Consider the following 57,671-nt stretch of genomic DNA (forward strand, 5'->3'; position numbering starts at 1 on the left):
TGAAGGTTTTAAAACAGAAGCTATTGGCTACAATACTACACTAGTACGTTATGGCTTATTAGACAATTTAGAGCTACGTTTAGGTTTAGATTTTGTTGAAACAAGATTTAGTAATGATGGCAATGAATTTGACAATAAACTAAGTGGCTTTACTCCTATGCTCTTAGGTGTAAAAGTTGGTATTGCTGAAGAAAATGGTGTATTACCTAAAATTGGTCTTTTAGGACATTTAAGATTACCATTTACAGCAGGCAGTGACTATAAGCCAGAAACTACAGGTGCAGATTTTAGATTTTCTTTTGCACATACGCTCTCAGAAAAATCGAGCCTTTCATATAATCTGGGTGCTCAATGGGGAGATGACTCACCAGAAATAGCATATATATACACATTGGTATATGGGTATAGCATAACAAATAAATTGGGAGCTTACGTAGAACTATATGGAGATTTACCAGAAAACAATAGCGCAAACCACCTTTGGGATGCTGGCTTTACATATTTATTAAAACCAAACTTTCAACTAGATGCAACTATTGGTAGTGGTTTAAATACAAATCAAGATTTACTGGTTAGTGCTGGAGTAAGTTTTAGACTACCTAAATAATAAATTACAAGATGAAACATATTATAATTATATCACTGTCCTTACTTTTATTTGCAAGCTGCAAACACACTAAGGAACAAAACACCGGAAAGCTAAAAGTGGTTACTACCACAACAATGCTTACAGATTTAGCTGAAAATATTGGAGGAGACCAAATTGAGTTACAAGGGTTAATGGGAAGTGGTGTAGATCCTCACCTTTATAAAGCTAGTGAAGGTGATGTTAGCAAACTAGCAAATGCAGACCTTGTTATTTATAACGGATTACATTTAGAAGGTAAATTAGTCGAAGTTTTTGAGAAAATGGGTAACAGAGTTACCACAAAAGCTTTAGCAGACAATTTAGATAAATCAGGACTTATAAGCTCTGAATATTTTGCATCTAGCTATGATCCTCATATCTGGTTCAATATTAAGTATTGGAAACAGATAACTAATTCACTTACAGAAGAATTAAAAGCAGCTGTACCAGAACAAGCTGATTATTTTGAAGCTAACAGGAATGACTACATAAAAAAATTAGACACATTAGAAGCAGCGGTTATTAAAACTATAAGTACTCTTCCTGAAGAACAAAGAATTTTAGTCACTGCTCATGATGCCTTTAATTACTTTGGCAAAGAATATGGTTTTGAAGTTATTGGGCTACAAGGTTTATCAACCGCTACTGAAGCTGGCGTTCAAGACGTTCAAAATTTATCTAAATTTATAATTGACAATAAGGTGAAAGCTATTTTTGTAGAAAGTAGTGTTCCTAAACGTACTATTGAAGCCTTACAACAATCTGTAAAGTCTAAAGGATTTAATGTAGAAATTGGCGGAACATTATACTCAGATGCATTGGGAAATAAGGGAACTGTTGAAGGCACATATATCGGTATGTTCTCCTACAATGTAAACACTATAGTAAATGCACTTAAGTAAGCGCAACTAAGTTTTAGTGATAAATATGATAAAAGATTCAAACAAAATAGAGGTTAAGAAAAAGTATGCCATACAGGTAGATGATCTTACGGTTGCCTACAACTATAAGCCTGTGTTATGGGATATAGATCTTGCTATTCCAGAAGGTGTTCTCATGGCTATTGTAGGCCCAAATGGTGCAGGAAAATCTACCTTAATAAAGTCTATACTCGGTATTATTAAACCTATTGCCGGCACAGTAAGAGTGTTTGGAAAAGATTATAAAAAACAGGTAAATGAAGTAGCTTATGTGCCTCAGAAAGGTAGTGTAGATTGGGATTTTCCTACAACAGCACTAGATGTTGTAATGATGGGAACCTACGGTAGTTTGGGTTGGCTTAGAAGACCTGGCAAAAAAGAAAAGAAAGCGTCTTTAGAGGCTTTAGAAAAGGTTGGAATGCTTGCCTTTAAGAATAGGCAAATATCTCAACTTAGCGGTGGCCAGCAACAACGTATTTTTCTAGCTAGAGCTTTGGTCCAAAATGCAAGTATTTATCTTATGGACGAGCCTTTTCAAGGTGTAGATGCTACTACAGAAAAGGCAATAATCAATATTTTAAAAGAACTTAGAAAAGCTGGAAAAACCTTAATTGTAGTACATCATGATCTACAAACTGTACCAGAATATTTTGATTGGGTAACATTTTTAAATGTAAAGGGCATAGCTTCTGGACCTGTTAGAGACATTTTTAATGATGACAACCTAACTAAAACCTACGGAATTAACTATAAGGTTTCTGTAAACGCATAGGTATGGATATTACAGATTTCTTTACAGATTACACGCTAAGAACCATAACCTTAGGTACGGCTATACTAGGTGCAATATGTGGTATGCTTGGTAGCTTTGCCGTTTTAAGAAAAGAAAGTTTACTTGGAGATGCTATTTCTCATGCAGCATTACCAGGTATAGCATTGGCATTTCTTATTACAGGTGCAAAAGACACCTACACCTTACTTTTAGGTGCATTAGTTAGCGGTTTACTTGGCACGTGGTGGATAAGAGGTATAACTAGTAAAACACACTTAAAAAGTGATACAGCCTTAGGGCTCATTTTATCATTATTCTTTGGTTTCGGGATGTTACTCTTAACCTTTATTCAGAAAATGCCTAATGCAAATCAAGCAGGATTAGACAAGTATTTGTTTGGCCAAGCAGCCACTCTACTAGAAAGTGATGTTTGGTTAATGGCAGGAATTACTGGTGTGAGTTTAATAATTCTATTACTATTCTGGAAAGAAATTAAACTATTACTGTTTGATGCAGATTACACTAAAACTCTAGGATTTAACACCAAATTTTTAGACGTCTTAATTACATCTTTTATTGTGTTGGCCATTGTTGTTGGCTTACAAACAGTTGGCGTGGTTCTTATGAGTGCGATGCTTTTGGCTCCAGCAGCAGCAGCAAGACAATGGACAAATAAGCTTAGCGTTATGGTACTACTTTCTGCAATATTTGGTCTTTGTTCTGGTGTTTTTGGTACAGCAATAAGTGCAAGCCAAAATAACCTATCTACAGGACCAGTTATAGTACTCGTTGCTGGTGTTTTTGTATTAATATCATTTATTTTTTCACCCAATAGAGGTATTTTATTTAGACAACTTCGTCTTATTAATAACCGTAGAGATTTAGAGCAACACAAAACCTTAGCATTTATGTACGGTATTGCAAAAAATCACAGTGATAAATCTCACCCTCATACTATTCGTATTTTAAATAATTTTCAAGGTTTTACCAGAAAAACTTTAGGAAGGCTAGAAGAGAAAGAGTACATCGCGATACAAGGTAAATTGTGGTCTATGACAGAAAAAGGCTATCAAAAAGCAGAGAATTTATACAAGAAAGACAATACAGATGAGTAGCGCACAAATAGACATACAGCTTATAGCAATGTTAGTAGCCCTAGCTTGTGCCATTCCAGGAACATTTTTAGTACTCCGTAAAATGGCTATGATTAGTGATGCTATAAGTCACTCAATTTTGCCGGGTATTGTTTTAGGTTTTTTTATTACACACGATTTAAATTCGCCTATTCTAATTCTATTAGCTGCATTTTCGGGTGTTATTACGGTGTTTTTAGTAGAATTTATTCAAAAAACTGGCTTAGTAAAAAAAGATACTGCTATAGGATTAGTGTTTCCTGCATTGTTTAGTATAGGTGTTATTTTAATTGCTAAGAATGCAAATGACGTACACTTAGATATTGATGCGGTATTGTTGGGAGAACTTGCCTTTGCTCCTTTTGACAGACTCCTCTTTAATGATATAGATTTAGGACCAAAATCGTTGTGGGTAATTGGCACAATTTTGTTGATTACAATTACTTTGCTAATCATGTTTTTCAAGGAATTAAAATTAAGCACATTTGATAAAGGACTTGCTGCAACATTAGGTTTTTCTCCCATACTTATTCATTATGGTTTAATGACAGTGTCTTCTATTACAGTTGTAGGAGCTTTTGATGCCGTAGGTGCTATTTTGGTAGTTGCATTAATGATTGCTCCAGCAGCATCTGCCTATCTCTTAACAAACGATTTAAAGAAAATGCTGCTGCTATCTTGTACATTTGGGGTATTTGCCGCTATCTCTGGATATTGGCTAGCCAATCTTTTGGATGGTTCCATTGCAGGATCAATGACAACTATGCTTGGCGTAATCTTTTTAATGGTTTATTTCTTTGCTCCTAATAAAGGATTAATTTCTGTCATGTTTAGACAAAAAAGACAACGAAAAGAAGTTTCTCTACTTACTTTTTTACTGCATCTTCAAAATCATTCAGAAGAACGTGAGCGACACGTTAATCATTTACAGGAACATATAAATTGGCAAAAAATTCGTTCAAAAACTGTGTTGGATCTGGCTTTAAGAAACAATATGATTTCAATAGAAAAGAATATTGTAACCCTAACAGACAAAGGGCAAAAATTTACAGAACGTGCATTGGAGTTTATTATAACCAACAAGACTTCAGAAATAGAACTTATGAAAGAAGACTTCTTTCTATTTAGAGGTTAACATCCTGTATTTAAAAGTTTTTAAGTAATTTGGCATAGTATTTTCTTAACTACAATTTAAATACCATCCTTATGAAATATGTACTCGTTTTAGTTTTAGCCTTTTCATTTACATCTTGTTGCTCACAAAAAGAAACAACAGAAGCTGCTACCTCAGATAATCAAAAAGTAATAGCTACAGAATCTTTTACTAAAATTAAAATGGGACAACTTACACCATTTGGTGATACTATGTTAAAGTTAAAACAAGTTACAAATGATAGCAGATGTCCAGAAGGCACACAATGCATTTGGGCAGGCGAAGTTTCTGTAATTGTAGGTATGTACGATAAAGGTAAATTTGTAAAGGACATAAATATCACCTTTAGTTCTAAAGATGTAACAAAAAACAAACCTTACCTATTATTTGAAACTGAAGACAGTAAGTATTTTGCTACAGGCATGACACCATACCCTAAAGAAGGTTCTAAAATAGAGCCTAAAGAATATGCTATGGAAATAAGCATTAAGCCTAACGCTTAATAGACTTAGATTTCTGCTCTATTTTCTTAGAGACTAATAGTATTAGCATTAATACAATTACACATAAACAGGCACAAATACCAATAAGTGCGGTCTTACTGTTGCCTTCTAAAAGACTCTCAAAATCTAATAGCGTAATATTATAACCAGCCAATCCTAGTGCTATTACAATTAGTATATAGATAAATACTTTCATGATTGTTAATTAAAAAGTTCCTGAATATTTTCTGCAAATAACTTTACTGCAATTGCTAATAGAATAACCCCAAATACCTTACGTATTACGATAATTCCGTTTTTACCTAAAAATCGTTGTAGCCTAGAGGAAGTTTTTAGTACAATATAAACAATTATAATATTTACAATAATTGCTGCAATTACATTTGCCAATGAGTATTCTGCTCTTAGTGATAACAAAGTAGTTAGACTACCTGGACCTGCCAACATAGGAAATGCTAAAGGGAAAATTGCCGCAAGGTCTGAGCTACTTTCATCTTCTTTAAACAATGTAACTCCTAATACCATTTCTAAAGCAATAAAAAATAGTATAAAAGCACCAGCAACAGCAAATTCATTTACATTAATCCCAATAAGCGATAGTATACTTTCTCCTAAAAATAAAAATACAATCATTACTACAGCTGCAACTATAGCTGCTTTTTCAGAATGTATATGACCATTTTTATCCCTTAGGGATAGTATAATGGGAATATTACCTATAATATCTATAACAGCAAACAATACCATAGTTGCTGTAAATATTTCCTTGAAATTTAACTCCATCTCAAAATAGTTTAAGATGCAAAATTAGGTATTAAAATATTCTAAGCATCTATTTTAGGGTTTAGTATTGCAGATATTTTATATGGTAAATACACTTAGACAAAGTATCTTCGCAAAATGTTTCAATTAGGAAAAACCATAGTCTCAGAAGAGATCATAGAGAAAGATTTTGTGTGCAACCTTAATTCTTGTAAAGGCGCTTGCTGTATAGAAGGTGAAGCTGGTGCACCGCTTGAAGAAGATGAAGTAAATATCTTAAAAAAAATATACCCAAAAGTTAAACCTTTTTTGAGAGAAGAAGGAATAGCTTCTATCAAAGAACAAGGCACATATATTGAAACCCCTTTGGGTGATTTAGAAACACCATTAGTAAATGGTAAAGAGTGCGCCTACGTAACTTTTAAAGACAATGGCATGGCAGGCTGTGGTATAGAAGATGCATACAACGCAGGCGAAATAGATTACAGAAAACCAATTTCATGTCACCTTTACCCAATTAGGATAAAAAAATACTCAAGTTTTTCTGCAATAAACTATCATAGATGGCCAATTTGTGATGATGCCTGCACACTTGGTAAAGAACTTAAGGTACCGGTTTATAAATTTACCAAAGATGCTTTAATAAGAAAATATGGTGAAGATTGGTACAAAGATTTAGAGAAAGTTGCAGAGGAGCACCTCAAACTTTAATTCCAAACTTCTCATTTTGTTTTTAAGCATTAAATGTTAAAATTTAGGTCTTAAAGACACAAAAATCACTTCAGTTTTAATCAATTTTCAGACTGTTAAAAAACGTGTGAAACACTATGTTCACACTTGCTAACAACGATTTAAAGTCGAAAATATGAATTCAATAATTTTTAGCGTAATTATTTGTTTTCCAGTAATTTAAAACGCTTTTATTGAGATTACCGCATACACTTTCAAATACGATATGTTGAAAACTTTGTGGATAACGTTGGGGTCATTTCTTCGATATTAACCGTACTATTTTACATATTTGTTAGTCCCTAATCGTCACAACCAAATCTGTGACTTTTTAATCGCAAAAACGCACTAGAGACATGAGCCAAGTAGAACCAATTTTACAGAAAAACGAAAACAGATTCGTCATCTTTCCAATCCAACATAATGACATTTGGGAATGGTATAAAAAGATGGAAGCTTGTTTTTGGACTGCAGAAGAAATTGATCTTCACCAAGATCTTACAGATTGGAATTCTAAGCTTAATGACGACGAGCGTTATTTCATTAAACACATACTTGCATTTTTTGCTGCAAGTGATGGTATAGTAAATGAAAATTTAGCAGAAAACTTTGTAAATGAAGTTCAATATAGTGAAGCTAAGTTTTTCTATGGTTTTCAAATCATGATGGAAAACATTCACTCAGAAACTTACTCGCTTTTAATTGATACGTATGTAAAAGACGAAGCAGAGAAAGATCAGCTATTTAGAGCTATCGAGGTTTTTCCAGCAATTAAGAAAAAAGCAGATTGGGCTTTAAAATGGATAGAATCAGATTCTTTTGCAGAACGTCTTATTGCATTTGCAGCCGTTGAGGGTATTTTCTTCTCAGGTGCATTCTGTTCTATTTTCTGGTTAAAGAAACGTGGCCTTATGCCAGGACTTACATTTAGTAACGAGTTAATTTCTCGTGATGAAGGTATGCACTGTGATTTTGCAGTACACCTTCACAACAAACACTTAGTAAACAAAGTTTCAAAAGAGCGTATTCGCGAAATTATTGTTGACGCCTTAAATATTGAAAGAGAGTTTATTACAGAATCACTACCAGCAAGTCTTATAGGTATGAATTCTAACTTAATGACTCAATATTTAGAGTTTGTTACAGATAGACTTTTACTTGAATTAGAGTGCGAGAAAGAATACAACACAGCAAATCCATTCGACTTTATGGATATGATATCGCTACAAGGAAAAACTAACTTTTTCGAAAAACGTGTAGGAGATTATCAAAAAGCTGGTGTTATGGATCAAGATAAAGACAACAGCAAGATTAGTTTCGACGCAGACTTCTAGAAGCCTAAAACTTCTAAACACAACACGGTAACGTGTCTTAAATATATATAGAATATCACTAGCCTTTTAAAGCTGAAGGCATTTCCCTTTAGCTATAAACTTTTGGGCTAAAACAATTAATCACTTAGCCTTAAACCGCTAAACCAAAACCAATAACACCATGGACGTATTAAAAAGAGACGGCAGACGCGAGCCAGTCATGTTTGACAAAATTACAGCGAGAGTAAAAAAATTATGTTACGGCTTAAACGAGTTGGTAGATCCTGTTAAAGTTGCCATGCGTGTTATTGAAGGTCTTTATGACGGTGTTACAACAAGCGATTTAGATAACCTTGCAGCAGAGACAGCGGCATCTATGACGGTATCACACCCAGACTACGCTAAGTTAGCTGCTCGTATTTCTGTATCTAACCTTCACAAAGACACTAAAAAGACGTTTAGTGAGGTTATGACAGACCTTTACGAATATGTAAATCCTCGTACAGGTAAAAAAGCACCATTATTGTCTGATGAAGTGTATAAGGTTATACAAGACAATAAAGACAGGCTAGACAGCACCATTATTTATAACCGTGACTATGGTTATGACTATTTTGGTTTTAAAACATTAGAGCGTTCTTACTTACTTAAACTTAACGGAAAAATTGCTGAACGTCCACAGCATATGTTAATGCGTGTTTCTGTAGGTATTCATTTAGATGATTTAGATGCAGCCATAGAAACATATGAGCTTATGTCTAAAAAATATTTTACACACGCCACTCCTACTCTATTTAATTCTGGAACACCAAAACCACAAATGTCTTCTTGCTTCCTGTTAACTATGCAGGATGATAGTATAGATGGTATTTACGATACACTAAAGCAAACAGCAAAGATTTCACAATCTGCAGGAGGCATTGGATTATCAATTCATAATGTAAGAGCAACAGGTTCTTATATCTCTGGAACAAACGGAACATCTAACGGTATAGTGCCTATGCTGCAAGTTTATAACGACACAGCAAGATACGTAGACCAAGGTGGTGGAAAACGTAAAGGTTCATTTGCAATTTATATAGAGCCTTGGCACGCAGATATTTTCGATTTTCTAGATCTTAAAAAGAATCATGGTAAAGAAGAAATGCGTGCAAGAGATTTATTTTACGCAATGTGGATTCCAGATTTATTCATGAAGCGTGTAGAAGAAGATGGCAACTGGACATTAATGTGTCCTAATGAGTGCCCAAATCTATTTAACGTTCACAGTGAAGAGTTTGATGAACTTTATTTGAAGTACGAATCTGAGAACAAAGGACGTAAGACTATTAAAGCACGTGTACTTTGGGAGAAAATTCTTGAATCTCAAATTGAGACCGGAACACCTTACATGCTTTATAAAGATGCAGCTAACCGTAAATCTAACCAGAAAAATTTAGGTACAATTCGTTCTTCTAACTTATGTACCGAAATTATGGAGTACACAAGTCCAGATGAAGTAGCGGTATGTAACCTAGCCTCTATAGCATTACCAATGTTTGTAAAGAATGGTGCTTTTGATCATAAAGAATTATTCAGAATAACAAAACGTGTAACTAAAAACCTTAACAAGGTAATAGATAGAAATTACTATCCTGTTAAAGAAGCAGAAAACTCTAACTTCCGCCATCGTCCTGTAGGATTAGGTATTCAAGGTTTAGCAGATGCATTTATTATGCTGCGTATGCCATTTACAAGTGATGAAGCCAAGACGTTAAATCAAGAGATCTTTGAGACACTTTATTTTGCTGCTGTTACAGCATCTATGGAGTTAGCAAAAGAAGAAGGACCATATTCTTCTTACGAAGGTTCTCCAATAAGCAAAGGAGAATTTCAATACAACTTATGGGGAATTAAAGACGAAGAACTTAGTGGCCGATGGGATTGGGCAGGTTTAAGACAAAAAGTGTTAGAAAATGGTGTTCGTAACTCATTATTAGTTGCACCTATGCCAACTGCATCTACATCTCAAATATTAGGGAACAATGAAGCTTTTGAGCCATATACATCTAACATCTATACAAGACGTGTATTATCTGGAGAGTTTATTGTTGTTAACAAGCACCTACTAGAAGATTTAGTGAATCTAGGTCTTTGGAATAACGACCTTAAGAATGCTATTATGCGTGCAAATGGTTCTATTCAAAATATAGATGGTATTCCTCAGGATTTAAAAGAGCTTTACAAAACTGTATATGAGCTATCTATGAAAGACATTATAGATATGTCTCGCCACAGAGGTTACTTTATAGACCAAAGCCAGTCGCTTAACCTCTTTATGGAAAATGCGAACTACGCTAAGCTTACATCTATGCACTTTTACGCTTGGAAAAACGGCTTAAAAACAGGTATGTATTACTTGAGAACTAAAGCTGCTGTTGATGCAATTAAGTTTACAGTTGAAAAAGCTAAAAAAGCAGAACCACAACCACAACAACAAGAGGTTGCTGCTAAAGCTGCTGAAACATTACAACAAGCAAAAACACAGTTAGAACCACAAGCACAAACTGTACAAGCACCAGAAGTTGCAAAGACACAACCAGTTTTATTTGACAATGTGAGTAATACTGAAAATACCGAAGAGTTATCTCCAGAGGAATTAAAAGCAATAATCCAACAATCTAAAGATGCTCAAGGTGATGACTGCTTAATGTGCGGTTCATAACCTAAAGACCTAGTAATGTTCTAGAACTTACTATTTAATTTGTGTTAATTAAAATGCGGATAATCTTAATTGATTATTCGCATTTGTCATTTATAACAACATACAATCTATTTTGCTATCTTTAGTTATGGCACAACATAATGAGTTAGGTAAAGAAGGTGAAAAACTTGCAGTACGCTTTTTAAGCGACAAAGGCTATACTATACTCGAAACCAATTATCGGTATTTAAAAGCTGAAATTGATATTATAGCTAGAATAGGAAATGTAATTTGTGTTGTTGAGGTAAAAACAAGAAGTACTTCAGAATTTGGAAACCCACAGGAATTTGTAAAACCAAAACAAATAGGCTTATTAGTTAGCGCAATAAATAACTATATAGAGGATATAGAAGATGATGTTGAAATTAGATTTGATATTGTCGCTATTGTTAAAAATAAACTAGGCACTACTGTAGAGCATTTAGAAGATGCTTTTATGCATTTTTGAAACAGTATTACAAATGTGCACCTCTATTTAAGTAACGGCAAATAAGACGATTTAAAATTGTGCTACTAACCTTTCAAAATCTTCAGTAGTATTATAAACATGTGGTGATACTCTTATTGCATTACCACGATAAGACACAACAACTTTAGCGTCTTCCAACCTTTTCTTCAACACATTTAAATCCATATGTTTTGGTAAATAAATACCAAATAAATGTTGAGATCTATATGCATCATCTTCAATAAAACAACCTTTACTTCTTAATGTATTTACAGCTTCAGAAGAAATAGAGTTACAGTAATCCTGAATATGTTGTGGTTTCCATGATAATAACTGTTCTAAAGCAGTAGTAAGCATTGGCGTTAATATAAAATTACTACTTTCTCCAACTGAATAACGACCAGCCTTTGGTTGAAAGTGTTCTTGATAGTTTACCAAGTTTGTGAAATCTTCGCTACCTAGTCTGTTCATCCAATTATGTTCAATAGGATTGCCATTACAAAGTGAATCTGCATAATACGCCATACCAAGTCCATATGGTCCTAGTAGCCACTTGTATCCTCCACAAATAAGTGCATCTACATTAAACTCTTTTATAGAAAAAGGTAAAGCTCCAACACTCTGTGTACCATCTACAACTAATTTGGCACCTACACTGTGAGTAGCTTCTCTAATAGCCTTTAAATTAAATAACGTGCCATCTGCCCAATGAGAATGCGCAAGTGAAACTACTTTGGTTTTTTTGGTAATACTTTTGAGAATTGAATCGTTCCACAATTTACCACGATTTATAAAGGTATCGGGCGCCTCTACAGAAACAATCTTAGCACCTACTTTTTTTGCCTCGTGCTGCCAAACATATACGTTACTAGGAAACTGCTCATTAATTAAAATAACTTCATCATCGCGCTTTAAATTGCAATTTTGAGCAACATTAGCCATACCATAAGAAACTGATGGAATAATGGCTGTATGTTCATAATTATCTGCAGAAATAAGTTCTGCAAAGCGTTTTCTTAACGTTGTACGTGCATCAAAAAAATGTTCTGAGGTAACATTAAAAGGTTGTTCTTTTAAGTGCACCATATCTACACCAACTTCACTTACAGATTTTAACTGTGGAGACATATATGCACCATTTAAATAGGTAATGTCTTTAGGTAAATTAAATAAATGACTTTGGTTTTGTAGCATAATATTATAGTACGAGGTTATATTATGAAATATACGCTTTCTCTAAAAAATATGTAACTATAGCTTCTTTCATTAAAACACTCTGCTCACCAGCTTTTAAATTTGGTAGCTGGTCTAGTACTTTGTAATGAGGCCAGCCATCATCATCAAAAAATTCAAATTCATAATAACCATAAGGTTCAAGTAGCCTGCATATTGCAATGTGCATTAAATCTATCTTATGGTCTTTTTTATATTTATCGTGAGGTTTACCTAATTCTTGTACACCAATTAGATAGATAATTGCATCTAAATCTAATACCTCGCCATCTGCAAATTGTGCAGAAAGCTTATCTACAACTTGTTGCCAACGTTGCTTTAATTCTTCATCTCTTGCCATAGTGCAAAGATACTTAAGTTGAAGCGCATAATTACCTATATTTGAGATATGAATTTTATAGATATTATTTTAGGGATATTCCTATTACTAGGGCTTGTAAGAGGTTTTATGAAAGGCTTTTTTATTGAATTAGCTTCTTTGGTTGCATTAATTGCAGGTATTTTTGGCGCTATTCACTTTTCATATTATGCTAGCTCTTTTATTGCTGAACATGTTGATTGGGAAGAAAATTATATAAACCTTGCTGCATTTGCTGTAACCTTTATCATAATTATTGTAATTATTTCTCTTGCCGGGAAATTACTTACAAAATTGGCAAATATCATTGCTCTTGGTATTTTAAATAAATTGCTTGGTGGTGCATTTGGGGTAATAAAAATGGCATTTTTGGCTAGTGTAATTATACTATTTTTTGAAGCAGTTAATAGCAACAATTCTTTAATAGAACAAGAAAAGCTAGACAGTTCTGTTCTCTACGCTCCAGTGTCTAAAATAGCTCCTTTAGTATTACCCTCAATTTTGAAGGAGGCAAAGAATAGGGATATCCTGGATAAGGATAAAAGATACATTGGTGAAGAAAAATAATTCAAAATATAAAAGCACCTCAGTTTATAAAGACTGAGGTGCTTTTTAAATTTTACTTTCACAAACTATGAAAGTATACAATAAATTTTAAAAGTTAATCTGATAATTGAAGTTTTAAGTACTCCAAGCAATCATATATAGTATCAAAAATATCCTGTTCTTGGATAAGCTTTGGTATAATACCTACAGCTTCCAACATTTTTCGAGGCTGAGTATCAAGACCTACTAATAGGACTTCGATTCCCTTTCCTTCAAGATCTGTTATAATATCTTCTAAAGCATATACACCAGATTGATCAATATAAGGGACACGATCCATTCTAAAGATCACAACACTCTTGTCTTTTGAGTTTCGTTTTACTTCATCTTTAAAATAGGAAGTAAATCCAAAAAACAATGGCCCATATAATCTTTTGATGAGAATTTTTTCTTTGTTGGTCTCGTAAAAATTACCTTCAGTTTTCCACTTGGAGTCATTGTCATCAATATCAGATAGTGTTCCTGTAGTAAGTCCTCTTTCTGCCATATCACCAGACTTCTTCATAAACAGTAAGCAGGCTAATGCCACACCAATTCCTACAGCTTGAATTAGGCTTCCAAAAGTGGTCATTAATAACACAAGAATCATTACAAATGCGTCGCCCTTAGGTACTTTTAAAAGATGCTTTAATCCTTTAATATCTATAATCTTAAATCCTATTGGAATAAGAATACCAGCTAGTACACAAAGTGGTATTTCAGAAGCTAAAAACCCAAGTCCTAATAATACAGCTAATAAGAACAAGCCGTGAATCATACCTGAAAGACGTGTTGTGCCACCAGCGTTTATATTTACAACAGTACCTTTTGTAGCACCAGCACCAGGAATACCACCTATAAGACCACCTATTGCATTACCAATACCTTGCCCTATAAGCTCTCTGTTTGAGTTGTGCTTGGTTTTAGTCATACTATCTGCTATTACTGAGGTTAACAATGAATCAATACTACCTAGTAAAGCAAGGATAAATGCATACTCTAAAATAATGGAAAAAGCGTTTAAATCTATTCCAAGAATTGTATCAATTTTTAATTCTAGGAATGAAGGTATCTCACCTATGTCCTTAATTAAAGGAACATCAAAATTGAAAAAATAGCCTATTAAAGTCGCTACAATTAGTGCTACAAGTGCTGTAGGAATAGCTTTATTAATTTTAGGCCAAATTATATACACAGCTATAGTAATACTTCCTAACAGAAGTGCTTGTGGATTAAACTCTGCAAATAATCTTGGTAAATCCTTCATGATTTTTATGGTAGACTTGGCAGAGTCTAGTCCAACAAATGGAAATATTTGAAGAATAATGATAATCAAACCAATACCACTCATAAATCCAGAGATTACCGGATAGGGAAAGTATTTTACATAACCTGCAATATTAAGAAAGCCAAAAACAATTTGGATAAGCCCAGCAAAAACGAATGTTGCTAAAATTATACCCATACCAGCTTCAAGACTTCCTGTAAGCTCTATTGCAGCGACAACAAGCGCTGCTGTCACAACAGTCATAGGACCTGTAGGGCCACTGGCTTGTGTTTGTGTACCTCCAAAGGCGGCAGCAAATATACCAACTGCTATCGCACCGTAAAGTCCTGCAGCTGCTCCCATTCCAGATTGTACTCCAAATGCTAAAGCTAATGGCAATGCTACTACTCCTGCTGTAAGACCACCAAAAAGATCGCCTTTAAAATGTTTGAACGTTATCATTAAATTAATTTTACTTAAAAGATTAGTTTTCAATTTTAAATAGTTGTGTAAAACACAAACTCATAATTGCATCAATTAAAAACCATAACTACTGATGCCTGTCAGTAGATATGGTAATTATTAGGCTCCTCGTCTAAAAGGTTGTTTTTTCTCTTGATTAAAGAACTGCTCGTAGCTTTCTGGGTTTTCTGTGATTCCTCTCTCAGAAATAATCTTTATATGAATGTTACGCTCTTCTGCTCTAAATTTAAAATCGTCTAATATCTCAATAATATCATGATCTAAATATTTAGCCTTTCTCGTATCAATTTCTAAGAATGAATTACTCTCAAGATTGTTTAATTCTTTCAAAATTGCTCCTTTATTAATAAAAGTAACTTCTTCTGCAAGAGTCATCTTAACATGGTTTTTACCATTTGATGGTTCTTCGATATGTAAAAAGTGAGAGTTTTGGTAGCTTTTTATTACAATTACTACAATACCAATTGCAAGTCCTAAACTAATACCAATTAATAAATCTCCAAACACAATACCTATTACAGTAACTATAAATGGTACAAATTGTTTCCAACCTAAAACAAACATTCTTTTAAAGGTAGATGGCTTAGCTAATTTATATCCTACTAAGAATAGAATAGCTGCCAATACAGATAAAGGAATAAGGTTTAGAATATTAGGGATTAATATAACAGATATTAATAATAAGAAACCGTGAAGGATTGCTGATAATTTTGTTTGTCCACCAGACTGTATGTTAGCCGAACTTCTTACAATTACCTGTGTAATTGGTAGACCACCAATTAAACCAGATATCATGTTACCTGTACCTTGTGCAAATAACTCTCTGTTAGTAGGTGTTGTTCTTTTCTTAGGGTCTAACTTATCTGTAGCCTCAACACAAAGTAGTGTTTCTAAACTTGCTACTAAAGCAATTGTAAATGCTGTTATCCAAACATCTGGATTACCAATAACACCAAAATTTGGGAAGGTAAACTGACCTAGGAATGAGTCAAAATCATCTGGAATAGGAACACTCACTAAGTGTTCTTGACTAATACTCCAACCTGAAATATCTTGAGTAGTTACAAAATAAACAATACCTGCAAATACTGCTACTAAAGGTCCTTGTACTAATTGAAATATTTTACCTTTTTTAGATAAAACTGCTTCCCATAATATTAAAATTACCATAGCAATAACTGCTATTAAAGTAGCGCCAGGACTTATATTACCAATAATATTTCCTAATTCAGAAAATGTATTTTCACCGTCCATTTGTAAAAATGCCCAATCTCCTTCTGGATCTGCATCATAACCAAAGAAATGAGGAATTTGCTTAAGTACAATGATAATACCAATACCTGTTAGCATACCCTTAATTACGGATGACGGAAAGTAATATCCTATTATACCACCTTTTAGAAGACCAAAAACAATTTGAATTGCTCCACCTAAAACTACAGCTACTAAGAAGTTTTCATAACTCCCTAAACTTGCAATTGCAGCTAGTACAATAGCGGCAAGACCTGCTGCAGGACCACTTACCCCTAAACTAGAACCACTAATGGCTCCAACTACAATACCACCGATAATACCTGCAATTAAGCCTGAAAATAGTGGTGCTCCACTAGCTAATGCTATACCAAGACAAAGAGGAATAGCAACAAAAAATACCACGACACTAGCTGGAAAATCGTGCTTTAAATTCTTAAACATATAATATATTTTAATGCAGAAAGACTTTTATCTTTCTGTTGTTTTTAATAAATAATAATGGCAACAAGACAACCTTATTAAGAGAAAGCTAGCTTGTTGTGACTAAATATATTATGAGAATTTTGGTGGCGGATATGCCGTATCTATATACACAGATACAAATGTGCAATTGTATTTGAAGTATTGTTTGTCTGTATCTAAGAAATCATAATACTTAAATACAACATCATTTTCAGAATGACTGTAATCTTTAAAGTCTAATTTGTTTTTGCAGTTTTCTTCCTCAATTACAACGACACTCATTACCTCTTGATCAAATATAAGAGACAATGTAGGTACAATTGTAAAGGCTAAAAACCCTATGAGAAATATGAATGCTTTAAACTTTATCAACTCTAAAAATTTATGAAATGCAAAAGTATTGAATTTAAAAAAATTAACATTTAAACTAATGTTAAAGCTATCATCAAAGTGCCTTTAATTCAGTTTTTAACAGCCAACCTTGTTTGCCGTCTGCTAATTCAATTTTTCTCCAAGAATCAAAATCTTCTAAAATTTTAGCCTTAGTACCTTCATGTAATAAGAATAGCTGTTCGCTTCTTGAATTAGGCTCACTTCTTACAACAACTTCTTCTGGAAAGATAATACCAAAACTTTTTTGTTCCAACACAGATTGCTGTTGGTAAGCAAATACAACTGCACATATTGCAATTAAAAACGCTAAACTGCCGCCAATAAAGAACAATCGTTTTTTTAATGATGCTCTAGAGAAGTAATAAAGAAGTATTAACACCACAAAAGAAATTGAAGCTAATACAGCAAGCCAAGCCCAACCATTTACGCTTAAAGTAGCAATAACAGAGTTTACAATTTTAGAAACTCCAGTTTTAGGAACCTCATCTATAGCATCAATAGTCATTTGTCTTGCGTAAGCCAAGTTGTTTGTTACATCTGCATCATTAGGATCTAGCTTAAGAGCTTTTTCAAAATAATAAACGCTAGGTCCAACATTATTTAATTTATAATGAGAATTTCCTAAGTTATAATATACAGATGTGCTTTCGTATCCATCTTTAAGGATAGATTGGTATTTAGATATAGCCTCTTCATAGTTTTCATTTGCATAGGCTTGGTTAGCTTCATTAAAAAGCGACTCAGACTGTGCAATGGTAACAGTTGTAATAAAAAGGGCACATATTATAGTTACAAACTTCATAATCCTAAATTAACATCCTACCATTAAATTAAACTCTATTATCTTTTCTGTGGTTTTACCATTCTCATCTGTTAACACTACTTTGTACCAAACATTTTGTGACTTTATACCAATACCGTTTTCTGTGAGTGTTTTGAATGGGTTTATCATATTTGCTACCTTTTGGCTACAAAGTCTTCTCAGATCATCTTTGATTTCTGCTACAGATATTTTTTCTTTGAAAGTCTCATCTTCTACCTCATCTTTAAGTGATGTAAACGTATTATCTTCTAAAAGTGGAGGCATTAATCTCCAATCACTTTTAAACGTATAGCTTCCGGATAAATCGCAAAATGGTTGCTCATCAAAAACAACAAGGCTTTTTTCTACGCGCTGGTATACTTTTACGTTTACATTGCGTTCTGGCTGTACACGTACCCATTTATTAAATGGAGAGTCTCCATAAGACACCTTTACCGTTACCTTATCTTCTGCATTAAACGTATTGTTTTTAGATAACAACCTAACATCTTCTATATAAACAACAGCATCATTAAACTGTATCTTTATACGTTTATCTATCTTTTCTGAAGACAACTCTGATGTTAATACGTAGCCTAAGATATGTTCAAAAAATCTGTAGAATCTAATTTTTGAGAACTCGCCTTTTTCGTCAAGAATTTCTACTTCTGTACCATAATCCAATACATCTACATCTTTAGAATCTGCACTTGGCACTTCTTTTAATGGCAACCCATTTTCTGTACAAACGTATTTAAGAGTTTTAGCAAAGCCAAGGCTTGAAACAAACATTGCAAGAACTACAACTATCTTACTAAGATTATATGTGTTTTGTGCGCCATCCATATCCTTACATTTGTTTATCTATTTGAGAAATAATTCTGCTTGCCTTATCATAATCCTGTTGCATTGCGGTATTGCTACTTGGAGTATATCTTGCAAATTCACAATTTTCCAATAATGAGATATATTCAATACTAGATGCTTCATCTGCGCCACGTTCTTTTAATAAACGTTGTATCCTATCCTTACTCATCTCACTAGTTTGAATGTTTAATTTTGCTTTTAAATAATTGTGTAAAGCGCGCTCTAAACTTTCATAAAACGGTTTTTGGTCTCCTAGTTTTTTCTTAGCATCACTTAAATACTTTCTAGCTAATTTATCTGCTTTTCTAATTCGGTTTCCTCTAACATCATTAGCTCGCTCCTCTCGTTTCTTACCAAATATTATAGCTAGTGGTATAAGTGCCAATGGTCCTAACAATAATATCCAGAAGCCAATACTCTTAAAAAAGGCCTGATCACCAATTGCTTTTAAATTGGCGTTTTGTTTAATAAACCTAAACGGAGTACCTGTAGTAACAACTGCTTGTTTGTTGTTGCCCGAAGTTACACCTGTTGCCGTTGCATTTCCAGTATTTTCTGGACCCGAAAGTACATCGATCACAATTTCTTTTGACGTTATTGTTTTATAAGTTTCAGTTTCTAGGTCGAAATATGAAAAGCTAATTGGAGAAATAGGGTACTTACCTTTATAGTTTGGAATTATAGTATATGTTTCTTCAACACTACCTCGCATGCCGTTAACAGTAGTTGAAACTCTCTCTTTACGTTGAGGCTCAAAAACTTCTAATGAGCTAGGCACAACAAGTTCTGGGAAATTAAACATTGAAAGATTTCCGTTACCTGAAATTTTAACCACAGCATCTAGGCTTTCTGTAGCCTCTAGCTCTGTTTTGTTTGTGGTAACTTCAAAATTAAATTTACCTACAGCATTTGTAAAGTTTGAAGGTTTTCCTTCTGCAGGAAGTGGCTTAACATCTATAATTCGTTTACCTGCACTCACATTTTTCTTTACTGTTTCAAACAAACGTCCTCCAAAAATATCTCGTCTGTTTGAAGGCACATCTACATCTATAGATAATGATAGTGGCTCAATTTCTAACTTTCCAGATTTTTGAGGATACAATACTGTTTTCCTTAGTGTTACATAGCGATATTGTTCTCCTTGATATGTGCCATTTTGTACTTTAAGTTGCTTTATATCTATGCTCTGGCTCCAAAAATCTGCATATTTAGGACTCGCTATTTCACGCCAATTACTTACAGAAGTAGATGGGCTTACATATAACTTATAGGTAACTGTAACGCCTTCATTTAAATATGGGTTGGTTTTAGAAACCTCTGCAACTAAATGTATATTATCATCTGCCACAACGCTGGCATTATTTCCATCTGTAGGATTTTCTACAGCATTTGTAACCGTTATTTTTATGGGTGTTGTCTTATAAGTAGTTCCTTCTATATCTATTACAGCTTGTTGTATAGTGAAATTACCAGTAGCTGTTGGCTCTAAAAAATACTTATAACTTTTCTTATAAGTACTCTTACCATTTATCCAGCTTTGGCTAACAGATTGGTACGGACCTCCAACTTTTCTAAACCCTGTAAACTCTGGAGGATTAAAGTTATCTCCATCTTTGTTCATGGTAAACTCTACACTTAAGCGTTCATTAACACCTAGTTTAGTTTTACTCACACTGGCTTCAAAAGAAATTTGAGCAAAGGTGTTTGCCCCTATTAAAACCAAGCAAATTAATAAGACATGTTTTAATTGCATTACCAATCTTTTTCTGTTTTTACTTTTGCAGCTTTCGCTTTCTTAGCATTTAATTTTTCCTGAACCTTTGCTTCTTGGTTGGCCATAGTTTCTAACAGGTTCTGTATTTGTTGGGGGCTAAGCTGCCCTTTACCTTGTTGAGGCTGTTGTTGTTCTTTCTTTTCCTTACCGTCGTTATTTTTACCATCATCTTTTTTATCGTCCTTAGGCTTTCCTTCTTCACTTTCGTCTTTATTGCCTTGGTCTTCCTTGTTTTCTTTATCATCTCCTTCATTACCATCTTCACTTTCTTCACCTTTATCGTCTTTATCTTTTTCGCCTTGATCTCCTTCTTTCTTCTCTTGATCGTCTTGCTTATCCTTGTCTTTATTTTGCTCTTCGTTCTTCTTATCATCATTACCGCCACCACCATCTTTCTGCTCTTTTTCTAATAAGCTTTTGGCCAAAGCAAGATTGTAACGCGTTTCATCATCATTTGGATTGTTTCTTAAAGCTTGCTTATAAGCTTCAACAGCTTTGGCGTATTTTTTATCGCGCATAAATGTGTTCCCTAAATTATGGGCGCTTTTATGTTTTAATTCTTTTTCTTCTGAAGCTGTTTCTGCTGTAACATACTTTTCACCTGCTTCACTTACCTTATCCTTAGTGTAATATAAGTTTCCTAAATTATATTTAGCTTCTTGATTATTAGGATTTTTAGCAATAGCTTTTCTATATGAAGCCTCTGCAAGCGGAAAATTATCTTCTGCAAGATAGTCCTGAGCTTCATTTAATAAATCTTGAGCTTCTTGCTCTTGCTTTAGTTGCTCTTTAGTTTTTTGTTGTGCCTGCGTGGTAATAGTGAACACCAAAGCACATAGCAAACTTAGTATAAGAGATACGTTGTGTTTAGTTTTCATTGTTGTTAATTTATATAGGTTTGAATGCCTTAAACAGCATTCGTTTAATTTTGTTTTTTATTATAATTTTTCAATAATTTCTGAAGGCAGAAACATTTCTAAAATTGGTTTCATATTCTTCTCTACTACTATAAACTTCCAATTAGTTATACCATTTGGAGATTCTGCTATTACACGTTTTTGAACGCTTATTTTATATTGGTCTTTATCTTCTAAATACGTCACATTCTCTTCACCAAAGTTTTTATAAAATGATACTAACATCATACTTTGTTGTAACTCCTTTTTTTCTTGCAGTTCTTCATCTTCTGAATCTTCCACAGAGTTGTCTACAAAACCAATATACATATCATTTGAGTAGCTAAGTGTAGCATAATACTTCTCGTTTATGAGTTCTGGTTCATTAATGTCCTTAATATTAGTATTATCAAACCTAAAATTCATAGACTCTGAATTAAAAGCGCTTTGCATTGCAACCAGTAATTGTTCTCTTGGGATTAGCTCAAAAATACCTTCTGCTGTATACTCTATAGCTGTTTCAAATTTTTTATTGATTATAGCAGTTAAGTAGGTATTAAAATCTGTTTCAATTTCCTTCTTGGCATTTTGGGAGTATCCAGTTAACGTAGCTGCTAAAAGAATTACATATGTAATGATATGCTTCATGTATTTAATCTATTTGTTTTTCGTTGAACAAATTCAATTTTTTAAGCCAACTTGTTCTTCGTTCCAGCAAAAATACTTCTAAAACTAAAAAGAAAATTCCGAAGCCTAAAAACCACTGAAACTGGTCTTTAAAATCTGCAAACTGCTTAGCTTCAAACTCTTTCTTATCCATATTTTGAAGGATTTCTGTTACTTTCTCTACGGTTTCCTTAGTGATGTTATTATATATATACTCACCATTAGCCTCTTTAGCAATATCTTTTAATGTTTCTTCCTGTAGCCTTGTAATTACAGTCTGATCATTTTGATCTTTCTTATAATTAAGCACAACACCATTGCGTTTAATTGGTATTCTGCCTCCTTTTGTTGTACCTACACCAATGGTAAAGATTCTTATACCTTCTTCACTTGCTTCTTCTGCAATGTTTACAGAATCGCCTTCATGGTCTTCTCCATCACTAATAATAAATAGCACACGATTAGTTTGCTCATCATCATTATAGTAGGTTTTAGCTAGTTGAATTGCCTCATTTATAGCTGTACCTTGACTACTCAACATATCTGTATTCATATTTTGCAAGAACATCTTAGCACTTGCGTAATCTGTGGTAATGGGCAATTGCGGAAAAGCACTTCCTGCATATGCAATAATACCTACACGATCACTAGCCAAACTATTTATAATTTGTGTGACCAACTGTTGAGACTTCTCTAAGCGGTTAGGAGCAACGTCTTCTGCTAGCATACTCTTAGACACATCAATTGCGAAAACAACATCAACACCTTCTCGTTTTACTGTTTCTAATTTCGTGCCAATCTTAGGATTTACTAATGCAATTGTTAAACAGGCAATAGCCAAGCACAGTACAACTATTTTTAAAATTGTTTTAAAAACAGATTGGTTTGGGCTTAGCTTTTTAAGCAAGTCTTTGTCTGCAAACTGAGATTGTTTGCGTTTTTTCCAGATTAATGCAGCAATTAATAGCAGTAGTAATACTGGTACAATTGCCAACAACCAAAAATATATGTGTTCCTCTAATACCATTTATACAAAACTTCTAAAAATTGTAAACCTTAATAACACCTCAACAACTATTAATCCTAATGCCGCTAATACTAAAGATCTAAAAAGCTCTTTGTAGTTATAAAATTTAAACTCTTCTACTTCTGTTTTTTCCAGCTTATTTATCTCTTCATAAATAGCTTCTAATTTCTGATTGTTAGTAGCTCTAAAATATTGACCACCAGTTGCAGTAGCGATTTGTTTTAAAAGGTCTTCATCTATTTCTACTTTCTGATTGCCATATTGAAATTGCCCATTAGACTTTATACCAATTGGAGATAATGCCATACCATTACTACCAATACCAATAGTGTAGGTTTTAATGCCGTACTCCACAGCTAACTCACTTGCTAACTTAGGGTCTATTGTACCAGAATTGTTTACACCATCGGTAAGTAAGATTATAACCTTACTTAAAGCTTTACTGTCTTTTAGTCTGTTAACAGATGTTGCTAATCCCATACCTATAGCAGTACCATTCTCAAGAACTTCACTAAACTTTACATCATTTAAAGCGCCAAGCACTATACTTTTATCACTCGTAATAGGTGTTTTTGTGTAGCTTTCTCCAGCATATAGAACAATACCTATACGATCGTTAGGACGTCCTTGTATAAACTCTGAAGCAACATCTTTTAAAGCTTCCAGTCTATTTGGTCTAAGGTCTCTTGCTAACATACTCGCAGAAACATCAATAGCCATAACGATATCTATACCTTTTGTGGTCTTAGTTTTAGTTGAAACATCTACCGTACGAGGTCTTGCCATTGCAGTTATTAAAAATGCTAATGCTAATAGGCGCAACACAAATAGTAGCGGTCTTATGTTTACCAACCAGCTTTGCTTTACTTTAAAACCTTTTATAGTAGATATTTTTAGCTCTGCAGTTTGTTTACCTCTTTTAATAATGTACCAAGCAATTAGTACTGGCATTATTAAGAACAACCAGAACCACTGCGGATTTTCGAAAACAAAATTATCTAACATTACTGAGCACTTTTTTGAAGTTCGATACTATTAATAATACGGTTTGATATTTCTTCACCAGCTTCATCATTCTCACCATTTACAACCATTATTTGTTGCATACCAATGTTATTATTAAATACCAGTAATTGAAACGCAGATTTTTGACCCGTAAAGTTTCCTTGCTCTTTAGAAAATGTAAACGTACCATAAGCTTTTAGTCCTTTAATACCGTTTGCTGTAGTAAACTCATCTTCTTTTACAAACATATTATTAGCACCTTGTTGCTCTAGCATTCCTAAATTAGCTTGTACAATTGCACTTTTATCTACGTCTTTTTGTTCCTGCTTAAACGATGTTGTGTTAACATATACGTAAAACCCGTTTATAAGACTACCATAAGTAAATAATTGATTGTCCTTAACAACTTGCTCTACTTCTTTAGGCAAAGCTGCATCTTTTCTTACCAATACTTTTGGTGTTGTAATTGCTACTGATGGATAACCATAATCACTTCTTACCCAATCACCTTGCAGAAGTTCTTTAGTAGGATGACCAATAAAGCTATCTTTTATATAATCTGTTCCTTTTATTACAATTAAACTAACAAAGAATACAACTAATACAAAGAGACCAACTATAACAGAAATTATAATCTGTTTACGTTTTCGCTTTTTAGCTTTAGCTTCTTGAAACTCTATAGTGTTCTCTAACTCTTCTAATGTAGGTTCTGGAATTGCAGCTTTTGTATCTTTAATAATATCTTCAACTCTTAATCTGTCTGCTTTTACAACGCCTTCATTTGGATTCATTTTTGCAAATTTCGCTAAATCTGCACGCATTAAAATTTGTTTGAAATCCTTAATTGTTTCTTGAGACAGATCTAACTTTCCTTGTTGTTTTTTTGCTTCCATTAAAGCGATTAACTCTTCTGTTGTTCGCTCCATTGCATGATCGTCTACTTTTTCATCTATAAAGCGACGTGCAGAATCTGTTAATCGGGAATAGTAGTTTTTGTAGTCTTGATTTTTAAGCAAATCAGACTTATCCAACGCTTGTAACTCAAGCATTGCTTTTTCAAATGGAGGAATTTTTACTTCTGCTTCTGCTTTTTTCTTCTGTCTTCTAAAGATTAAAAATAACAAGCTAGCTACAACCATAGCTATAAGAAGCAACCACCATATCCAAGTTGGTATTTGAAAACGACTAGGTACCTCGACAGATGGTTTTATAGGATACATCTTCTGCTTAGTTGTATCTACAGCTACATCTGCAACTACAACTCGCATAGAGTCTGTTAGTATGACCCTATCATTAATCATAACTCTTTGTTGCGGGATGGTATAACTACCAGAATCAAATTGTGTTAAGCGGTATTCCTTTAAGAGTCTAAAACGTTTTTCTAGTCGTGTTGTATCTGCCAACAAACTTTCCACCATTTCCATAGGAGCAAATGTTTGTCCTTCGGGAAACACAACCACATTGGTTGAGTCTGTTTCTACCTGAATGCTATACGTTATCTGTTCTCCTATTTTTATTGAAGTTGAATCTATAGTAGCGTTTACTTCTTGAGAAAATGAATAGGTAATGGCGAAAAGCGAAACGAAAATAGCGGTAAGTGTCCTAACCGAAGTTGAAAACACTTTGTTTATATCCATTTTTAAGTTTTCATTCATCATTTAAGCTCTTCTTTTAAAATAACCCAATAATTTCTTTACATAGCTCTCATCTGTACGCGTATGTATTACGCCAGACCCACTTCTTCTAAATGTGTTTTCAAAGTAATTTACACGCTCATTATAATGTTTGGCATAATTAACTCTTACAGTCTTAGATCCTGTATTTACCAATAACAACTCTCCAGTTTCTTCATCTTGCATTTGCACCATTCCTAAATTAGGAATAGCTTCTTCTTTTTCATCATACACGCGAATACCTGTAACATCATGTTTTTTACCTACAATTTTCATTGTTTGCTCATAACCATCTGTCATAAAATCTGATAAGACAAAAACGATAGCTTTTTTCTTAAGCATGTTAGATAAGTATTTTAAAGCTTTTGTAATGTCTGTCTTTTTACTTTGTGGCTTAAACTCTATAAGTTCTCTTATTATTCTCAAGACATGTGAACGTCCTTTTTTTGGAGGTATAAAAAGTTCGATTTCATCAGAAAATAAAAGCAATCCTATTTTATCATTATTCTGTGTTGCCGAAAATGCTAAGGTTGCTGAAATTTCTGTGATTATATCTTTTTTAAACGCTTGGTTTGTACCAAAGAATTCTGAACCAGATATATCTACCATTAAAACCATGGTTAACTCACGTTCTTCTTCAAAAATCTTAACAAAAGGCTCATTATACCTTGCCGTTACATTCCAATCTATACTCCTTACATCATCTCCAAATTGATATTGGCGCACTTCACTAAACGTCATACCACGACCTTTAAAAGTACTGTGGTACTCGCCACCAAACACGTGATCGCTAAGGCGACGTGTTTTAATTTCAATTTTACGTACTTTTTTTAGGAGGTCTTTGGTGTTCATTGTCTTTAATCGAAGAGTCTTAAATGCAATTTGATTTTTGAATTTTCAAGGTAGAGTTAAGTGCTTAGCAAGAAGAGATTAGTAACTCAAAGCATTACTTCCTAATTACTAAAGCTCAGAAACTACTATGGCACTTCAATCTCATTTACAATTTTATTTATAAGATCTACGCTGGTAACATTTTCTGCTTCAGCTTCATAGGTTAACCCAATACGATGCCTGAGTACATCATGTACTACTGCACGCACATCTTCTGGCACAACATAACCTCTACGCTTAATAAAGGCATAGCACTTTGCTGCGTTTGCAAGGTTTATACTACCACGAGGTGAAGCTCCAAAGTTTATTAATGGTTTAATATCATTAAGATTGTATTGTTCTGGATAACGTGTTGCGAAGATGATGTCTAGAATATACTTCTCTATCTTCTCATCCATATAAACTTCTTTAACAGCTAGTTGGGCTCTCAAAATTTGATCTATAGATACAACTGGATTTACAGTTTCAAAACTGCCTTTTAGGTTAGCACGCATTACCATTTGCTCCTCATCCATCTTAGGATAATCTATCACTGTTTTTAACATGAAACGGTCTACTTGGGCTTCTGGCAAAGGATAAGTTCCTTCTTGCTCTACTGGGTTTTGTGTTGCCATAACTAAGAAAGGCTTATCTAACACAAAGGTTTCATCTCCTATGGTCACTTGCTTTTCCTGCATAGCTTCTAATAAAGCAGATTGTACCTTGGCAGGAGCACGGTTTATCTCATCTGCCAATACGAAATTAGCAAAAATAGGACCTTTCTTAATGCTAAAGTCATTAAGCTTCATATTGTAGATCATAGTTCCCACAACATCTGCAGGCAATAAGTCTGGCGTAAATTGAATACGGCTAAATGTCCCGTGAACAGCTTTAGACAACGTGTTTATTGCTAAGGTTTTTGCCAAACCTGGCACACCTTCTAATAAGATATGACCTTGTCCTAAAAGACCAATAAGCAAACGCTCTACCATATGCTTTTGGCCAACAATTACCTTTCTCATTTCTAATGAAAGTACATCTACAAAAGCACTTTCTTTTTCTATTTTTTCATTTAAACTCGCAATGTCTATCGACGTGTTTTGTTCCATAGATTCAATTATTTAATTCACAAATTTAAAAAGCTAACTAAAGCTAAACAAATTCCTATTTTTAAAAAATATCTTAAAAAAGTCGCTTTTAAAAACCAACTTTTATTTAAACGTGTAAGTTACCAAAGCCTTATCAATATATGTACTTTCGCATTAGATAAGTTTCAGTAACTAACAAATACGAAAAGATTAGAACTATGTTGCAGGAAAAATTACAGTTTTCAAGAATTATTCAAGGAGTAATGAATTGGGGTGCTTGGGGAGCAAAAATGAGCACCCAACAAATGGCAGAACAAATTGAACACGTATTAAACCTTGGCATAACAACTTTTGATCACGCAGATATTTATGGTGGTTATACTACTGAAGCTGAATTTGGAAAAGCATTTAAAGAAAGTGGTGTAAACCGTGAAGATGTACAACTCATCTCTAAACTAGGCATACAGTATCTTTCTGATGAACGACCGTATAACCGTGTAAAACATTACCAATATGATGCTACCTACATATTGGAGAACACAGAACGGTCTTTACAAAAACTAAACACCAACTATTTAGATTTGTTGCTGCTTCATAGACCAAGTCCACTTATGGATCCTTTAGAAATAAAAGGCGCGATTGAAAGGCTACTTACAGAAGGTAAAATTAAATCTTTTGGGGTTTCAAATTTTACACCAAGCCAGGTTGCTATGCTAGAAAAACATATTAAGGTTTCTGGTAATCAAATTGAGTGTAGTATTACCCAGTATGAACCAATGCTAAATGGTGTTTTAGATGATATGGTTACTAAGGATATACTGCCAATGGCCTGGTCTCCTTTAGGTAGTATTTTTAAGGAACATACACAACAAACTATGCGTGTACAAAATGTCTTAGAAACACTACGCGCTAAATACAGAACTACTACAGACCAAATTCTTATTGCTTGGCTACTAAAGCATCCTTCTGGTATACATCCAGTAATTGGAACATCTAAGGTTTCTCATGCTAAAGCAGCAGTTAAAGCACAAGAAATAAACCTTGACATACAAGATTGGTTTGAGCTCCTAATTGCAAGTCAAGGTCATAAAGTTCCTTAATCTAAATCTTTTGGCATCTTTCCAAATGCTCTAGTATCTTCTTTGGTTAAAATCTTGAAATCTTCAGATTTTGGAGCATTTTCTAGAACATGGTTAAGTTCTTTTGGGAATGTAGTCATCTTACGTTCTTTAAGATCCATCCAGCATCCTAACATATCGCAAGTCGCTAAGTTTTTTCCATTTGAATCGTAAAAATTATGGACAAATTTAAAAAGTGAACCATCTTCACTAACGCCACCAACCTCAAAAGATACTTTAATAGGTTTGCCTTGTAATACTTCTCTAAAGTAAAAGATGTGTTCGTAAAAAATGACTGGGCCAATATTATATTTGGCCATTTCTTTTTGGCCAAAACCATTTTCAATTAGGTAAGCCATTCTGGTGTGACTCATAAAATTTATAAATGCAGAGTTTGCTAAATGACGATTCGCATCTAAATCGCTCCATCTTATATCAAATTCTTTTGTAAACATATTAGTAGGTTTCTTGTGGTTGTTTATTAATTAATTTAATTCTTTCTAACACAGCGTTTACCACAATATCACTTTCAAGATTGTGTCCTAAACCTTCTGTGTAAAATGTTTTAATATCTGGGTTTTGTTTTACGCCTTCCTGTATTGGTAATATTGGTGTTACCTTATCTTGAGTTTCATGAATAACCAAGATTGGCTTATCTATCAATTTAAAGAATTGCGCCATTGTCACTCTATCTGCAGGAAGTTTTAAAACCTCATTTACTTTTATTAATAAATTTTGAATTGATTTTGTTGACAAGCCCAACATCACTTTAAAGTATGTGAAGATGGCACCCATCCCAGAAGGCGCACCCATAATTACATAGCTACTTACATTTAAGTTGGTGTTTACTAAAAAAGCATACGCAGTAACCATACTACCCAATGAGTGACAAACCATAGTATGAATATGGCCTATATGTTTTTCTGAAGCCGCAATTGCTTTACGGTAAATTTCAAAGTTAAGAGCATTACCATCAGACAATCCGTGTCCTTGGGCATCTAAGGCGTACGCTGTATATTCGGTTAAATCGAGTTGATCTATATAAGGCTGCCACCGTTGTGAATTACTCATCCAACCATGAACAAAAAACAAACGTTTTTTGCCTATGCCCCATTTATGCAACACAACATTTTGATTGTTAATCTCAAAATTGTGTTTTATACTTTTTTTAAAAAACGCTTCTCCTTTTTCTGTAATTCCTACACGTTTTACTCTACACAACAACTTAAAACTAAACTCCCTATTCCAACTTGGGAACACAGGCGCTGTGCTATTAATTATAAATCCTAATATTTTTAATATGAAATTCTTCATAAATTTATTTTGATACCAATTGGTATTTAAGATCGGTTTTAAAGACTTACAGATTGTATAACCATCTCAAGGTGTTTTACGCAATGGGTAATGGCATTCTTATTTCGTTCTAGTTTACTCATCATTATTCCACCTTCTAAAGAAGATATAACTATAGTAGCATAAAACTCTATATCTATATCTGGTTTTACCTGCTTGTTTTTTATACCGTTTTGAAAAAGCACCTTAATAGAAGCTCTAAGTTGCGCCAACATATTAAATGCTTGTTGTCTTAATACAGAGTTAGAGTCATCTACCTCAACAGCAACATTCATAAGAGGGCAACCACCTTCATAATAAGGAGATTCCATATAATTCTCAAAAAATTCGAATATGGCATCAAACTTTGTTTTAAAAGTTTTCGCTTCCTTTATGCTAGACCCTAAATTAGAAAACAACAGCCTAGATAAATTACGTAATGCCTGTTGCTCTAAGTCCTGCTTACTTTCAAAATGCCTATAAATAGCACCTTTTGTAAGACCAGTTGCTTTAGTAATATCACTTATAGAGGTGGCCTTGTAACCTTGTGTATTAAACAGGTTGGCGCTCTCTATTAAAATCTTTTGTTTTGTTGCTGTTGCGTTTCGCATACAACAAAGATACCAAACGGTATCTAAACCTCAATACAATAATGATCTTTATATTGATTTTTCAACTAAATTTGTTACTTTAAAGCGTAATTATTCTTATTTATGGATATTAACCATCAACTTATTACTGGATTGAGCTGTGCATTTATATTGCTCGTACTAGGTATAATTTTCTATAAATTTCCACCAAAGAAAATTAACTCAGTATACGGTTATCGCACACCTAGATCTATGACTAATCAAGATACTTGGGATAGTGCAAATACATTTTCTTCAATTTGGATGATACGCTTTGCGGTGTTTACATTTCTTGTAAGTGGCGCTAGTTATGTCTTAATTCCAGAGTATAGCGCATTAATAACGGTTATAGTTTTAGTGCTTTTAGTAGTTTTAATCTTACCCCTAACAGAATCTCACTTAAAAAGACACTACACAAAAAGTGGTAGCCCTAAAAGTGTAGTTGATGAATTTGATTTACCTCCAACTGGAGTTACTAGTAGTGAAGAAGAGTAACATCTTAAATGTTAACTTCATCGGTTTAGAATTAGTAACTTTGCAACTTCTTAAAAATCATTTATGATTCAATCCATGACTGGCTTTGGCAAAAGCACATTACAATTGCCTACCAAAAAAATATCGATAGAGATTAAATCTCTTAATAGCAAGAGTTTAGACCTAAATGCTCGTATGCCTAACCAATATCGTGAAAAAGAGTTAGATATGCGTAAGCTTATTGCATCTTCACTAATGCGCGGAAAGGTAGACTTTAGCTTGTATATTGAAACTACATCAGACGATACGACTAGCGCTATTAACAGCGAGGTTGTAAAGTCTTATATGCAACAACTTAAGCAAGTAGTAGCTTCTGATGATACAGAACTCTTAAAGATGGCTATAAAAATGCCAGATGCCCTAAAGACAGTTCGCGAAGAAATTGATGAGACAGAATACGACTCTATCTTAAATACTTTAAAAGAAGCCTTAGTTGAAATAAATAGATTTAGAACAGATGAAGGCAAAGCTTTAGAGGACGACTTTAATCTTCGAATTTCTAATATTAAGAATTTGCTTGAAGAGGTTATTAAGATAGATCCAGATCGTATAAACCAAGTTAAAGAACGCCTTCGAAAAGGAATTGAAGAGTTAAAAGAAAGCGTAGACGAAAACAGGTTTGAGCAAGAACTTGTTTACTATATTGAAAAATATGACATTACCGAGGAAAAAACGAGGTTAGACAACCACCTTTCTTATTTTACAGAAACTATAAATAGCGCAGACTCCAACGGAAAAAAGCTTGGTTTTATAAGTCAAGAAATTGGTCGTGAAATAAACACGATAGGATCTAAATCTAACTATGCACCAATGCAACAACTTGTTGTTCAGATGAAGGATGAGCTGGAAAAAATTAAAGAACAACTACTAAACGTTTTGTAATGAGCAAAGGAGGAAAACTCATAGTATTTTCGGCACCTTCTGGAAGTGGAAAAACTACTATAGTAAGACATTTATTAAAGCACCAATCGTTAAATCTTGAGTTCTCCATTTCGGCAACGTCAAGAGAGCCGCGCTTTGGCGAACAAGATGGTGTACATTATTACTTTCTAGATCTTTCAGAGTTTAAACGACGAATTAAAGAAGATGAGTTTTTAGAATGGGAAGAAGTTTATAGAGATAACTTTTATGGCACACTAAAATCTGAGGTAGAGCGTATTTGGGACGAAGGCAAAAATGTAATATTTGATATTGACGTTGTTGGCGGCCTAGATATTAAAGAGATTTATCCAGAAAAAACACTTGCCGTTTTTGTAAAACCTCCAAGTATAGAGGAGCTTAAAATTAGACTTAAAAAACGCAAAACAGAAACAGAAGACAAGATTAATATGAGAGTTGCAAAAGCTTCAATAGAGCTAAAGACTGCACCACAATTTGATCATATTATACTTAATGATAATTTAGATGTTGCACTTACAAAAGCATATAATCTTGTTTCAGATTTTGTTGGCGCAGATACTAATACAACAGAAGACTAGTGAAAACTAACAAGAATATAGGCTTGTATTTTGGGACATTTAACCCTATTCATATTGGGCATTTAGCTATTGCTAACCATATGGCAGAGTTTTCAGAATTGGATGAAATATGGTTAGTTGTTACACCTCACAATCCGTTTAAGAAGAAAAGCACGTTACTAGATAATCATCATAGATTAGAAATGGTGAGACTTGCAACAGAGCATTATCCTAAGCTTAAACCAAGTACAGTTGAGTTTGATTTACCACAACCAAATTATACTGTAAATACACTTGCTGTTTTAGAAGAAAAGTATCCAGACTACATGTTTAATTTAATTATGGGTGAGGATAATTTAAAAAGCCTTCATAAGTGGAAAAACTATGACCTGATTTTAGAGCGCTATGGTATTTTTGTTTACCCAAGAATTTCTGAAGGTGTTATAGAGCATCAATTTAAAGATCATCCTAAGATAACTAAAGTTAAAGCTCCTATTATGGAGATATCTTCAACATTTATAAGATCTTCAATTGCAGATAAGAAAAACATACGCCCATTATTACCAGAACACGTGTGGTCTTACGCAGATGAGATGAATTTTTATAGATAACCTACTATTTACAACATAAAAAAACCTGTCTTATGACAGGTTTTTTGTTTTCTATAAAGATGTGATTAATCTTCTTGTGCAGGAATACGTAATACTTGTCCTGGATAAATTTTATCTGGATCTGTAAGCATTGGTTTATTAGCTTCAAAAATAACTGGGTATTTCATAGCATTACCATAGTACTTTTTAGCAATCTTACTTAAGCTGTCACCTTTTTCCACAGTATGAAACTGTGCTTCTGGCTCTTTATTTTCAACTTCCATTTGATCGTCTACTTGAGCAATTCCAGCTGTATTTCCTACTACAAGAACAATTTTTTCTCGCGTTGCTTGGTCTAAAGCCTTACCAGTAATTGTAGCCGTATCACCTTCAATAGTTACATTAAGGTTTTCTGCCTCTAGGCCTAAATCACTAACTGTTTCTTCCATAGAGCTTGCAGCCTTTTCATTAGCCTCCTTAATCTTAGCTGCGTTTTCTGCAGCCGCTTCTGCAGCTTCTTCCTTGTCTGTTTTGCCTATACCAAATACTTTGGCTCCTGCATTTTTAATAAATGAAAATAATCCCATTGTGTTTTCTTTTGTTAATTATTAATAAGTACCCAATTTACAAAAAGCACTCACTAAAGACAAGAGTCTTTTTATAAATCCGACTTAAATTCTTATCAATGTTTTAAGAGTTATTTAGCAGTAAGCTATTAACAAGACTTTGCTTACAATTGCAACTTTAAAAGCCTCTTTTAAAGAGGCTTTTAATAATTACTTTTTTATATAGATGCTCCATCTTTAGTGAGCACTTTAAATTCTGCTTTGCTAATACGTTTTTTTGAGGTGCTATTTTTAAGTTTATATTCAATATATCCTCTACCTCTAAAAGTATACGTGCTTTCTGAATCTGGATGAAATAACATTATTGTATTATCATCTGGTATAGTCATCTCAAAGTACTCATTTCCCATAGGCTCATAGTCCAAATAAAGCCCTTTAACGTAACCGTTATTAGAGATATCTGTAACTTCGTAGTGACCTTGATAATCCCAAACGACATCATTAGGATGTGTTCCTTGTGCATCTATTGAGCTTTCAAAATTGTCACCTTGACCAAATGGTAAGAATTGTATAAAGTTTTCTTCATCAAAAGCATTTACATAACCATTTGCACTAGTTGCTGTTTTTTCCCATAGTTGATATTCTTGTAGGAAATAATGTATATTATTATAAAACACAAGATCATAATCAAAAGTTGAACGTTGATAGCCGTAAAATACATATCGCGTACCTGATGACAAATCTTTCAGTATCATTTTATTTGCCTGTCCTTCTATAACTTGAAACCTATGGTAACCATCTTTATCATGGCTAATTTCTAAAACATCCTGAAAAGCATCAAAATACCCTGTTTGTATGCCAAAACCACCACCTCGAGAACCAATGCCAACTAAATTATTATTAGCATACAAATCTCCTTGCTGAAATGACAATGTAAAAGCAATTTCTAAAAAAGGTACTCTAGTTGCACCTGCAGTTTGCTCAACATCTAAATACCATAACTCGTAAGTTTGTAAATACTGATTTAAAGGTAAGGTAGGTTCTGGGTTATTTACTTCATAGTCTTGATCATCTACAACCTCTACATAACAAGACGTCATCACTAACCCTACAAAGAATAACATGCTAAAATTTAGTATCGTTTTCATAACGTTTAATTTTGGGATTCTATAATTTGGGTTTCAAAGGACGTGCCAAAAACACAAACCATTGTATTGCAGCAATATATATCGCTATCATATTTTGTATTTTTGGTGATGAAAAGATTAGACTATGAATGACGAACCAAAATTTGCCGTAATTGGCGGCGGAAGCTGGGCAACAGCCATTGTAAAGATGCTTTGTGAGAATTTAAATGAGGTGCATTGGTATATGCGTAGCGTTTATGCTATAGAGCATTTAAAGAAAATGCAACATAACCCCAATTACTTAAGCTCTGTGGAGTTTAATACTGAGCAGCTAAAATTAAGTAATGATATTAATGAAGTAATTAATGCGGCAGATAACCTAATCTTTGCAGTACCAAGTGCTTTTATATATAGTGAATTACAAGAGCTAACAATACCCTTAAAAGACAAGAAGGTATTTAGTGCCATAAAAGGAATTGTACCAGAAACTGGACTAATTGTAGGCGAACATTTAAATGAAACCTACGAAATCCCTTTTGATAATATAGGTGTAATTACAGGACCTTGTCATGCAGAAGAGGTTGCCTTAGAGCGTTTATCCTATTTAACAGTAGCTTGTGCTAATGAGGATAACGCAAAATTCTTTGCTAAATATTTAACGTGTGATTACATAAATGTAAAAACATCTGAAGATGTTACTGGAACAGAGTATGCTGCCATGCTAAAAAATATTTATGCTATTGCAGCAGGAATAGCTCACGGTTTAGGCTACGGAGATAATTTTCAGAGTGTCTTAATGAGTAATGCTATTCGCGAAATGAAGCGCTTTATTAAAAAAGTGTACAAGATGAAGCGAAATATTAACGACTCAGCTTATTTGGGAGATTTATTAGTAACAGGTTATTCTGTATTTAGTAGAAACAGAATGTTTGGTAATATGATTGGTAAAGGTTACACAGTAAAAAGTGCTCAAATGGAAATGAGTATGGTTGCTGAAGGTTATTATGCTGCAAAAAGTGCTTACACCATAAACCAAGACAAAAAGAAGAAAAGAGCCAAAACTCCTATAATAGATGCTGTTTATAGCATTTTATATGAAAACAAGAATCCTAAAAAGGTATTTGATAAGTTAGCCGAAAAATTAGACTAACCTATTTTTCCTTTGGCTCCCAAGAGTCTATTAGGCTTATACTTTCTGTTATAAAATACTCCATAAATTTCACCAAGTCTTGAAGTTCGTGATTATAACTTTTGGTATCCTTAGTCCTTGCCTTTAATATATCTTCTAAAACTCTTACATGATCATTAAGCCCCAAAATGTCTTTTCTAAACATAGTTCTCCAATGATCTAACTTAGAGTAAAAATAGCGCTTCCTGTCACCTAATTGTGTTTTGTAGCCAATACGTCCTAATACCAATAAGTTGTTTATAGCATTACTCGTAGCACTTTTACTTAATTGTAAGGTCTCTCGTATTTCATCAAACGTTAAACTTGTTTTGTCGGAAACCGTTAAGAGTGTATTTACTCTAGCAGATGCTGGTGCAAAGCCAGATTGTTCTTGGATAACCCCAAATCTTTCTATTAATTCTTCCTGTTCTCTAGTTAGTTTAGACATTTTCAGCAGTTTAGTTATTTATAACTCCTAACACAAATATAAATTATTGATTCAATTTTAATAAAAATAGCATTTCTTTAACATAATATTTGTTGATATTCTGATTTATTTTACATTAATCCCTATAAAGTGTATCTATTCTCGTCCAAATACAACAATGAGTTAATGTTTTATTATTTTTTTTCAATCTTAGTTTTCACTTCTTTAAGTTCTTTAGTTTTGGAACTATAAATAAAACTTTGAACTGAAATTATGAAAAAAAACTATTCTACTCAATTACTTACTTGTCTCTTATGTTTTGTTTTTACTCTAAGTGGTATTGCGCAAGATACTAACTCAATTATATCAACATACATCTCTGCCCATAAGAAAGACCTTAAATTGTCTGGCGCTATTACTTTTCACACAAATAGTATTGGCAATCTATCTAACAAAAATTACAATGTTGCATACCTACAACAAACCTTTAACGGTATAAAAGTTTCTAATGCCAATGCAACTGTTGTTTTAAAAGATAATAAGGTCATTAGTTTTAAGCATACGTTTATAAATAATTTAGAAACCAAATTAACCGGTGCCGCAACAGCACCTAACTTAACACCTAATCAAGCTGGAACTGCTGCACTTGGTGCTTTGGGACTTACAGATCTAAATCATGTGCAGTTTTTAGATTTTGCTACAAAAGAAGACATCAATGCTCTGCAATTATCTCAAGAAACCCTAACTGCACCATTATTTTATGAGAAAGCAGCCAATGGGAATTACGTGTTAACTTATGAGATTATCGTCAAGGAGCCTACGCCGCATTGGTGGTTGTCTAAAATTAATGTTTCTACTGGTGAATTAGTTTCAAAATACGACCTCAATATATCGTGTAACTTTAATGCGCCTGTTGTAACAGATGCAGCACCAAATTTAAACTCACATATATCACACAAACACATTTTAAATACAAAAGCGCCATCAGTGTTAAATAGGGAGAACACAACTTTTAGAGCTTCTAATGCTGGTCTTTTAAACGATGGTGCTATCTATAACGCATATCCTCTTAGAGTAGAAACTCCAATTCACGGTGAGCGTGAGTTACTTATAAACCCTTCATTAATTGCTACACAACCCGTCAGCAGACCTGTGCCTTCACCAAGTGGATGGCACGATTTAGATGGTGTATTACAAACTAACACTAATGGTAACAATGTTGCAGCCTATGAAGATTCAGACAACTCCAACTCAGCTTCTTCTGCAGGTTCATTGGTAGATGGTGGCGCAAATTTAGTATTCGATTTTCCTTTAGATCTTACTCAGGAACCAGATGTTTACCAAGAGGCAACAATAGTTAACCTATTTGTATGGAACAACTATGTACACGATGTATTTTATGCGTACGGTTTTGATGAAGATAACGGTAATTTTCAAGAAGAAGATTATGATCGTTTCACAGGAGTAGATATTCCTTTAGTTACAGCGCATAACGGTGATGGTGTTGCTGCAGAAGCTCAAGATGGTAGCGGCTTAAACAATGCAAATTTTGCTACACCAGCAGATGGCGGTAACCCAAGAATGCAAATGTTCTTGTGGGGCGCTTCGCCATTTGGAGAATTTCTAAACATATATTCGTCAGGAGATTTAGATGGTGTATATGCATCAACTAGATTCCCTTTTGTTGATATTCCTCGATCTGATGATCCAGAAGTAAGCGGTAGCCTAGTTGTTATTGAAGATGATGGTGCTGATTATACTGGTGCAAATGGTGGCACTGCAGGACCAAGTCCAGATACGGATGATGGATGTACAACTACTGTGAATGCTGCTGAGTTAAATGGCAATATTGCTGTAATTAAACGAGGTGTATGTACATTCACCACAAAAATTTATAATGCTCAAGATGCTGGAGCAATAGCAGCAATTATTGTAAATAATGTTGAAGGTGAAGGCCCTGCCAATGGTGGTGGTGAGCCAACAGACCCTATAAACATTCCTACTATTTCACTTTCTCTAGAAGATGGAGATCCAATAATTAATGCACTTAATAATGGTGAAACTGTAACAGGAAGAATTGTAGATAATGGTCCTCTTTCAGACTTAGTAATGAAAGATGGCGATTTAGATCAAGGTATTATTGCTCACGAGTATGGTCACGGTATTTCAACCCGATTAGTAGGAGGCAGAAATAATACAAGTTGTTTAAGTAGTCTTCTTTATGAAGAACAAATGGGCGAAGGCTGGAGTGACTTCTTTGCATTAGTAATGACACAACAAATAACTGATACTGCCGAACAACCTAGAGGTATTGGCACTTATGTTTTAGGACAAGATGCACTAGGCTCTGGGATTAGGCCAGCACGTTATTCAACAGATTTAGCAGTTAATGGGTATACATATGAAGATATGGAAAACCCAGAAGTTACTGTACCACATGGTATAGGCTTCATATGGTCTACAATTTTATGGGATATGTATTGGGCGTTTATAGATGAATATGGTTTTGACCCAGATATGTATTATGGTACTGGAGGCAATAATATGGCATTACAACTCGTGATGGATGGTTTAAAATTACAAACCTGTGGAAATGTTGGGTTTGTTGATGGTAGAGATGCTATCCTTATGGCAGATGAAGCACTATATGCTGGAGCAAATGAGTGCACCATAAGAAGAGTTTTTGCGCGACGTGGTGTAGGAGCTCTTTCCTCACAAGGCACCGCACTTAGTAGAGCAGATCAAACACCAGACTTTACGGTTAGTGATCCATCAGGCACAAATTGTGATGAAGTATTAGCTACTAATGATTTAGACAATGCTTTATTTACAGTATATCCTAATCCTGCATCCCACCAAATATACATTAACTCTAATAAAAATAGTGGCCTTGCCAAAGTAGAGGTTTATGATATAAATGGCCGTAAGGTTATAAATCAGAATATTGATCTTGTAAACACAGCTACCTTAAATACATCTAACCTAGAGACTGGTATTTATGTATTACATATTAACACCGACAATGCGTCTTACACACAGAAGGTTATCATACAATAAATTAAGTGTAGTGTATTGGGGATGAAATTGGGAGGCTTTTGGCTTCCCTTTTTCGTTATAATTAGTTACCTAAAATACCCTCAAGTTTCATAACAGGAAGCGCTTTAAGGTTTTCAGGTTTAATGGTATTAACCTTAAATAGGAATGTTTTTTCAAACATTTTACTACCCTTGAAATAAGTTACTGAAAATTGATTGTTTAACGCTAGAACTTTAGATTCTAAAAACTCAATTTTTGCATAGCTCTTTGCAGGTAGTAATTTAACTTGATGACGAAACTCTGCAGTAATTTTAGTATCACTAAATCCTTTTGAAACTATTAAAGCCATTTCTACTGGCTCTTGGCCGTCATTTATGATATAAGCGTTCCAATCTTTAGTATGGTATTCAGGATGCTTTTCTAACACAGCAGCAATATAAATATCCTTAGACTCAGGTATGTTAATGTCTTTTTTCATAAAAACTAAAACAGAAATTAAAAAGGTTACAAGAAATTAGTCACTTGACTTTACTTTCCAAGCACCCCATAAAATAAAAACAAGCACAGCCATTATAGCAATTCCTATAACGCCTAGAATAAGATCTATTAATCCAGAAATAAAGGTAAGTATGCCAATAACTATTGCAGCTATTACTAATACTGTAATGACTAAGTTTTTCATTATAAAACGCTTTTAAATTGCTCAAGAAAACGGACATCGTTTTCACTTAACATTCTAATATCTGGTATTTGGTGCAGTAATAATGCTATCCTATCTATTCCCATACCAAATGCAAATCCAGAATACACTTCAGGATCTATACCACTATTCTTTAATACGTTAGGATCTACCATACCACAGCCCATAATTTCTAACCAACCTGTACCTTTAGTCATACGGTAGTCTGTTTCTGTTTCTAATCCCCAATACACGTCTACTTCTGCACTAGGTTCTGTAAATGGGAAATAACTAGGGCGTAGTCTTATTTTAGACTTCCCAAACATTTCTGTAGTAAAGTATTGTAAGGTTTGTTTTAAATCTGCAAATGACACGCCTTTATCTACATATAATCCTTCTACTTGGTGAAAAAAGCAATGAGAACGCGCAGATATAGCTTCGTTTCTATAAACTCTTCCTGGAGAAATAGTACGAATAGGTGGTTTGTTCTCTTCCATATAACGCACTTGCACACCAGATGTGTGTGTACGCAAAACAACGTCTGGATCTTTTTCTACAAAGAAAGTATCCTGCATATCTCTGGCAGGATGATGTTCTGTAAAATTTAATGCAGTAAAATTGTGCCAATCGTCTTCTATTTCTGGACCATCAGAAACATTAAAGCCAATGTTTGAAAACACTTCGATAATTCTATTCTTAACTAAAGAAATAGGATGACGTGCACCAATTTCAATAGGTTCACCTGGTCTAGATAAATCGCCGTACTTACCTTTATCATCTACAGTAGACTCTACTGCATCTTTAAGGGTGTTTACTCTTTCTTGAGCAGCGTTTTTCCAATGGTTAATGGCTTGACCAAATTCTTTTTTTTCTTCATTAGCCACATTTTTGAACTCGGAGAAGTATTGATTTAAAAGACCTTTTTTACCAAGGTATTTAATTCTAAATTCTTCAATTTCAGCTTCTGTTTTAGCTTCAAAAGCTTCAACATCTTTAATATAGGCTTTAATCTTATCTAACATATCGTGTATTCAAAAGGGATGCAAATTTAACCAATTTGGTGATTTTATGAGAGTCTATTCAGTATTTAATCTTTTTAATATCATTGGTTGTACTTCTTCAAACCATTCGTTACTTAAAATACTAAGCACAATGCTATCTCTGCGGCCATTTGGAGCTGTACAATTATTTCGTAAAACACCTTCGACAGTAGCTCCAATGTTTTTCATTGCTTTTATGCTTCGCGCATTATTATAATCTGCCCTAAATTCCACGCGTTCAAAGTGTAGCGTTTCGAAAATAAATTTTAGCAACAGATATTTGCAATGGGTATTTAAGCCTGTACCTCTGTAAGCTTTACCATACCACGTATAGCCCAAAGAACAGGTTTTATGATAACGATTTATATCATATAACCTTGTAGATCCAGCTATACTATTATCGCGTTTATCTGTAACTATAAAAGGATATGCCTTTTCTTCTTTTTTAGCTTGTAATGCCGTTTGTATGTAAGTTTCTAAAGCGACTTCTGAATTTGGTTGCTGTAATGAGTAGGTCCAAGTTTCGGGTTCATTTAAGGAATATTGCAACAAGTGCTTTGTAGCCTGTTTTGAAAGCGGACTTAGTTTTACCCTTACATCTTCTAATATTATTTCAGCATTAAAGTCCATTAGTAATTAACTTTTTGATGTCTATCTAAATAGATAAAATTAAACATAAAAAAAACTGCTGTACCACCTGCCAAATGCCATAACCAATGTGTTCCCATTGATAAAAACTCAAACCTATCTGAAATTCTAAACATAACAGCCAAAGCAAAGGTGAATGCAGACAACGCTACCCAAACTCCATGTTTAAAGTTTACCTTAAATAGATAAAGACAAATGGGCAATAGTACACTAACAGCTGTAATTATATAGCCTATAGATTCTTTATATCTTACTGGAAACGGCAAAAACCGAAGGCCAAATGAGCCACCAACAAAAAATGCAGCTAGTAATAAGCGTCGCCACCAAGATTTTGAAAATTTGAAAATAAAATAGAATACTGCAGATACTGTAAGCACTAAAATTGGCACATAATCCATTAAAAGCCAAGCTTCGTGACTTCTTAATCCATGATATAATGTGCCGCCAACATAACCTATAAATAAAATTGGAAGAACCCAATAGCCTAAAAATTTATGGGTTTGATTAGAGTTATAAATCTTAACTCCAAAATAAATAACAATTGCCAGGAAAATAATGTTGCTGAAAGTATTAAATGGCTCTACAGGAAAACTGCCAGGCAAGGTCTCTGTATAAACAGGACCAGAATCTTTAGGAAACTCTAATTGTAATAAAATACGAGATACTAATTGTTGTGCCATTCTCACAAATATAGACAAATATAAAGCTGATTATTAAGCTTTTTCGGAGCTTAAGAAAGATTTAGTAAAATAGATTACTCTTGAGTATTTACCAGGATAACTTCTTCTGGAGTAACAGCAAATACAACGTCGTCTTTATCTGGAGTCATAATATAGTTACCTGTAAACTCTCCAAAAGCTGGTAGGATAAGTTGGCATTTTCTTTGAAAAAAGGCTGGTAATTTTAAAAATTGCCTGCCTATTCCTCTTAATTTTATACCTGGATGAATGTGTCCAGAAAAATTATATAGCGCATCTCTTTCTTCTGGTATATGGGTAAGAAGAAAGCCGTCTAAAACCCACTCAGATACAAGCTTTACACCCAACTCCTCATATCTGTCTGGAGAAATAATATCATGATTACCTACCACCAAGACAATAGCTGCAGTTTGAGTACTTGTCCATTGTTCAAAAAGATTCCACTCTGTATTAAGGTTACTGTGAAAAAGGTCACCAAGAAAACAAATTACTTTAGGAGCAAAACTTTGTATAACATCTTGCAGTTTTTCAAAGTTTTTAGCAATTGCTTTTTTAGGTACTGCACTGCCGTGTTTTCTAAAATGTGAAACCTTACCTAGGTGCACGTCAGAAATTAATAGCATTTCTCTTTCATGCCAATACATAGCTCCGCTTGGGTGAAGCGTAAAATTGTGGTTTTGTATAGTAATTGGCTTATTCACCTCACAAAGTTATGGGAATGCTCTTTGCCTACAATACATTAAAAGAAAATCTTTTTGAATACGTTGAATATAATTTAATACAGCTTTTAATTCTTAAAAATTAAATTTAGATGGTGCAAAGCAGTAAATTATTTGGAAAGCGTGGCAATCATTCGCTTAATGCGGTCTGCTAATTTTTCTGAGGAAAGCTTTTCACGTAACCTGTCTGTAATTATAGGGAAACTAAATGGAGTTGGTTTGCTGCAAGGTTTCCATACTATCTGCTGTAATTTTATTCGCTCTAAGGCTTCTCTTAATCTGCCTTCTTCTAAAGAATGCTCAAAAGTTTCTCTAAAAGCCTGTTGAAAGAGTAAATTGTCTGCTTCATAATCTCTAAATACATCAAATAATAACTGCGAATTACTTTGCAAGTGCTTCATTTTTACAGATCGGTTTGGGTAGCCTGTAAAGACCATACCGCTTATTACCGCTATATCTCTAAACTTACGCCTTGCCATTTCTGTAGCGTTTAAACTGTTTTGAAGATCATCTAATAAATATTCTGATGTAAATAAGTTATTATCAATTACCTCATTAATATCTACCTCTTTATCTGAAAGTATTTCGAAACCATAATCATTAAAGGCTAATGAAAATGTGATGGGAGACAGTAAGCTTATACGATAAGCTAATAAACTTCCCATAGCCTCGTGTACAAAACGGCCTTCAAAGGGATAAAATACATTATGGTAGCCTTCTCTTGTTTTAAAAGTTTCAATTAAAAATTGATTGTCTTTAGGAATACAGCTTTCTTTACGTTGTTGTTTAAATATATGCGCCAGCGATTTAAGCTCTCTCGATTGCTTATTTGAGTTGGTAGCCGCCAAATACAATTCATTACGTAGCAACTCAGACATTTGAGCAGAAAACGTTAAGCGGCCGCCCATCCAGGCAGGCACTCTATTTGTCCTTTTATTACTGTTTTTAACGTGAACTTGCATTCCTTTAATCCTAATAAATTCAAGGTTTCTACCAGCAAACGTAAAAACATCACCTCGTGTAAGTTTAGAGGCAAAATATTCTTCTACCATACCAATATAGCCGCCAGTTTGATATTTTACAGTAAGGTTTGCATCTCCAACAATGGTCCCAATTTGCAACCTGTGTCGCATAGCAACACCTTTATTGTTTACCTTAAACAATCCATTATCTTCTACCTCAACTTTTTTATACTCATCATAGGCCTGTAAAGACTGTGCGCCCATTACTAAATAGTTGCAGAGCCATTGAAAATCTTCTTGAGTTAAACCTTGAAAGCAAAATGTTGAAGCTATTTCTGGGTAGATATCCTTTGGAAGAAAACCATTAGACACCGCCAAAGTTGTTAAATGCTGAAGTAAAACATCGTAGCTTAAAAGGTACGGTAACCTATCTTCAACCGCCTTCGTTTTTACTGCTTTTTGCAATGCAGAAGCTTCAACCAATTCCATAGCGTGCGTTGGCAAAAAATGTATTACACTCGTTTTTCCTGGTTGGTGGCCACTACGACCTGCACGTTGTAAAAATCTGGCAACACCTTTTGGTCCGCCTATTTGAATTATAGTTTCAACTGGAGCAAAATCGACACCTAAATCTAAACTCGATGTACAAACCACTGCTTTTAGGGTTTCGTTTCTTATGGCGTCTTCAACCCAAAGTCTTGTATCTTTATTTATACTACCGTGATGCATTGCCATTTCTCCAGCAAATTCAGGATATTTTTCTAATATTCTCTGAAACCAAATTTCACATTGGCTACGTGTATTTGTAAATAATAACGTAGATTTTGATGCTTTTAAGATAGGAATTACCTCATCTAATAAGTGAAGACCAAGGTGACCGCGCCAAGGAAATGTTTCCATTTTATCTGGAATAATACTCTTAACAACAATCTTTTTATTAATGTTTGCCTTTATTAATACTGAATTTTGAAACGCCGTTGTTTGTGGTCCCAAGAGTACTTCTCTAGCTTGGTCTAAATTACCTATTGTAGCAGAAATACCCCAAATTCTTAGTGTGGAAGCAACTGTTTTTAATCTTGATAAGGCTAACTCCATTTGTACGCCACGTTTTGTGCCTAGAAGCTCGTGCCATTCATCAACTACAATAGCTGAGCAATCTTTAAATACCTTATCATAACCTTTAGAGGAAAGCAATAGTTGTAAGCTTTCTGGTGTTGTAATTAGCAGGTCTGGCATTGCTCGTTTTTGTTTAGCCCGATCTTTTGGAGAGGTGTCTCCAGTACGAATACCTACTGTAAGTGGTAAGTCTAAACCATTTATAACACGCTCACTTGCTTGTTTTATTTCTTGTGATAACGATCTTAATGGCGTAATCCAAATAGCTTTTAGCCCTTTTTTATGTTTGGTTTTATACTCAGAATTGTTTTTTATGTAATTAAGCAAAATTGGAAACCAAAGCGCATAGGTTTTTCCGCTTCCAGTAGGTGCATTTAACAACCCATGTTGTCCTTTTAAAAAAGCTTGCCAAGTTTGTTTTTGAAAAGGAAAAGGCGACCATCCTTGATCTTTAAACCACTGCTCTGCTACTAATAAAAGTTCCTTTCTATTCATATTACTATTGAATTTAAGGAATTAAGCGTTTTAAATCTTCTAAAGTATTTGCCTCTTCTAAGGGTTTATCTTGTCGCCATCTTAAAATTCTCGGAAAACGGGTAGCTACTCCACTTTTATGTCTTTTGGACTCTGCAATCCCTTCAAAAGCAATTTCAAAAACATGATGAGGCTTTACACTTCTTACAGGACCAAAACGTTCAATAGTATTTTTCTTAATCCAAGTATCAACTTTTCTAAACTCAGCATCTGTAAGTCCAGAATAGGCTTTTGCAAAGGTTACAAGTTCTGTTTTATCATCATTCCATAATCCAAACGTATAGTCTGTAAACAGGTTGCTTCGTCTTCCATGACCTCTCATTGCGTAAGTTAATACGCCATCAATTGTTAATGGATCTACTTTCCACTTCCACCAATCGCCTTTTTTCCTACCAACTAAATACGGTGAATCTAGTCGTTTTAGCATCAAGCCTTCAGATTTTTTATCTCTTGACGTTTCTCGTTCTTTAGCCATTTCTTCCCAAGAGGAAAAACTCATACGCTCGCTTAGCTGTAAAGGCAATGTTTCTGTCTGAACGTTATTAACTAAAGTTTCTAAAACCTTTCTACGTTCAATAAATGGTTTAGATCTTAAGTCTTCTCCTTGCCACTCTAATAAATCATAAGCCTTTAAGATAACAGGCACTTTCTTTAAAAGCGCCTTAGATACTGTTTTTCTACCTATACGCTTTTGCATATCATTAAAAGAGCCAATTTCTCCATTAGGAAATGGGAGCAACTCACCATCTATAACAGTGCCATTAGGTATTGCCTCTGTAAACACTTGAAATTCTGGATATTTATCTGTCACCAGCTCTTCGCCTCTACTCCACACAAAAAGCTCGTCATTTCTTATAATAACTTGACTTCGTATACCATCCCATTTATGTTCTGCACTCCAATCTTTTACATTACCTAAATCTTTTGGTTCACCTTCGATAGCATAAGCTAGATAAAATGGATAGGGCTTACTTAGGTAGTCTTCTTCATTTTCTTCTAAAATTAACTCCTGAAAAGTAGTGGATTTTGGAGTCCAATCTCCCATAAGTTTATAAGCCAAGATATCTTCGTCTATTTCTGTAGCTTTAGATAATGCTCGTGTCATTAATTTTTGGCTTACACCAATCCTAAAACTACCAGTAATAAGTTTACAGAACACAAAACGTTCATAATAGTTTAAGGTCGACCAGTTTTCAACTACATATTCTTTTTTCTCTTCTTCACTTCGGGGTTTTAAGGCAACTATTTCTTCTAAGAACTGAGATAAGGGTTTCTCTGAATCTTCTTCTGCATTAGGAATTACTAATGCTATTGTTTCTGCCAAGTCTCCTACAATATGGTATGACTCCTCAAAAAGCCATAATGGAATTCCAGACAGCTCACTTGCCCATTGGCGTAACAATGTTGTGTTTACTGGCCTTGGTGGCCTTCTGTGAGACAGAATGGCAATTGTCCAGAGTTTGTCTTTTGCATTTGCTGTTTTAAAGTACTGTGTTAAAGCCTCAACTTTTTTTGTGGTTTTATTTGTACTATCAAGCGTCTTAATAAGTGATGCAAACTGTTTCACGATGCCTCTTCTTTTTGTGTTTCAAGTTCTGATAATTCACCTTCAAATTGCGTGCTTTCTGTTCTGGCGTCATAACCTTGTTCTTGTAAAAACCTTGAAAAGATATCTGTATAACCGTGCGTGCAAATAATTTTTTCTGCACCAGTTGCCTTTATACTTGAGAGCAACCCTTGCCAATCACAATGATCGCTTAACACAAATCCTTTATCTATTGCGCGTCTTCTTCTTGCTCCTCTAAACGTCATCCAACCACTTGCACTTCCTGTAACATAAGGTACCATTTTTTTAATCCAAGGACTACCGTGAGCACTTGGTGGTGCTAAAACCATTTGCCCTTTTAGATCTTCTTTTTTTGTGTCTCTTGTAATTCTTATAGTTTCTGGCATATGTACTAGTGGTCTTACTACTTCGGTCATATTTTCAATGGCTGCATGAGTAAAAATCTTACCAATACTAGGATCTAAATGCTTTAACAAACGTTGTGCTTTTCCTAAACTGTATCCAAACAACACTGAAGTTTGACCGTTGTCTTGATTGTCTTGCCACCAATTATTAATATCATTAAACACTTGTTTTTGGGGCAACCATTTAAATGCTGGAAGGCCAAAGGTACATTCTGTTATAAATGAATGGCACTTTATAGGCTCATATGGCACAGCAATACCATCATCTTCTGTTTTATAATCTCCCGTAAACACCCAAACTTCACCTTTATGCTCTACTCTAATTTGGGAGCTTCCTATAATATGACCTGCTGGAAATAAGCTAAATTTCACATTGTTTATTACAAATTGCTCGCCCCACTTTACACCATTTACATTTATGTCTTGGCCAAGCCTATGCTTAATAATTGCAACGTTACTTGTATGCGTAATATACTGTTTATGACCCCAACGTGAATGGTCTGCGTGACCATGGGAAATAATAGCCTTATCTACAGGCTTCCAAGGATCTAGATATACCTTGGCTGCTGCACAATAAATTCCTTTTGAATTAAACTGAAGTAATGGTTGTTTTGGCATTTGACTAAAATTAATCATAATGCCTAGTTTGATAAAGCTTTTAATAAATTCTTAGGTATTGTTTTGCTTTATTTTAAACTTTCAAAAAGATTTCCTAAGATAGAATCTCTATTTGTTATTTGCTTTTAAAAAGATTTTTTCGACCACCGAAATAAGTTCCTCTTGCTTAAAAGGCTTAGATATATATGCGTTCATTCCAGCTTTAAGACAAGCTTTTTTTTGATCTTGAGAGGCAAAAGCAGTAAGTGCAACTATTGGTATTTTCTTTAAATCTCTATCTTTTAATGAACGTATAGCCTTAGTGGTTTCAAAACCATCTAAGTTTGGCATTTTAAGATCCATAAGAATAATGTCATAATCTCTTACCTGAATGTATTGTAGGGCTTTTTCTCCGTCTTGAGCTACATCTACATAAAAACCACCATGATTTAAAAGGGATTTTACAACTAACAGTTGGTTAATTTCACTGTTATCGACAAGTAATAAATTGTATTTTTTATTGTCTTTAAATACAGATGTCTCTATAGATTTACCTATTGTTTTTGGAGACGTTCTTAAGTTTAATTTAAATGGTAAATACATTCTAAACTGACTGCCTTTGCCTAGCTCACTCTCTACTTGTATTTTTCCTTCTAAGGCTTCCACCAAAGTTTTTGTAATTGCCAAACCTAAGCCCGTACCCTTTTGTTTTTCTGAAGCATTTACTTGATGAAAACTTTCAAAAACACTACGTAAATGATCTTCTGGAATACCTTGCCCAGTATCTTCTACATAAAAATCTACACCTATTTTATTAGCTCTTTGAAAACTTTTCTTAACCACCAAAGAGACATTACCAACATTGGTAAACTTAATGGCATTTTCTAAAAGGTTACCTAATACTTGTTGAATTCTTAATTTATCTCCTATAGTATTACTAAGGATTTCCTCATCATACTCTACAGAAAAATTTATGCCCTTACTTTTAGCTTTTTCTTTGTAAACCTTAGCTATATCTAGTATAACTTCTTTTAAATTTATCTCTTCATTCGAAATTTTAAGCTCACCTAACTCTATCTTGGCAATATCCAACATATCATTAATTGTAGCAGTTAACTGCTCACTAGCGTTGGTAATTACATCTAATAATCCTAATTGTTCAAAATTAAGATTGGTTTTTTTTAATAATTCTGAAAAGCCAACAATAGCAGTTAAAGGTGTTCTTATTTCGTGACTTATATTAGCTAGGAATTTATTTTTAAACCTGTTTTGCTGTTCTAACTGCTGGTTTTTTAGCACCAACATTTGCTTAGCAATAATAGATTCATTTCGTTCCTGAGCTATTGTATTTAATTCCTTATAAGGTTCTGTATAGTCTATTAATGTAATTGTAAGTTGGTGTGTTTCTTTTTTAAAAGAGACATCGCATATCCTATCTTGTTGATTAATGTCTAAATGAACACAAGGAAATGAATCTATAGTATTTGGATTATCTACAATTACTGCAGCAATGCTTTCAAAAAATGGATGGCTTTCAAAAATATTATCTCCTTTTTTAAAATTGAAGATGTTATTGTTGAAATCGATAATTTTTCCTTCTAGGTCGCAAAACACTTCTTGTGTGTTTATTCTAGAATAAATACTGGTTGAATTTGTCATACGCCAAGCTCATTTGCAAGTTCATTAAAAGCTTTATCTACATTTTTTCCAGATTTAGCACTTGTAAAGTAATTTATATCAAGGTTATGTTCTTTTACATATTTTAAGACAGACTTAATGTCGGCTAAATCTGATTTATTAGCCAATACCTTAATAGGGATATTGTGTTGTTTTAAGATCTCTATCTCTTCAGCTAAATTTTCATAGGTTTCAATTCTAGTTACATCAAACACATATATTATTGCTTGTGATCCTAGCAGATATGATGCTCTAGTATCTTTTACAGAACGGGTGCCTTCTATATCCCATATTATTAAAGATAACTCATCTCCATTTTTAAGAGTTAATGTTTTCTTTTTTATCTGTACACCTAATGTAACTAAGTAGTCTTCAGAAAAAGCCTGATCTACAAAACGTCTTGTTAAGGAGGTTTTACCAACTCCAAACTGACCCAGTATGACTATTTTTTTTGCGCTACTCATCTTCAAAAAATTCTTCTAATATATTATCGCAGGTTTTATCTGCTTTGTTTTTTGATAAGGCTTCGTAAAAATCTAATAACTTATCTTCTAATACTTCTCTATACATAATCGTATAACTGCCAGAAACAACAACCGCGATATACTTTTTATGAAAATTCTGAATATGAATAGTATATAACTCATAAGAAATTGCCTCTAAGTTTTCTGCCTTTCCAGAAAAAGCATCTTCAACAAAGCTTTTTATGGCGGTAATCATACCAGAAACCATATCCTTATCTATATGCTGGTTAATGCTATAGTGACCTTCTACAATACCTGAGCCTTTTTCTATAACAAATACTTCTTCAATTTTAGGATTTGCAAGTTCACTAACAATTAAATCTTCTTCACTTATTCCTGTAATTTTAGATTTTGCCTTGCGTTTAAAGCTTGCAAAAGAAAATATAGATTTGGTCTTAGAGTTTATGCTTTCCTTTAGCAGCTCCATTTCATGAGCTACATATTTCTTAATCATCTTACCTAAAATGGGAAAGAGTGCCTCTACAACTTCATCCTTGCTATTTTTTATTTCTGCCTTAAGAGTTTTGGTGATTGTTGGCCCCAATGTTTTAGGCATTTCTTTTACAAAATGCTCAAGCTCTTCCTCTATTATGGGTTTTACATTTTTAGAAAGCCTATCATTATCATTAAGGTGATTTTCTAAATGATTTATACGCTCAGATATTCTATTTGCAAACGTTGTGTCGTCTGTAAGTAGTAGTTCTTTTAGTAGTTTGAGCTTATCGCTTTCATTCACCATGATTGGCGTTTATGATGCTATTTTTTTTGAATCTTTTCTCCCAAAGAAATTAAGAGATCTCCCAAAGTGTCTTTGTCTACTTTTTTAGCTTGTAAGTCTTCTGCTTTATCTTCAAGAGTACTTTCTAATTCAGTAATTCTAATATTTACATCTGTACTTAAAGAGTCTATGCTTTTCATTAACTCATCTCGAGTTTCATCTACATAGTTTTGCAGTGCTTCTCTTTTGGCGTCAATGTCTTTCTTTAAAGCTTCAAATTCTGAATCGTATTGCTGTATATTTTCACCAAATATGAGATTTTTTATAGCTTCTAACTTTGATGTAGAATCTATAATTCCGTTTTGATCGGTAGTTGTTTCTTTTTTTGACATAATAGTTTGGGTAAACTAAAGGATAAACTTTTGTTAACGAATATAAAGCAAATATGGAACTAAATATATAAAACGCTTAAATAACTCTATGAATTACTGCTTTTTTCCATAAATTCTTCTGCTTTTGTGACCATGTTTTTACTTCCGCAGAAAAAAGGAACTCGTTGGTGAAGTTCTGTTGGTTGTATATCCATAATTCTTTGGTAGCCATTGCTAGCCTTTCCTCCTGCTTGCTCTGCTAGAAATGCCATAGGGTTACATTCATATAACAACCTTAGTTTACCATTTGGAGCTTTTGAGGTTTCTGGATAAATGTATATACCGCCTTTTATCATATTTCTATGAATGTCTGACACAAGTGAGCCTATATACCTTGAGGTATAAGGACGCTCTCCATCTTCTGTTTCTTCCTGGCAGTATTTAATATAATCTTTTACACCTTGTGGGAACTGTATATAGTTTCCTTCGTTTATGGAGTATATATGACCATCTTCTGGAAACTTCATATTAGGGTGAGATAAGTAATAAGTTCCTATTGCAGGATTTAATGTAAATCCATTAACACCATGACCTGTTGTATAAACAATCATAGTAGAGGTACCATAAACAATATAGCCTGCCGCGACTTGTTGATTCCCTTTTTGCAAAAAATCGTCGATTGTTACTGGAGTTCCAGATTTTGTAACTCGCCTGTAAATTGAAAAAATAGTTCCTACAGATACGTTTACATCTATATTAGAACTACCGTCTAAAGGATCTATTAAAACTACATATTTGTTTTGGTGGTCTTCGTTATGCCCTTCAATAGTTATAAAATCATCATTTTCTTCAGACGCAATACCACATACAATCTCCCTATTGGTAAGGGTTTGTATAAAACGCTCATTTGCATACACATCTAACTTTTGTTGGTCTTCACCTTGTATATTTGTATCTCCTGCAGCTCCAGTTATATCTACCAAACCTGCTTTGTTTACTTCGTGGTTCACCACTTTTGCAGCTAGCCTTATAGAATTAATTAAGCGAGAGAGTTCTCCTGAGGAGTATGCAAATTCACTTTGGTTCTCGATGATAAATTCGCCTAATGTTTGAAAAGTCTTATTCATAAGATGGTCTGCTAGTGATATTTTTCACAAAAATATCTAAAAATAAAAGGTCTACAACGTTTTCGTTAAACTTAAATGATTTGTCTCTACTATATTTGCAGGCTATGAATAGCAAAAACATCACTATTGAGCTTGCCACAAAAGACGATATGCCTTTTGTTTTAGAACTCATACAGGAATTAGCCACGTTTGAAAAAGAGCCAGACGCAGTAGATATTACTGTGGATGACCTCATTAATGATGGCTTTGGTAAACAGCCTTTATTTACTTGTTTTGTAGCAAGAGTAAATAATATTATAGAAGGTATGGCACTTGTTTACTTTAGGTACTCTACCTGGAAAGGCAAAACACTTCATCTTGAAGATTTAGTAGTAAGAGCCTCAAAACGAGGAACAGGATTGGGTAACGCTCTTTTTAAACAGGTTATTAGCTATGCAAAACAAGAAGGTGTTGGCCGAGCAGAATGGGTAGTTCTGGATTGGAATACTAATGCCATTAAGTTTTATGAGCGCAGCGGAGCAACAATACTTAAAGATTGGCATTTGGTACAAATGAACAAAGAGCAACTTAATAATTATACTACAAACTAACTGACTATAAAAAATGAACATATTTAAATTTGGAGGTGCATCTGTTAAAGATGCCGAAGGCGTAAAAAATGTTGTTGAAGTTTTAAAAGTTACAGGTCATAAACAGAAAGTTGTAGTTGTTTCTGCTATGGGAAAAACCACCAATGCTTTAGAGCGTGTTATTTCTTGTTATTTTAATAAGGAATCACAGCTTTCTCAGGAAATTAATGACCTGGAAATGTATCATCAAGTTATATTAGACGAGTTATTTTCAAACAGAAGTCATGAGGTTTACTTAAAAGTAAGTGCCTTTTTCTCTGATTTAAAACGATTCTTAAAGCATAACAAATCACCAAAATATGATTTTGTTTATGATCAAGTTGTTGGTTATGGTGAGCTAATATCAACCACTATTATATCTAATTACCTACAAGATATAGGATTAGAAAACCAATGGCTAGATGTTAGGTCTTGTATACAAACAGACAGCACCTATAGGGACGCTAAGGTAAATTGGGAAACATCTCAGGAAGCTATACAAGCACAAGTAAACAAATCTTCTCTTACGATAACACAAGGATTTATAGGTGCAGATGATAACAACTACACAACAACACTGGGCAGAGAAGGTTCCGATTATACTGCAGGAATTTTCGCGTATTGTTTAAATGCTGAAAGTGTTACAATTTGGAAAGATGTTCAAGGTGTCTTAAATGGAGATCCTAGAGAGTTTGAAAATACTACATTATTAGAGCAAATCTCATATGAAGAAGCAATTGAATTGGCTTTTTATGGTGCCTCTGTAATACACCCAAAAACATTACAACCATTACAACGAAAGGAAATTCCATTATACGTAAAGTCTTTTTTAAACCCTACAACACAAGGCACAGCTGTTAGCAAAGGACAAACTTTAGTTCCACACACACCTTGCTTTATAGTAAAGAAAAATCAAGTATTAATTTCTTTATCATCATTAGATTTTAGTTTTATTGTTGAAGATAACATTAGTGAGATATTTAGCTTGTTTCATAAATATCAAATGAAGGTAGATTTAATTCAAAATTCTGCTATTAGTTTTTCAGTATGTGTAGATAACAAGTTTAGACAATTAAACAACCTTATAAATCATTTAAAAGCAAAGTTTAAGGTAACGTTTACAGAAGGTGTTTCACTATATACCATAAGACATTTTGACGATGTTGCAGTTAAACGCATAGAAGGGCAGTTTGATGTTTTACTAAAACAAGTTGCGACGGAAACTGTACAGCTCGTTGTAAAGGCTTAATAATTTGTAATTTTGTATTAACTAACACACTTTAATATGCCTATAGTCTCTGCTAATGAAATTGCTAAAGTGCTTAAACTAGACAAGCTTGGTTTGTTAGGTAATACTATAGGAAGTGTTTTATTAAAAGCCACTAAGCTTTCTAAGATTAATGCCATTTATGAGACCAGAAAGGATCTTAATGGTGTTCAGTTTATAGATTCTATTTTAAAAACCTTAGAAGTTGAATTTGATATTCCTGAAGAAGACCTTAAAAGAATTCCAAAAACTGGTGCTTTTATAACGGTTTCAAACCATCCTTTAGGAGGTATAGATGGTTTAATTTTAATGAAGCTTTTACTTGCAAAGCGAGAAGATTATAGGATTATTGCAAACTTTCTTTTGCATAGGCTTGAGCCTGTAAAACCTTACATAATGCCTGTAAATCCTTTTGAGGATCATAAAGAGGCAAAGTCTAGCGTTGGCGGCTTAAAGGAAGCTTTATCTCATTTAAGAGATGGAAAGCCGTTGGGTATGTTTCCTGCCGGAGAGGTTTCAACCTATAAAGAAGATAGCGTAATTGCAGATAAACCTTGGGAACCTAGTGCTATGAAATTAGTTCAAAAAGCTAATGTTCCTATTATTCCTATTTATTTTAAAGCGAAAAATAGTGCACTTTTTTATAGATTATCTAAATTAAGTCCTACACTAAGAACTGCAAAGCTACCTGGTGAGATGTTGTCTCAAAAGCATCGAAAAATTCAAGTAAGGATTGGCCATCCTATTTCAGCAAAAGACCAACTAGAATATAAAACTCTTGAAGATTTTACAGCTTACATTAGAAAAAGGACTTATTTGTTGGACAATTCATTTGACAAGAAAAATATTCTAGATCAGATTCCTAAACAAATTAAGAGAACTAAAGCTCCTAAGAAAATTGTTGGAGAGACTCCAGATGACTTAATGCAAAAAGAGGTAGAGTTTTGCAGAGCAAATGATAAGCGTTTACTAGAAAGCAAAAACTACGAAGTATTTCTTGCAAAAAAAGAGATAATCCCAAACATTGTACAAGAAATAGGCAGACTGCGTGAAATAACTTTTAGAGCCATAGGCGAAGGCACTAACAAATCTATTGACACAGATAAATATGATGAGTATTATCACCATTTATTTTTATGGGATAATGACGCTCAAAAAGTTGCTGGTGCTTATAGAATGGGGCTTGGAAAAGAAATTTTCAGGGATTACGGTATTGAAGGTTTTTATATGAACGAGCTGTTTAGGTTTGAACCAGAAATAACCACACTTATAAGTGAGTCTATCGAAATGGGTCGAGCATTTATTATTGCAGAATATCAATTAAAACCAATGCCTTTATTTTTACTTTGGAAAGGTATAGTACATACCACTTTACGTTTTCCTGAGCATAATTATCTAATTGGTGGCGTTAGCATAAGCAATAATTTCTCAAACTTTAGTAAAAGTTTAATGATTGAGTTTATGAAGTCTCATTATTACGACCCTTATTTTGCACAGTTTGTACGGCCAAAAAAGGAATTCAAGGTAAAGCTTAAAGATGCAGATAAAGACTTTGTATTTGATGCTAGTGAAGCAGACCTAAACAAGTTTGACAAAATTATAGATGAAATTGAACCTGGAAACAATCGACTACCTGTACTTTTAAAAAAATACATAAAACAAAATGCAAGACTGCTATCGTTTAATGTAGATCCTTTATTTAATAATTCTGTTGATGGACTAATGTATATTAAAATTGCAGACCTTCCTGAAAGTACTGTTAAACCTGTCTTGGAGGAATTTCAAGCAGAGATGGAAAAAAAATATGCTATTTATAAAGCAGAAGAAAACAAGTAATTACTTACTAAATTAATTCTCTGTTTTTGAAACATATAAATAAAAAACAATAATTTAATCTAGTGTTTTTTAAGATACTTCATTAAATTGTATATTTTAGTTGCGAATTTTTATCGCTTACAGCAAGTATTGTTTATGAGTCCCCAAACTATTAAAACATTATTAAGCTTAACCACACTGCTTTGCTCTGCCATAGCGGCAAGACCTAATGATGGACCACCGCCACCTAATTCTTTAACACCTTTTCCAGGTGTACCTGTACCAATTGACACTAACATTGGCATAGCATTAGCATTGGGCGTATTAGCTGGTATTTATTTTATCTTAAGACAAAGACGTATTTCCAAGTAATCGTTTTACATATTTACCAATTACATCAAACTCTAAGTTTACAACATCTCCTTTTTGTAATTGTTTAAACGTTGTGTGCTCATAGGTATAGGGAATAATAGCAACACTAAATGTATTTATCTCAGAATCCACAACTGTAAGGCTTACTCCATTAATAGTTATAGATCCTTTCTCTATAGTCACATTGTTTAGTGCTGGATCATATTTAAATCTGTACTCCCAACTCCCATCTTTCTCTTGAGCTAAAATACATTCAGCTACTTGATCAACATGTCCTTGCACAATATGTCCATCCAGGCGAGCTCCTAACTTCATTCCGCGTTCAAGGTTAACCAAATCATTAACCTTTAATGACCCTAAATTAGACTTGTTAAGGGTTTCCTGTATTGCTGTAACACTATAAGTATTGTCAGTAACAGCAACTACAGTTAAACAAA

General features: G+C 33.8%; 60 protein-coding genes (2 of these 60 running past the window's edge). 22 read left to right on the forward strand and 38 right to left on the reverse strand.

Annotated features, from left to right (window positions below; translation table 11 throughout):
- From CL818_RS07745 to CL818_RS07770, 6 genes are all read left to right on the forward strand, one after another.
- Positions 1-607, forward strand: the 3' portion of a protein-coding gene (locus CL818_RS07745) for a transporter (protein WP_272973018.1). 194 nt of this gene lie to the left of the window's left edge; only the last 607 of its 801 coding nucleotides appear in the window; its start codon lies off the left edge, out of view; the stop codon is at positions 605-607.
- Positions 608-618: 11 nt separating this feature from the next.
- Entirely contained in the window at positions 619-1,530 is a 912-nt protein-coding gene (locus CL818_RS07750; protein ID WP_013186174.1) for a metal ABC transporter solute-binding protein, Zn/Mn family, read from the forward strand.
- A gap of 25 nt (positions 1,531-1,555) precedes the next feature.
- Positions 1,556-2,320: a metal ABC transporter ATP-binding protein gene (locus tag CL818_RS07755; protein ID WP_272973017.1), complete on the forward strand. Its 765-nt coding sequence runs from the start codon at positions 1,556-1,558 to the stop codon at positions 2,318-2,320.
- Between the two features lie 2 nt (positions 2,321-2,322).
- On the forward strand, positions 2,323-3,435 hold the full coding sequence (locus CL818_RS07760; RefSeq protein ID WP_272973016.1) for a metal ABC transporter permease: 1,113 nt from the start codon (positions 2,323-2,325) through the stop codon (positions 3,433-3,435).
- Positions 3,428-4,588, forward strand: a complete 1,161-nt coding sequence (locus CL818_RS07765) for a metal ABC transporter permease (protein WP_013186177.1) — start codon at positions 3,428-3,430, stop codon at positions 4,586-4,588. The genes CL818_RS07760 and CL818_RS07765 overlap by 8 nt, the downstream gene beginning before the upstream one ends.
- Positions 4,589-4,659: 71 nt before the next feature.
- Positions 4,660-5,109, forward strand: a complete 450-nt coding sequence (locus CL818_RS07770; protein ID WP_286972582.1) for a hypothetical protein — start codon at positions 4,660-4,662, stop codon at positions 5,107-5,109.
- Here the strand turns inward: CL818_RS07770 and CL818_RS07775 are convergent.
- On the reverse strand, positions 5,099-5,305 hold the full coding sequence (locus CL818_RS07775; protein WP_272973014.1) for a hypothetical protein: 207 nt from the start codon (positions 5,303-5,305) through the stop codon (positions 5,099-5,101). The genes CL818_RS07770 and CL818_RS07775 overlap by 11 nt on opposite strands.
- 5 nt (positions 5,306-5,310) lie before the next feature.
- A complete protein-coding gene (locus CL818_RS07780) occupies positions 5,311-5,892 on the reverse strand; it encodes a MarC family protein (protein ID WP_013186180.1) in 582 nt (193 codons plus the stop codon).
- A gap of 117 nt (positions 5,893-6,009) precedes the next feature.
- Here CL818_RS07780 and CL818_RS07785 point away from each other — a divergent pair, with 117 nt between their 5' ends.
- The 4 genes from CL818_RS07785 (at position 6,010) to CL818_RS07800 (ending at position 11,104) form a co-directional block, all read left to right on the forward strand.
- On the forward strand, positions 6,010-6,582 hold the full coding sequence (locus CL818_RS07785; RefSeq protein ID WP_013186181.1) for a DUF3109 family protein: 573 nt from the start codon (positions 6,010-6,012) through the stop codon (positions 6,580-6,582).
- A 374-nt stretch (positions 6,583-6,956) separates the two neighbouring features.
- On the forward strand, positions 6,957-7,934 hold the full coding sequence (locus tag CL818_RS07790) for a ribonucleotide-diphosphate reductase subunit beta (protein ID WP_013186182.1): 978 nt from the start codon (positions 6,957-6,959) through the stop codon (positions 7,932-7,934).
- Between the two features lie 160 nt (positions 7,935-8,094).
- Positions 8,095-10,617: a ribonucleoside-diphosphate reductase subunit alpha gene (locus CL818_RS07795; protein WP_286972583.1), complete on the forward strand. Its 2,523-nt coding sequence runs from the start codon at positions 8,095-8,097 to the stop codon at positions 10,615-10,617.
- 127 nt (positions 10,618-10,744) lie between these two features.
- On the forward strand, positions 10,745-11,104 hold the full coding sequence (locus CL818_RS07800; protein ID WP_013186184.1) for a YraN family protein: 360 nt from the start codon (positions 10,745-10,747) through the stop codon (positions 11,102-11,104).
- Positions 11,105-11,155: 51 nt separating this feature from the next.
- Here the strand turns inward: CL818_RS07800 and CL818_RS07805 are convergent, their stop codons facing one another.
- Both CL818_RS07805 and CL818_RS07810 read right to left on the reverse strand, forming a co-directional pair.
- Positions 11,156-12,298 carry an aminotransferase class V-fold PLP-dependent enzyme gene (locus CL818_RS07805; RefSeq protein WP_272973013.1) on the reverse strand — a complete coding sequence of 381 codons (1,143 nt, stop codon included), beginning with the start codon at positions 12,296-12,298 and terminating at the stop codon, positions 11,156-11,158.
- A 22-nt stretch (positions 12,299-12,320) separates the two neighbouring features.
- A complete protein-coding gene (locus tag CL818_RS07810) occupies positions 12,321-12,677 on the reverse strand; it encodes a hypothetical protein (RefSeq protein WP_013186186.1) in 357 nt (118 codons plus the stop codon).
- 48 nt (positions 12,678-12,725) lie between these two features.
- Between CL818_RS07810 and CL818_RS07815 the strand changes: the two genes are divergently transcribed.
- Positions 12,726-13,262, forward strand: a complete 537-nt coding sequence (locus CL818_RS07815) for a CvpA family protein (protein ID WP_286972587.1) — start codon at positions 12,726-12,728, stop codon at positions 13,260-13,262.
- A gap of 94 nt (positions 13,263-13,356) precedes the next feature.
- Here the strand turns inward: CL818_RS07815 and CL818_RS07820 are convergent, their stop codons facing one another.
- The 13 genes from CL818_RS07820 to CL818_RS07880 form a co-directional block, all read right to left on the reverse strand.
- A complete protein-coding gene (locus CL818_RS07820; protein ID WP_013186188.1) occupies positions 13,357-15,009 on the reverse strand; it encodes a SulP family inorganic anion transporter in 1,653 nt (550 codons plus the stop codon).
- 120 nt (positions 15,010-15,129) lie between these two features.
- On the reverse strand, positions 15,130-16,725 hold the full coding sequence (locus CL818_RS07825) for a SulP family inorganic anion transporter (RefSeq protein WP_272973012.1): 1,596 nt from the start codon (positions 16,723-16,725) through the stop codon (positions 15,130-15,132).
- A gap of 111 nt (positions 16,726-16,836) precedes the next feature.
- The gene (locus CL818_RS07830; RefSeq protein WP_013186190.1) at positions 16,837-17,118 is read right to left on the reverse strand and encodes a hypothetical protein; all 282 of its coding nucleotides are present in this window, start codon (positions 17,116-17,118) and stop codon (positions 16,837-16,839) included.
- Positions 17,119-17,191: 73 nt separating this feature from the next.
- Entirely contained in the window at positions 17,192-17,941 is a 750-nt protein-coding gene (locus CL818_RS07835; protein WP_272973011.1) for a tetratricopeptide repeat protein, read from the reverse strand.
- A 9-nt stretch (positions 17,942-17,950) separates the two neighbouring features.
- Positions 17,951-18,787: an SH3 domain-containing protein gene (locus CL818_RS07840; RefSeq protein ID WP_272973010.1), complete on the reverse strand. Its 837-nt coding sequence runs from the start codon at positions 18,785-18,787 to the stop codon at positions 17,951-17,953.
- A 4-nt stretch (positions 18,788-18,791) separates the two neighbouring features.
- Positions 18,792-20,561 (reverse strand): BatD family protein, encoded by a 1,770-nt coding sequence (locus CL818_RS07845; RefSeq protein ID WP_272973009.1) that lies wholly within the window; start codon positions 20,559-20,561, stop codon positions 18,792-18,794.
- A complete protein-coding gene (locus CL818_RS07850) occupies positions 20,561-21,460 on the reverse strand; it encodes a tetratricopeptide repeat protein (protein WP_272973008.1) in 900 nt (299 codons plus the stop codon). The genes CL818_RS07845 and CL818_RS07850 overlap by 1 nt, the downstream gene beginning before the upstream one ends.
- A 60-nt stretch (positions 21,461-21,520) precedes the next feature.
- Positions 21,521-22,126, reverse strand: a complete 606-nt coding sequence (locus tag CL818_RS07855) for a hypothetical protein (RefSeq protein ID WP_272973007.1) — start codon at positions 22,124-22,126, stop codon at positions 21,521-21,523.
- Between the two features lie 4 nt (positions 22,127-22,130).
- Positions 22,131-23,171, reverse strand: coding sequence for a VWA domain-containing protein (locus tag CL818_RS07860; RefSeq protein ID WP_013186196.1), 1,041 nt, complete (start codon positions 23,169-23,171; stop codon positions 22,131-22,133).
- Entirely contained in the window at positions 23,172-24,176 is a 1,005-nt protein-coding gene (locus CL818_RS07865) for a vWA domain-containing protein (RefSeq protein ID WP_272973006.1), read from the reverse strand. It abuts the gene before it with no gap.
- On the reverse strand, positions 24,176-25,834 hold the full coding sequence (locus CL818_RS07870; protein WP_272973005.1) for a DUF4381 domain-containing protein: 1,659 nt from the start codon (positions 25,832-25,834) through the stop codon (positions 24,176-24,178). Before CL818_RS07870 ends, CL818_RS07865 begins: the two co-directional genes overlap by 1 nt.
- A complete protein-coding gene (locus CL818_RS07875) occupies positions 25,835-26,701 on the reverse strand; it encodes a DUF58 domain-containing protein (RefSeq protein ID WP_272973004.1) in 867 nt (288 codons plus the stop codon).
- A 125-nt stretch (positions 26,702-26,826) separates the two neighbouring features.
- Positions 26,827-27,828, reverse strand: coding sequence for an AAA family ATPase (locus CL818_RS07880; protein WP_283642804.1), 1,002 nt, complete (start codon positions 27,826-27,828; stop codon positions 26,827-26,829).
- A gap of 197 nt (positions 27,829-28,025) precedes the next feature.
- Between CL818_RS07880 and CL818_RS07885 the strand changes: the two genes are divergently transcribed.
- On the forward strand, positions 28,026-28,907 hold the full coding sequence (locus CL818_RS07885; RefSeq protein ID WP_272973002.1) for an aldo/keto reductase: 882 nt from the start codon (positions 28,026-28,028) through the stop codon (positions 28,905-28,907).
- Here CL818_RS07885 and CL818_RS07890 read toward each other — a convergent pair.
- The 3 genes from CL818_RS07890 to CL818_RS07900 are packed head-to-tail and all read right to left on the reverse strand — an operon-like array spanning position 28,904 to position 30,868.
- Positions 28,904-29,380 carry an acyl-CoA thioesterase gene (locus CL818_RS07890; protein ID WP_272973001.1) on the reverse strand — a complete coding sequence of 159 codons (477 nt, stop codon included), beginning with the start codon at positions 29,378-29,380 and terminating at the stop codon, positions 28,904-28,906. The genes CL818_RS07885 and CL818_RS07890 overlap by 4 nt on opposite strands.
- A gap of 1 nt (position 29,381) precedes the next feature.
- Positions 29,382-30,239 (reverse strand): alpha/beta fold hydrolase, encoded by an 858-nt coding sequence (locus tag CL818_RS07895; RefSeq protein WP_219359882.1) that lies wholly within the window; start codon positions 30,237-30,239, stop codon positions 29,382-29,384.
- Between the two features lie 38 nt (positions 30,240-30,277).
- Positions 30,278-30,868, reverse strand: coding sequence for a TetR/AcrR family transcriptional regulator (locus tag CL818_RS07900; protein WP_219359881.1), 591 nt, complete (start codon positions 30,866-30,868; stop codon positions 30,278-30,280).
- Between the two features lie 231 nt (positions 30,869-31,099).
- Between CL818_RS07900 and CL818_RS07905 the strand changes: the two genes are divergently transcribed.
- The 4 genes from CL818_RS07905 (at position 31,100) to nadD (ending at position 33,488) form a co-directional block, all read left to right on the forward strand.
- Positions 31,100-31,381, forward strand: a complete 282-nt coding sequence (locus CL818_RS07905) for an SdpI family protein (RefSeq protein WP_412101577.1) — start codon at positions 31,100-31,102, stop codon at positions 31,379-31,381.
- Positions 31,382-31,444: 63 nt separating this feature from the next.
- Positions 31,445-32,302, forward strand: a complete 858-nt coding sequence (locus CL818_RS07910; protein WP_041240857.1) for a YicC/YloC family endoribonuclease — start codon at positions 31,445-31,447, stop codon at positions 32,300-32,302.
- Complete coding sequence (gene gmk / locus CL818_RS07915) at positions 32,302-32,898, forward strand: guanylate kinase (RefSeq protein WP_013186207.1); 597 nt, start codon at positions 32,302-32,304, stop codon at positions 32,896-32,898. The genes CL818_RS07910 and gmk overlap by 1 nt, the downstream gene beginning before the upstream one ends.
- On the forward strand, positions 32,898-33,488 hold the full coding sequence (nadD, locus tag CL818_RS07920; RefSeq protein WP_272972999.1) for a nicotinate (nicotinamide) nucleotide adenylyltransferase: 591 nt from the start codon (positions 32,898-32,900) through the stop codon (positions 33,486-33,488). The genes gmk and nadD overlap by 1 nt, the downstream gene beginning before the upstream one ends.
- A 65-nt stretch (positions 33,489-33,553) precedes the next feature.
- On the opposite strand, the gene lysM is transcribed toward nadD, so the two are convergent.
- Together lysM and CL818_RS07930 are read right to left on the reverse strand one after the other, a co-directional pair.
- Complete coding sequence (gene lysM, locus CL818_RS07925) at positions 33,554-34,054, reverse strand: peptidoglycan-binding protein LysM (protein ID WP_013186209.1); 501 nt, start codon at positions 34,052-34,054, stop codon at positions 33,554-33,556.
- Positions 34,055-34,251: 197 nt separating this feature from the next.
- A complete protein-coding gene (locus CL818_RS07930) occupies positions 34,252-35,181 on the reverse strand; it encodes a nicotinic acid mononucleotide adenyltransferase (protein WP_272972998.1) in 930 nt (309 codons plus the stop codon).
- Between the two features lie 124 nt (positions 35,182-35,305).
- Here CL818_RS07930 and CL818_RS07935 point away from each other — a divergent pair, with 124 nt between their 5' ends.
- Complete coding sequence (locus CL818_RS07935) at positions 35,306-36,310, forward strand: NAD(P)H-dependent glycerol-3-phosphate dehydrogenase (protein WP_013186211.1); 1,005 nt, start codon at positions 35,306-35,308, stop codon at positions 36,308-36,310.
- A 1-nt stretch (position 36,311) separates the two neighbouring features.
- Here the strand turns inward: CL818_RS07935 and CL818_RS07940 are convergent, their stop codons facing one another.
- A complete protein-coding gene (locus tag CL818_RS07940) occupies positions 36,312-36,776 on the reverse strand; it encodes a GbsR/MarR family transcriptional regulator (protein WP_272972997.1) in 465 nt (154 codons plus the stop codon).
- Between the two features lie 252 nt (positions 36,777-37,028).
- Between CL818_RS07940 and CL818_RS07945 the strand changes: the two genes are divergently transcribed.
- Positions 37,029-39,812: a T9SS-dependent M36 family metallopeptidase gene (locus CL818_RS07945; protein WP_272972996.1), complete on the forward strand. Its 2,784-nt coding sequence runs from the start codon at positions 37,029-37,031 to the stop codon at positions 39,810-39,812.
- 61 nt (positions 39,813-39,873) lie between these two features.
- Here the strand turns inward: CL818_RS07945 and CL818_RS07950 are convergent, their stop codons facing one another.
- The 14 genes from CL818_RS07950 to fbp form a co-directional block, all read right to left on the reverse strand.
- On the reverse strand, positions 39,874-40,269 hold the full coding sequence (locus CL818_RS07950) for a hypothetical protein (RefSeq protein ID WP_272972995.1): 396 nt from the start codon (positions 40,267-40,269) through the stop codon (positions 39,874-39,876).
- Between the two features lie 36 nt (positions 40,270-40,305).
- Positions 40,306-40,473 (reverse strand): hypothetical protein, encoded by a 168-nt coding sequence (locus CL818_RS07955; protein WP_272972994.1) that lies wholly within the window; start codon positions 40,471-40,473, stop codon positions 40,306-40,308.
- Positions 40,473-41,492, reverse strand: a complete 1,020-nt coding sequence (gene pheS, locus CL818_RS07960) for a phenylalanine--tRNA ligase subunit alpha (protein ID WP_272972993.1) — start codon at positions 41,490-41,492, stop codon at positions 40,473-40,475. The genes CL818_RS07955 and pheS overlap by 1 nt, the downstream gene beginning before the upstream one ends.
- A gap of 54 nt (positions 41,493-41,546) precedes the next feature.
- Positions 41,547-42,140 carry a GNAT family N-acetyltransferase gene (locus tag CL818_RS07965; protein ID WP_272972992.1) on the reverse strand — a complete coding sequence of 198 codons (594 nt, stop codon included), beginning with the start codon at positions 42,138-42,140 and terminating at the stop codon, positions 41,547-41,549.
- Complete coding sequence (locus tag CL818_RS07970) at positions 42,140-42,838, reverse strand: hypothetical protein (protein WP_272972991.1); 699 nt, start codon at positions 42,836-42,838, stop codon at positions 42,140-42,142. The genes CL818_RS07965 and CL818_RS07970 overlap by 1 nt, the downstream gene beginning before the upstream one ends.
- Before the next feature lie 74 nt (positions 42,839-42,912).
- The gene (gene pdeM / locus CL818_RS07975; RefSeq protein ID WP_272972990.1) at positions 42,913-43,557 is read right to left on the reverse strand and encodes a ligase-associated DNA damage response endonuclease PdeM; all 645 of its coding nucleotides are present in this window, start codon (positions 43,555-43,557) and stop codon (positions 42,913-42,915) included.
- A 128-nt stretch (positions 43,558-43,685) separates the two neighbouring features.
- A complete protein-coding gene (locus CL818_RS07980) occupies positions 43,686-46,148 on the reverse strand; it encodes a ligase-associated DNA damage response DEXH box helicase (protein ID WP_272972989.1) in 2,463 nt (820 codons plus the stop codon).
- A gap of 13 nt (positions 46,149-46,161) precedes the next feature.
- Positions 46,162-47,754 carry an ATP-dependent DNA ligase gene (locus CL818_RS07985; RefSeq protein ID WP_272972988.1) on the reverse strand — a complete coding sequence of 531 codons (1,593 nt, stop codon included), beginning with the start codon at positions 47,752-47,754 and terminating at the stop codon, positions 46,162-46,164.
- Positions 47,751-48,794: a ligase-associated DNA damage response exonuclease gene (locus tag CL818_RS07990; protein ID WP_272972987.1), complete on the reverse strand. Its 1,044-nt coding sequence runs from the start codon at positions 48,792-48,794 to the stop codon at positions 47,751-47,753. The genes CL818_RS07985 and CL818_RS07990 overlap by 4 nt, the downstream gene beginning before the upstream one ends.
- A 90-nt stretch (positions 48,795-48,884) precedes the next feature.
- Entirely contained in the window at positions 48,885-50,414 is a 1,530-nt protein-coding gene (locus CL818_RS07995) for a hybrid sensor histidine kinase/response regulator (RefSeq protein ID WP_272972986.1), read from the reverse strand.
- On the reverse strand, positions 50,411-50,896 hold the full coding sequence (locus CL818_RS08000; protein WP_013186224.1) for a Rab family GTPase: 486 nt from the start codon (positions 50,894-50,896) through the stop codon (positions 50,411-50,413). Before CL818_RS08000 ends, CL818_RS07995 begins: the two co-directional genes overlap by 4 nt.
- A complete protein-coding gene (locus CL818_RS08005) occupies positions 50,889-51,695 on the reverse strand; it encodes a hypothetical protein (RefSeq protein ID WP_013186225.1) in 807 nt (268 codons plus the stop codon). The genes CL818_RS08000 and CL818_RS08005 overlap by 8 nt, the downstream gene beginning before the upstream one ends.
- Positions 51,696-51,712: 17 nt before the next feature.
- Positions 51,713-52,066 (reverse strand): fructose 1,6-bisphosphatase, encoded by a 354-nt coding sequence (locus tag CL818_RS08010; RefSeq protein WP_013186226.1) that lies wholly within the window; start codon positions 52,064-52,066, stop codon positions 51,713-51,715.
- A gap of 86 nt (positions 52,067-52,152) precedes the next feature.
- Entirely contained in the window at positions 52,153-53,172 is a 1,020-nt protein-coding gene (gene fbp, locus CL818_RS08015; protein ID WP_219359865.1) for a class 1 fructose-bisphosphatase, read from the reverse strand.
- Between the two features lie 104 nt (positions 53,173-53,276).
- Between fbp and CL818_RS08020 the strand changes: the two genes are divergently transcribed.
- The 4 genes from CL818_RS08020 to CL818_RS13585 all read left to right on the forward strand — a co-directional run bounded on the left by CL818_RS08020 (position 53,277) and on the right by CL818_RS13585 (position 57,234).
- Positions 53,277-53,762, forward strand: a complete 486-nt coding sequence (locus CL818_RS08020; RefSeq protein ID WP_219359960.1) for a GNAT family N-acetyltransferase — start codon at positions 53,277-53,279, stop codon at positions 53,760-53,762.
- 13 nt (positions 53,763-53,775) lie between these two features.
- Positions 53,776-55,029, forward strand: a complete 1,254-nt coding sequence (locus tag CL818_RS08025) for an aspartate kinase (protein WP_272972985.1) — start codon at positions 53,776-53,778, stop codon at positions 55,027-55,029.
- Positions 55,030-55,065: 36 nt separating this feature from the next.
- A complete protein-coding gene (locus tag CL818_RS08030) occupies positions 55,066-56,883 on the forward strand; it encodes a GNAT family N-acyltransferase (RefSeq protein ID WP_272972984.1) in 1,818 nt (605 codons plus the stop codon).
- Positions 56,884-57,018: 135 nt separating this feature from the next.
- Positions 57,019-57,234 (forward strand): Fjoh_0651 family PID-CTERM protein, encoded by a 216-nt coding sequence (locus CL818_RS13585; protein ID WP_502692228.1) that lies wholly within the window; start codon positions 57,019-57,021, stop codon positions 57,232-57,234.
- Here the strand turns inward: CL818_RS13585 and CL818_RS08040 are convergent.
- Positions 57,208-57,671: the 3' portion of a riboflavin synthase gene (locus tag CL818_RS08040; protein WP_272972982.1), read on the reverse strand. Its footprint extends 133 nt past the window's final position; 464 of the gene's 597 nt are visible here — the last part of the coding sequence; the start codon falls outside the window, past its right edge — the gene reads right to left on this strand; its stop codon occupies positions 57,208-57,210. The two genes, CL818_RS13585 and CL818_RS08040, sit on opposite strands and share 27 nt — an antisense overlap.

The organism is Croceibacter sp. (assembly GCF_002716225.1).
In the GTDB taxonomy this organism is placed as follows: Bacteria; Bacteroidota; Bacteroidia; order Flavobacteriales; family Flavobacteriaceae; genus Croceibacter; species Croceibacter atlanticus.

Coding starts and splice junctions, on each gene's coding strand:
- CL818_RS07750 (WP_013186174.1), top strand. CDS start 619: ATGAAACATATTATAATTATATCACTGTCCTTACTTTTATTTGCAAGC.
- CL818_RS07755 (WP_272973017.1), top strand. CDS start 1,556: ATGATAAAAGATTCAAACAAAATAGAGGTTAAGAAAAAGTATGCCATA.
- CL818_RS07760 (WP_272973016.1), top strand. CDS start 2,323: ATGGATATTACAGATTTCTTTACAGATTACACGCTAAGAACCATAACC.
- CL818_RS07765 (WP_013186177.1), top strand. CDS start 3,428: ATGAGTAGCGCACAAATAGACATACAGCTTATAGCAATGTTAGTAGCC.
- CL818_RS07770 (WP_286972582.1), top strand. CDS start 4,660: ATGAAATATGTACTCGTTTTAGTTTTAGCCTTTTCATTTACATCTTGT.
- CL818_RS07775 (WP_272973014.1), bottom strand. CDS start 5,305: ATGAAAGTATTTATCTATATACTAATTGTAATAGCACTAGGATTGGCT.
- CL818_RS07780 (WP_013186180.1), bottom strand. CDS start 5,892: ATGGAGTTAAATTTCAAGGAAATATTTACAGCAACTATGGTATTGTTT.
- CL818_RS07785 (WP_013186181.1), top strand. CDS start 6,010: ATGTTTCAATTAGGAAAAACCATAGTCTCAGAAGAGATCATAGAGAAA.
- CL818_RS07790 (WP_013186182.1), top strand. CDS start 6,957: ATGAGCCAAGTAGAACCAATTTTACAGAAAAACGAAAACAGATTCGTC.
- CL818_RS07795 (WP_286972583.1), top strand. CDS start 8,095: ATGGACGTATTAAAAAGAGACGGCAGACGCGAGCCAGTCATGTTTGAC.
- CL818_RS07800 (WP_013186184.1), top strand. CDS start 10,745: ATGGCACAACATAATGAGTTAGGTAAAGAAGGTGAAAAACTTGCAGTA.
- CL818_RS07805 (WP_272973013.1), bottom strand. CDS start 12,298: ATGCTACAAAACCAAAGTCATTTATTTAATTTACCTAAAGACATTACC.
- CL818_RS07810 (WP_013186186.1), bottom strand. CDS start 12,677: ATGGCAAGAGATGAAGAATTAAAGCAACGTTGGCAACAAGTTGTAGAT.
- CL818_RS07815 (WP_286972587.1), top strand. CDS start 12,726: ATGAATTTTATAGATATTATTTTAGGGATATTCCTATTACTAGGGCTT.
- CL818_RS07820 (WP_013186188.1), bottom strand. CDS start 15,009: ATGATAACGTTCAAACATTTTAAAGGCGATCTTTTTGGTGGTCTTACA.
- CL818_RS07825 (WP_272973012.1), bottom strand. CDS start 16,725: ATGTTTAAGAATTTAAAGCACGATTTTCCAGCTAGTGTCGTGGTATTT.
- CL818_RS07835 (WP_272973011.1), bottom strand. CDS start 17,941: ATGAAGTTTGTAACTATAATATGTGCCCTTTTTATTACAACTGTTACC.
- CL818_RS07840 (WP_272973010.1), bottom strand. CDS start 18,787: ATGGATGGCGCACAAAACACATATAATCTTAGTAAGATAGTTGTAGTT.
- CL818_RS07845 (WP_272973009.1), bottom strand. CDS start 20,561: ATGCAATTAAAACATGTCTTATTAATTTGCTTGGTTTTAATAGGGGCA.
- CL818_RS07850 (WP_272973008.1), bottom strand. CDS start 21,460: ATGAAAACTAAACACAACGTATCTCTTATACTAAGTTTGCTATGTGCT.
- CL818_RS07855 (WP_272973007.1), bottom strand. CDS start 22,126: ATGAAGCATATCATTACATATGTAATTCTTTTAGCAGCTACGTTAACT.
- CL818_RS07860 (WP_013186196.1), bottom strand. CDS start 23,171: ATGGTATTAGAGGAACACATATATTTTTGGTTGTTGGCAATTGTACCA.
- CL818_RS07865 (WP_272973006.1), bottom strand. CDS start 24,176: ATGTTAGATAATTTTGTTTTCGAAAATCCGCAGTGGTTCTGGTTGTTC.
- CL818_RS07870 (WP_272973005.1), bottom strand. CDS start 25,834: ATGATGAATGAAAACTTAAAAATGGATATAAACAAAGTGTTTTCAACT.
- CL818_RS07875 (WP_272973004.1), bottom strand. CDS start 26,701: ATGAACACCAAAGACCTCCTAAAAAAAGTACGTAAAATTGAAATTAAA.
- CL818_RS07880 (WP_283642804.1), bottom strand. CDS start 27,828: ATGGAACAAAACACGTCGATAGACATTGCGAGTTTAAATGAAAAAATA.
- CL818_RS07885 (WP_272973002.1), top strand. CDS start 28,026: ATGTTGCAGGAAAAATTACAGTTTTCAAGAATTATTCAAGGAGTAATG.
- CL818_RS07890 (WP_272973001.1), bottom strand. CDS start 29,380: ATGTTTACAAAAGAATTTGATATAAGATGGAGCGATTTAGATGCGAAT.
- CL818_RS07895 (WP_219359882.1), bottom strand. CDS start 30,239: ATGAAGAATTTCATATTAAAAATATTAGGATTTATAATTAATAGCACA.
- CL818_RS07900 (WP_219359881.1), bottom strand. CDS start 30,868: ATGCGAAACGCAACAGCAACAAAACAAAAGATTTTAATAGAGAGCGCC.
- CL818_RS07905 (WP_412101577.1), top strand. CDS start 31,100: ATGACTAATCAAGATACTTGGGATAGTGCAAATACATTTTCTTCAATT.
- CL818_RS07910 (WP_041240857.1), top strand. CDS start 31,445: ATGATTCAATCCATGACTGGCTTTGGCAAAAGCACATTACAATTGCCT.
- gmk (WP_013186207.1), top strand. CDS start 32,302: ATGAGCAAAGGAGGAAAACTCATAGTATTTTCGGCACCTTCTGGAAGT.
- lysM (WP_013186209.1), bottom strand. CDS start 34,054: ATGGGATTATTTTCATTTATTAAAAATGCAGGAGCCAAAGTATTTGGT.
- CL818_RS07930 (WP_272972998.1), bottom strand. CDS start 35,181: ATGAAAACGATACTAAATTTTAGCATGTTATTCTTTGTAGGGTTAGTG.
- CL818_RS07935 (WP_013186211.1), top strand. CDS start 35,306: ATGAATGACGAACCAAAATTTGCCGTAATTGGCGGCGGAAGCTGGGCA.
- CL818_RS07940 (WP_272972997.1), bottom strand. CDS start 36,776: ATGTCTAAACTAACTAGAGAACAGGAAGAATTAATAGAAAGATTTGGG.
- CL818_RS07945 (WP_272972996.1), top strand. CDS start 37,029: ATGAAAAAAAACTATTCTACTCAATTACTTACTTGTCTCTTATGTTTT.
- CL818_RS07950 (WP_272972995.1), bottom strand. CDS start 40,269: ATGAAAAAAGACATTAACATACCTGAGTCTAAGGATATTTATATTGCT.
- CL818_RS07955 (WP_272972994.1), bottom strand. CDS start 40,473: ATGAAAAACTTAGTCATTACAGTATTAGTAATAGCTGCAATAGTTATT.
- pheS (WP_272972993.1), bottom strand. CDS start 41,492: ATGTTAGATAAGATTAAAGCCTATATTAAAGATGTTGAAGCTTTTGAA.
- CL818_RS07965 (WP_272972992.1), bottom strand. CDS start 42,140: ATGGACTTTAATGCTGAAATAATATTAGAAGATGTAAGGGTAAAACTA.
- CL818_RS07970 (WP_272972991.1), bottom strand. CDS start 42,838: ATGGCACAACAATTAGTATCTCGTATTTTATTACAATTAGAGTTTCCT.
- CL818_RS07980 (WP_272972989.1), bottom strand. CDS start 46,148: ATGAATAGAAAGGAACTTTTATTAGTAGCAGAGCAGTGGTTTAAAGAT.
- CL818_RS07990 (WP_272972987.1), bottom strand. CDS start 48,794: ATGATTAATTTTAGTCAAATGCCAAAACAACCATTACTTCAGTTTAAT.
- CL818_RS07995 (WP_272972986.1), bottom strand. CDS start 50,414: ATGACAAATTCAACCAGTATTTATTCTAGAATAAACACACAAGAAGTG.
- CL818_RS08000 (WP_013186224.1), bottom strand. CDS start 50,896: ATGAGTAGCGCAAAAAAAATAGTCATACTGGGTCAGTTTGGAGTTGGT.
- CL818_RS08005 (WP_013186225.1), bottom strand. CDS start 51,695: ATGGTGAATGAAAGCGATAAGCTCAAACTACTAAAAGAACTACTACTT.
- CL818_RS08010 (WP_013186226.1), bottom strand. CDS start 52,066: ATGTCAAAAAAAGAAACAACTACCGATCAAAACGGAATTATAGATTCT.
- fbp (WP_219359865.1), bottom strand. CDS start 53,172: ATGAATAAGACTTTTCAAACATTAGGCGAATTTATCATCGAGAACCAA.
- CL818_RS08020 (WP_219359960.1), top strand. CDS start 53,277: ATGAATAGCAAAAACATCACTATTGAGCTTGCCACAAAAGACGATATG.
- CL818_RS08025 (WP_272972985.1), top strand. CDS start 53,776: ATGAACATATTTAAATTTGGAGGTGCATCTGTTAAAGATGCCGAAGGC.
- CL818_RS08030 (WP_272972984.1), top strand. CDS start 55,066: ATGCCTATAGTCTCTGCTAATGAAATTGCTAAAGTGCTTAAACTAGAC.
- CL818_RS13585 (WP_502692228.1), top strand. CDS start 57,019: ATGAGTCCCCAAACTATTAAAACATTATTAAGCTTAACCACACTGCTT.